Annotated in this window: 54 protein-coding genes (1 of these 54 running past the window's edge); 13 read left to right on the plus strand and 41 right to left on the minus strand. The window is 39.8% G+C overall.

Annotated elements, in window-relative coordinates:
• From H541_RS11155 to pepA, 18 genes are all read right to left on the minus strand, one after another.
• The coding region (locus H541_RS11155; protein ID WP_022795494.1) for a helix-turn-helix domain-containing protein at positions 1–210 on the minus strand (210 nt) is incomplete at its 3' end.
• Between the two features lie 208 nt (positions 211–418).
• The gene (locus H541_RS0101020; protein WP_022795495.1) at positions 419–2,713 is read right to left on the minus strand and encodes a transglutaminaseTgpA domain-containing protein; all 2,295 of its coding nucleotides are present in this window, start codon (positions 2,711–2,713) and stop codon (positions 419–421) included.
• Positions 2,710–3,837, minus strand: coding sequence for a DUF58 domain-containing protein (locus H541_RS0101025; RefSeq protein ID WP_022795496.1), 1,128 nt, complete (start codon positions 3,835–3,837; stop codon positions 2,710–2,712). The genes H541_RS0101020 and H541_RS0101025 overlap by 4 nt, the downstream gene beginning before the upstream one ends.
• Positions 3,834–4,781 (minus strand): AAA family ATPase, encoded by a 948-nt coding sequence (locus H541_RS0101030; RefSeq protein ID WP_022795497.1) that lies wholly within the window; start codon positions 4,779–4,781, stop codon positions 3,834–3,836. Before H541_RS0101030 ends, H541_RS0101025 begins: the two co-directional genes overlap by 4 nt.
• A gap of 339 nt (positions 4,782–5,120) precedes the next feature.
• Positions 5,121–5,951, minus strand: a complete 831-nt coding sequence (locus tag H541_RS0101035) for a hypothetical protein (RefSeq protein WP_022795498.1) — start codon at positions 5,949–5,951, stop codon at positions 5,121–5,123.
• Positions 5,944–6,633, minus strand: coding sequence for a hypothetical protein (locus H541_RS0101040; protein WP_022795499.1), 690 nt, complete (start codon positions 6,631–6,633; stop codon positions 5,944–5,946). The genes H541_RS0101035 and H541_RS0101040 overlap by 8 nt, the downstream gene beginning before the upstream one ends.
• Positions 6,634–6,651: 18 nt before the next feature.
• The gene (gene thrS, locus H541_RS0101045) at positions 6,652–8,598 is read right to left on the minus strand and encodes a threonine--tRNA ligase (RefSeq protein WP_022795500.1); all 1,947 of its coding nucleotides are present in this window, start codon (positions 8,596–8,598) and stop codon (positions 6,652–6,654) included.
• 574 nt (positions 8,599–9,172) lie between these two features.
• Positions 9,173–10,093, minus strand: a complete 921-nt coding sequence (gene dnaI / locus H541_RS0101050) for a primosomal protein DnaI (RefSeq protein WP_022795501.1) — start codon at positions 10,091–10,093, stop codon at positions 9,173–9,175.
• Positions 10,093–11,718, minus strand: coding sequence for a DnaD domain protein (locus H541_RS0101055; protein WP_022795502.1), 1,626 nt, complete (start codon positions 11,716–11,718; stop codon positions 10,093–10,095). Before H541_RS0101055 ends, dnaI begins: the two co-directional genes overlap by 1 nt.
• A complete protein-coding gene (gene nrdR, locus H541_RS0101060; RefSeq protein WP_022795503.1) occupies positions 11,708–12,193 on the minus strand; it encodes a transcriptional regulator NrdR in 486 nt (161 codons plus the stop codon). Before nrdR ends, H541_RS0101055 begins: the two co-directional genes overlap by 11 nt.
• Positions 12,180–12,794 carry a dephospho-CoA kinase gene (coaE, locus tag H541_RS0101065; RefSeq protein ID WP_022795504.1) on the minus strand — a complete coding sequence of 205 codons (615 nt, stop codon included), beginning with the start codon at positions 12,792–12,794 and terminating at the stop codon, positions 12,180–12,182. Before coaE ends, nrdR begins: the two co-directional genes overlap by 14 nt.
• Entirely contained in the window at positions 12,791–13,630 is an 840-nt protein-coding gene (gene mutM, locus H541_RS0101070; RefSeq protein ID WP_022795505.1) for a DNA-formamidopyrimidine glycosylase, read from the minus strand. Before mutM ends, coaE begins: the two co-directional genes overlap by 4 nt.
• Positions 13,631–13,745: 115 nt before the next feature.
• The gene (gene polA, locus H541_RS0101075; RefSeq protein ID WP_022795506.1) at positions 13,746–16,439 is read right to left on the minus strand and encodes a DNA polymerase I; all 2,694 of its coding nucleotides are present in this window, start codon (positions 16,437–16,439) and stop codon (positions 13,746–13,748) included.
• Between the two features lie 8 nt (positions 16,440–16,447).
• Complete coding sequence (locus H541_RS11160) at positions 16,448–16,948, minus strand: MaoC/PaaZ C-terminal domain-containing protein (RefSeq protein WP_156831852.1); 501 nt, start codon at positions 16,946–16,948, stop codon at positions 16,448–16,450.
• 389 nt (positions 16,949–17,337) lie between these two features.
• Positions 17,338–18,663 (minus strand): UDP-N-acetylmuramate--L-alanine ligase, encoded by a 1,326-nt coding sequence (gene murC, locus H541_RS0101085; protein WP_022795508.1) that lies wholly within the window; start codon positions 18,661–18,663, stop codon positions 17,338–17,340.
• Positions 18,656–19,273: a hypothetical protein gene (locus H541_RS0101090; protein ID WP_022795509.1), complete on the minus strand. Its 618-nt coding sequence runs from the start codon at positions 19,271–19,273 to the stop codon at positions 18,656–18,658. Before H541_RS0101090 ends, murC begins: the two co-directional genes overlap by 8 nt.
• 159 nt (positions 19,274–19,432) lie before the next feature.
• Positions 19,433–20,086, minus strand: a complete 654-nt coding sequence (gene ytpR / locus H541_RS0101095) for a YtpR family tRNA-binding protein (RefSeq protein WP_022795510.1) — start codon at positions 20,084–20,086, stop codon at positions 19,433–19,435.
• A 7-nt stretch (positions 20,087–20,093) separates the two neighbouring features.
• Positions 20,094–21,197: a glutamyl aminopeptidase gene (gene pepA / locus H541_RS0101100; protein WP_022795511.1), complete on the minus strand. Its 1,104-nt coding sequence runs from the start codon at positions 21,195–21,197 to the stop codon at positions 20,094–20,096.
• Between the two features lie 354 nt (positions 21,198–21,551).
• On the opposite strand from pepA, the gene H541_RS0101105 reads away from it, so the two are divergent.
• Positions 21,552–21,893 carry a hypothetical protein gene (locus tag H541_RS0101105; protein ID WP_022795512.1) on the plus strand — a complete coding sequence of 114 codons (342 nt, stop codon included), beginning with the start codon at positions 21,552–21,554 and terminating at the stop codon, positions 21,891–21,893.
• Between the two features lie 267 nt (positions 21,894–22,160).
• On the opposite strand, the gene H541_RS0101110 is transcribed toward H541_RS0101105, so the two are convergent.
• The 7 genes from H541_RS0101110 to H541_RS0101140 form a co-directional block, all read right to left on the minus strand.
• Positions 22,161–23,600 carry a 6-phospho-beta-glucosidase gene (locus H541_RS0101110; RefSeq protein ID WP_022795513.1) on the minus strand — a complete coding sequence of 480 codons (1,440 nt, stop codon included), beginning with the start codon at positions 23,598–23,600 and terminating at the stop codon, positions 22,161–22,163.
• A gap of 140 nt (positions 23,601–23,740) precedes the next feature.
• The gene (locus tag H541_RS0101115) at positions 23,741–25,063 is read right to left on the minus strand and encodes a PTS sugar transporter subunit IIC (RefSeq protein WP_026501514.1); all 1,323 of its coding nucleotides are present in this window, start codon (positions 25,061–25,063) and stop codon (positions 23,741–23,743) included.
• Positions 25,064–25,295: 232 nt separating this feature from the next.
• A complete protein-coding gene (locus H541_RS0101120) occupies positions 25,296–26,057 on the minus strand; it encodes a MurR/RpiR family transcriptional regulator (protein ID WP_022795515.1) in 762 nt (253 codons plus the stop codon).
• Positions 26,058–26,291: 234 nt separating this feature from the next.
• Entirely contained in the window at positions 26,292–26,930 is a 639-nt protein-coding gene (gene trmB / locus H541_RS0101125) for a tRNA (guanosine(46)-N7)-methyltransferase TrmB (RefSeq protein WP_022795516.1), read from the minus strand.
• Positions 26,931–27,181: 251 nt separating this feature from the next.
• Complete coding sequence (locus H541_RS0101130) at positions 27,182–27,976, minus strand: phosphotransferase family protein (RefSeq protein WP_022795517.1); 795 nt, start codon at positions 27,974–27,976, stop codon at positions 27,182–27,184.
• A 43-nt stretch (positions 27,977–28,019) separates the two neighbouring features.
• Positions 28,020–29,336, minus strand: a complete 1,317-nt coding sequence (locus H541_RS0101135; RefSeq protein WP_022795518.1) for an ABC transporter permease — start codon at positions 29,334–29,336, stop codon at positions 28,020–28,022.
• Between the two features lie 5 nt (positions 29,337–29,341).
• Complete coding sequence (locus H541_RS0101140) at positions 29,342–30,067, minus strand: ABC transporter ATP-binding protein (protein WP_022795519.1); 726 nt, start codon at positions 30,065–30,067, stop codon at positions 29,342–29,344.
• Positions 30,068–30,277: 210 nt separating this feature from the next.
• On the opposite strand from H541_RS0101140, the gene H541_RS0101145 reads away from it, so the two are divergent.
• The 6 genes from H541_RS0101145 (at position 30,278) to H541_RS0101170 (ending at position 34,198) form a co-directional block, all read left to right on the plus strand.
• On the plus strand, positions 30,278–30,709 hold the full coding sequence (locus tag H541_RS0101145; RefSeq protein WP_022795520.1) for an HIT family protein: 432 nt from the start codon (positions 30,278–30,280) through the stop codon (positions 30,707–30,709).
• A gap of 1 nt (position 30,710) precedes the next feature.
• Complete coding sequence (locus tag H541_RS11165; protein WP_022795521.1) at positions 30,711–31,040, plus strand: YtxH domain-containing protein; 330 nt, start codon at positions 30,711–30,713, stop codon at positions 31,038–31,040.
• 277 nt (positions 31,041–31,317) lie between these two features.
• Positions 31,318–32,049: an amino acid ABC transporter ATP-binding protein gene (locus tag H541_RS0101155; protein WP_022795522.1), complete on the plus strand. Its 732-nt coding sequence runs from the start codon at positions 31,318–31,320 to the stop codon at positions 32,047–32,049.
• Positions 32,050–32,066: 17 nt separating this feature from the next.
• Positions 32,067–32,867: a transporter substrate-binding domain-containing protein gene (locus H541_RS0101160; protein ID WP_022795523.1), complete on the plus strand. Its 801-nt coding sequence runs from the start codon at positions 32,067–32,069 to the stop codon at positions 32,865–32,867.
• Positions 32,868–32,881: 14 nt separating this feature from the next.
• Positions 32,882–33,523, plus strand: a complete 642-nt coding sequence (locus H541_RS0101165) for an amino acid ABC transporter permease (RefSeq protein ID WP_022795524.1) — start codon at positions 32,882–32,884, stop codon at positions 33,521–33,523.
• An 18-nt stretch (positions 33,524–33,541) separates the two neighbouring features.
• Positions 33,542–34,198, plus strand: a complete 657-nt coding sequence (locus tag H541_RS0101170) for an amino acid ABC transporter permease (protein ID WP_022795525.1) — start codon at positions 33,542–33,544, stop codon at positions 34,196–34,198.
• Positions 34,199–34,340: 142 nt separating this feature from the next.
• Here the strand turns inward: H541_RS0101170 and H541_RS0101175 are convergent, their stop codons facing one another.
• Positions 34,341–35,015, minus strand: coding sequence for a uracil-DNA glycosylase (locus tag H541_RS0101175; protein ID WP_022795526.1), 675 nt, complete (start codon positions 35,013–35,015; stop codon positions 34,341–34,343).
• A gap of 148 nt (positions 35,016–35,163) precedes the next feature.
• On the opposite strand from H541_RS0101175, the gene H541_RS0101180 reads away from it, so the two are divergent.
• From H541_RS0101180 to H541_RS0101200, 5 genes are all read left to right on the plus strand, one after another.
• Positions 35,164–36,045, plus strand: a complete 882-nt coding sequence (locus H541_RS0101180; RefSeq protein ID WP_022795527.1) for a Cof-type HAD-IIB family hydrolase — start codon at positions 35,164–35,166, stop codon at positions 36,043–36,045.
• Positions 36,046–36,212: 167 nt separating this feature from the next.
• On the plus strand, positions 36,213–36,383 hold the full coding sequence (locus H541_RS12885; RefSeq protein ID WP_022795528.1) for a YvrJ family protein: 171 nt from the start codon (positions 36,213–36,215) through the stop codon (positions 36,381–36,383).
• A 126-nt stretch (positions 36,384–36,509) separates the two neighbouring features.
• A complete protein-coding gene (locus tag H541_RS0101190; protein ID WP_022795529.1) occupies positions 36,510–36,989 on the plus strand; it encodes a nucleoside 2-deoxyribosyltransferase in 480 nt (159 codons plus the stop codon).
• A 4-nt stretch (positions 36,990–36,993) separates the two neighbouring features.
• Positions 36,994–38,553 carry a Ppx/GppA family phosphatase gene (locus H541_RS0101195; protein ID WP_022795530.1) on the plus strand — a complete coding sequence of 520 codons (1,560 nt, stop codon included), beginning with the start codon at positions 36,994–36,996 and terminating at the stop codon, positions 38,551–38,553.
• A gap of 12 nt (positions 38,554–38,565) precedes the next feature.
• A complete protein-coding gene (locus H541_RS0101200; protein WP_022795531.1) occupies positions 38,566–40,725 on the plus strand; it encodes an RNA degradosome polyphosphate kinase in 2,160 nt (719 codons plus the stop codon).
• Between the two features lie 169 nt (positions 40,726–40,894).
• On the opposite strand, the gene H541_RS12655 is transcribed toward H541_RS0101200, so the two are convergent.
• From H541_RS12655 to H541_RS0101250, 10 genes are all read right to left on the minus strand, one after another.
• Positions 40,895–41,731: a peptidoglycan recognition protein family protein gene (locus H541_RS12655; RefSeq protein WP_022795532.1), complete on the minus strand. Its 837-nt coding sequence runs from the start codon at positions 41,729–41,731 to the stop codon at positions 40,895–40,897.
• 109 nt (positions 41,732–41,840) lie between these two features.
• Positions 41,841–42,071 carry a DUF2922 domain-containing protein gene (locus H541_RS0101210; RefSeq protein ID WP_022795533.1) on the minus strand — a complete coding sequence of 77 codons (231 nt, stop codon included), beginning with the start codon at positions 42,069–42,071 and terminating at the stop codon, positions 41,841–41,843.
• 71 nt (positions 42,072–42,142) lie between these two features.
• On the minus strand, positions 42,143–42,343 hold the full coding sequence (locus H541_RS0101215; protein ID WP_022795534.1) for a hypothetical protein: 201 nt from the start codon (positions 42,341–42,343) through the stop codon (positions 42,143–42,145).
• 106 nt (positions 42,344–42,449) lie between these two features.
• Positions 42,450–42,953: a sigma-70 family RNA polymerase sigma factor gene (locus H541_RS0101220; protein ID WP_022795535.1), complete on the minus strand. Its 504-nt coding sequence runs from the start codon at positions 42,951–42,953 to the stop codon at positions 42,450–42,452.
• Positions 42,954–43,197: 244 nt separating this feature from the next.
• Positions 43,198–44,340 (minus strand): ABC transporter permease, encoded by a 1,143-nt coding sequence (locus H541_RS12660; RefSeq protein WP_022795536.1) that lies wholly within the window; start codon positions 44,338–44,340, stop codon positions 43,198–43,200.
• Positions 44,341–45,462, minus strand: coding sequence for an ABC transporter permease (locus H541_RS0101230; RefSeq protein ID WP_022795537.1), 1,122 nt, complete (start codon positions 45,460–45,462; stop codon positions 44,341–44,343).
• An 8-nt stretch (positions 45,463–45,470) separates the two neighbouring features.
• Positions 45,471–46,406 (minus strand): ABC transporter ATP-binding protein, encoded by a 936-nt coding sequence (locus H541_RS0101235; RefSeq protein ID WP_026501515.1) that lies wholly within the window; start codon positions 46,404–46,406, stop codon positions 45,471–45,473.
• A gap of 192 nt (positions 46,407–46,598) precedes the next feature.
• On the minus strand, positions 46,599–47,738 hold the full coding sequence (locus H541_RS0101240) for a sensor histidine kinase (protein WP_022795539.1): 1,140 nt from the start codon (positions 47,736–47,738) through the stop codon (positions 46,599–46,601).
• A complete protein-coding gene (locus H541_RS0101245; protein WP_022795540.1) occupies positions 47,739–48,380 on the minus strand; it encodes a response regulator in 642 nt (213 codons plus the stop codon).
• A gap of 96 nt (positions 48,381–48,476) precedes the next feature.
• Positions 48,477–49,640, minus strand: a complete 1,164-nt coding sequence (locus H541_RS0101250; protein WP_022795541.1) for an acyltransferase family protein — start codon at positions 49,638–49,640, stop codon at positions 48,477–48,479.
• Between the two features lie 304 nt (positions 49,641–49,944).
• Between H541_RS0101250 and H541_RS0101255 the strand changes: the two genes are divergently transcribed.
• A complete protein-coding gene (locus tag H541_RS0101255) occupies positions 49,945–50,739 on the plus strand; it encodes a hypothetical protein (RefSeq protein ID WP_022795542.1) in 795 nt (264 codons plus the stop codon).
• A gap of 716 nt (positions 50,740–51,455) precedes the next feature.
• Here the strand turns inward: H541_RS0101255 and H541_RS0101260 are convergent.
• The 5 genes from H541_RS0101260 to H541_RS0101280 all read right to left on the minus strand — a co-directional run.
• Positions 51,456–53,246 carry an oligopeptide ABC transporter substrate-binding protein gene (locus H541_RS0101260; RefSeq protein WP_022795543.1) on the minus strand — a complete coding sequence of 597 codons (1,791 nt, stop codon included), beginning with the start codon at positions 53,244–53,246 and terminating at the stop codon, positions 51,456–51,458.
• Between the two features lie 179 nt (positions 53,247–53,425).
• On the minus strand, positions 53,426–54,382 hold the full coding sequence (locus H541_RS0101265) for an ATP-binding cassette domain-containing protein (protein WP_022795544.1): 957 nt from the start codon (positions 54,380–54,382) through the stop codon (positions 53,426–53,428).
• A complete protein-coding gene (locus H541_RS11180) occupies positions 54,375–55,472 on the minus strand; it encodes an ABC transporter ATP-binding protein (protein WP_022795545.1) in 1,098 nt (365 codons plus the stop codon). The genes H541_RS0101265 and H541_RS11180 overlap by 8 nt, the downstream gene beginning before the upstream one ends.
• A gap of 9 nt (positions 55,473–55,481) precedes the next feature.
• On the minus strand, positions 55,482–56,411 hold the full coding sequence (oppC, locus tag H541_RS0101275) for an oligopeptide ABC transporter permease OppC (protein WP_022795546.1): 930 nt from the start codon (positions 56,409–56,411) through the stop codon (positions 55,482–55,484).
• Position 56,412: 1 nt separating this feature from the next.
• Positions 56,413–57,671, minus strand: the 3' portion of a protein-coding gene (locus H541_RS0101280; RefSeq protein WP_022795547.1) for an ABC transporter permease. It continues 244 nt past the right edge of the window; 1,259 of the gene's 1,503 nt are visible here — the last part of the coding sequence; the start codon falls outside the window, past its right edge — the gene reads right to left on this strand; it ends in the stop codon at positions 56,413–56,415.

Raw genomic sequence — 57,671 nt, forward strand, 5'->3', positions numbered from 1 at the left:
TTCTTCAGTGTGTTGATTGGGATGTGAGTGGGGCTTTGTACTCTTATTTCTTAAACTATCCCATGTCCCATCATAGTTGTCTCTCCAACGTTTGACTTGCATCCGATTTGTGTGATATTTGCGTGCAGCCTTGGCATTATTATCATGTTTAACCGCATAATCAACGACTTTCTTTCTGTATCGCATTTCTTCTGTTATAATATTCTTCATAGGGGAAGCTTTCCTTTCTGTGGTGTGGTAATTACAGTATAGCAGAAGCTTCCTCTATTTTTTTATTTTCATGTAACACATGTATTGTAACCTTACATACTTACAATCAATTTGTCATGATGTGATTAACAACAGGTAATATCCTGTAAGTAACAAAATACAATGGGCTCTACTCACCATCTCATACTTTTCAAATCGAATTTTACGGTTATTTGTAACACTTAATGTATTTAAAGACTAATCTTTGATCTGGTCTGAGAGAATCGTATAGTTTGGTTTGGATGATTGAAACAGTTTTTTTAACGGTTTGCCTTTCTTCTTCACTAACTGATTTCGGGCCAAATGATTCTTTCATCACGATTGTCATCACTTGTTGTAGGTCGTTATCACTGATAGTAGTCTCTGTCTTTTCTGAGCTATCTAAGTCCTTAATAACAGCTGCTAATTGATCAACAAAATCTTCTTCTATACCTGTATATCCTGCTAATTTTCCGGTGAATTGGACACTTTTTAATAATTCTTGGAAGTAAACATCTGCTTTTAGAATTCCCCACTTCGTTTGTTTTCTTTTGTATCTTTCAGTTAGAGTAATCACTACTAATAAGAGGACCGCTAAGAAGATTGCCACAGTTTTAGTGATTGTTTTAGGACCGATCGCTAACCAGCTGATTCTATCTCCTTCTGCCTCACTGCTATCTTTAGCCAAATCCTCATCAAAGAGGATAGAGTTCTCTTCTGGTGTGACTTCAACTGGGTACCATCCTCTGGTTTCATCATAAAGTTCTACCCAAGCATGGGCTTGTTCGTCTGATAATATCGCCTCATAATCACCATTGTCTTTACTCAAAAAATCACTCGTATTCGCTCGGTAGCCACTGACATAGCGTGCTGGGATACCATACAGGCGAAACATTAGTGTTGCAGCAGAGGCGAAGTGTTGGCAATATCCTGCTCTTAAATCAAACAGGAAAGCTTCAGAGACATCACTGCCAACTGGCATCACACCAGGTGTCAAAGAATAGCGTGCTCTGGTGTGGAGTTTCTGGATGATCTCTCTTTGTATAGCATCTTTATCACCACTAGCTACTAATTCTTCATCAATCAAATCAGCAAGTCGAGGAATCATACTTCTATCGACTTCGGTATACCTTTCTTGCACAAAGTTAGCATAACGCCCCTCAACTTCTCTAAACCAATCGAATTGAGAGAGTTGTTTCAGGTCTTCTTGATAGTTCTCATAAGTATTGTCATTATAGACAGTATAGAGATTTCCACGCTCACCTTGCACTTGTAACTTGGATAAATAAGGGATAGTTGGCGCTTTTAATAACTTATCCAGTCGTCTTGTCCGCACTGAATTAGCTTGTGGCGTTGCTTCTCCGGCTGCTTCTTTTTTCGTCTTCAAGGCATCGAATGTCATGTAAAACCGTTCATCAAAACTTTGGTTGTCCCCAAAGTTCAGCATGTAATATTGGAAAGAAGTGTTATCCGCTCCATAAGTTTCATAAAGTCCATCGAAAAATGCTCGTTCGTCTAGTCGGTCCCATTCGTTACCAATGTAGTCTCCGAAAGATTGGCTCTTCAAGTATAGCGGTTCATTTGGTTGGGTCGACACACTGACCTCCAACTGGTCTTTCCCATCCGGATAATTATTGCCACGATTGATTGTCCCACTGAGATCACTTTCGTCCGTTTTTGTTTGATTCAATGAATAACGTCTGACTTCGTTTTCAATACCCATCGGCAAAGCCAATAACTGATCCATTGAGTCGCTTAGGACTGTAGTGAATAACGCAAATAGCGCGCAAAACAAGCCAGTCGCTACCACAACACTTTTACCAACCACTTTAAATTTCGACCGGTCTTTCTGTCCCATATGCCTGAGTTTACTACTCTTAGCACTGGTCGCAATCATATTGACGATCACTATAAAGGTCAACAAAAAGTAAAAAGGTAGGGTGATTGGGATGCCTAAATAAGGGCCTAAAAAGCCAACTGTAATAATAATCGCATTGACCAACCACCGCTGGCCAAAATTGACCATCACTTGAAATAAGACCTCAGCAACCACAAGAGCTGCGACCAATACGACCCAATTCAAGGACGTTGGAAGTGGTCCTTTGTGTACCACATTATCATATAGGATCAGTGCTTCTTGCCAGCCTCCTCGCCATTGCATGGCTAAATACCCAAGGCCAGCCACTAATGGGATAGCAGCTATTTTGACCCGGTATACCGTTAATACCCATCTTAAACTACAATAGGCAAACACCAGCCAGTGAATCCGACCCATATCTAATTCAATCGGAAGTCCTTCTAAAAATAGATCTGTTGGGACGCTCAGTAAGGCATAAATGATACCATAGTAACTCAAGAAAAACAGAACTTGCGCAAATAACCCTTCATAAATAGGGCTTTTTTGCGTTGGGTCGCTCATTTCTGACACAGAGATGGGCGACTTTTGTGTCGTTGTCTGTTTCTTGAATGGTCTAAAAAAACTCATAGTCTTAGTGGCCTTCCCACAAGTTCAGCGTAAAGCTTTGATGCCTCGAACTGATACAGCAACTGGTGATTTTCATATAGTCTCAACTGGCGGTCGATAGTGATTAAAATCTTATCATCGCTCCTACTATCTACTGGGTCAAAACCAGGATCATGTCGACTAGTCTGTTGACTGTCTGCTTGCCTTCCTTCTTTATCGGTATCGATTGATGCCATCTCATGGATAACTTCTTGTAAAAAAGAATCATAATAAAAGGGAGACTTGATTGGAATTGTAAGCTCCCAATCATTCCTTTTATTTACCAACTGAAGTTGTTCCACTAACTCCTCTTGGGTCAGTGCTGAGACTAGGCTAGCAACTAGTACTAAAAAAGCATCTTTTTCTTTTAATGACTGTGACAGTGGTGGTGTGAGATCAACTCTGATAGACACTTGTTCCTCTTTTTGTTCACTGTAGACCTTGCTCAACAGTTCGTCATTCCGAGCACTTAACTTCCAGTGAATCGTCTTCAGGTGGTCACCAGCTTCGTATTGTCTCACTTGAAATACGTTAGGCGGTGTTGCCCCTCTTAAATCGACCTCTTGCCCTTTGCTTCCTGCTTGTTGAAGCAATAATAGCGCTAGATCTGCTTTTAGAACTGGTGGAATAACAATTTGTTTTTGGCTGATAGCGAGACGTTTACGCCGCTTGAATAATTTTAAATAGTCAAAACACTCGATTTCGGTTACTAGAATCTCGATTTCACCACTATAAGTCGAATCTGTCCCAAGAGCAATAGTTGCCTCGCCTAGACCATCCACAAAGCCATGAAACTTCTTGGTTACTACTTTCTTGTTAGGATCCAATCGATTATAGAAAGATACCGTTATCTGGTAGTAAGGAATAGGGAGACGTTGTCGATTCGTCAACCGAATTCTAGCAATAGCAGTGTGTTCTTTGACGATGATAGGATCGTCTAGATCAATCTCTATTTCCAGATACTTAGCCATTTGTAAGGCATATAGATAAGAAATAAATAACAAGACGAACAAAACGATAGCTAAGACCATGAATTCAGCTGAATGGTATCTACCAGAAAGGTAGAAACTCAAGACAAGTGTCAGGAGATAGCCAAACTTTCTCATGTCATTCGCCTCAAGGCTGGCTTAGGGATATCTGCCAAAATGCGTTGAAGGACCCCTTTTTTGCTGATACCTTCCATTTGAGCTTTATGACTCAGTACCACGCGGTGGGATACAATCGGAATAAAGTGATCGACGACATCGGATGGTTGAACGAATTCAAAGCCATTTAGCCAGGCAACAGCACGGGTAAACTTGACTAAGGCGATGGTTGCTCTAGGACTTGCACCTAATTCGATTAACGGATGGTTTCGAGTCTTACCAACTAATTCGACGATATATTGGTAAATAGCATCATGAATAAATAAGTCATTGATCTCTTCTTGAATGTTTTCTAGCTCCTCGGTTGATACAATCGGTCGTAGTTGATCCGTCCGCTTGCCTACAGAAACTTGCTTAGCTAATAATATCTCACTATGCGGATCTGGATAACCCATGCTCAGAGAAATCAAGAACCGATCCATTTGGGCAGGTGGCAGTAACTGTGTCCCGGCTGTTCCTGTCGGGTTCTGCGTTGCAATAACATGAAACGGTCGTGGTAGGGGTCTCGTCTCACCATCTACCGTCACTTGTTTTTCTTCCATCACTTCAAGCAGAGCAGACTGTGTCTTTGGAGAGGTTCGGTTGATTTCATCCGCTAACAACAGATTACAAAATACGGCACCAGGTTGATAAACAAAACGGCCTTCTTCTTTCTGATAAATCGAAAAACCTGTTAAATCTGACGGAAGCACATCTGGTGTAAACTGGACTCTGTTCCACTCCATCCCAAAAACTTTTGATAAAGCAAGCGCCATCGTAGTCTTCCCAACTCCTGGTATATCTTCTAAAAGAACATTACCACCGGCTAAAAATGCTGCAATTACTTCAAATACAAATTGTTGCTTTCCTAAAATAACTTCATTGACCTTATCAATCAATTGCCATATTTTTTGATCACTTCTCATGACGTGCCTCCCAAGGGGTCTTTGGTTCATATAAGGGACAGGTTAGTCTTTCAAATCATATTTTTTCATCTATTAAACAAATGAATCTAAACACATCTTTCAGACCAAACAATTTTTAAACAGGTCTATTAGACGGTCTCGTTTCAGTAGTAGGCAATCATGTCTCACGACTACAAGCTAAATTAAAGTAAGTTTGTGTCTTATTTTAATGATAGAGTAATGGTTTAGTTCTTGTCAATTCACTGAACCGGTAACAAGTAACGATAACATTAAAAAAGAGTAACAATTCCCATTTCGGAAATCATTACTCCCTAAACTGATTTACTACAATCAACTTATTTATTGTCCTTCAGCGCTCCCGCTTACCAGATAAGCAGGTATCAATTGGTCTGAGCCCGTATCTATCAAGTACCGGTAATAAGCCGAGGTGATGTCACCCTCGACCTCTCCCACATGGACGAACCAAACGATCTCTTGATTCGGTTCTAATGCCGTTGGATCAAAGAAGACTGATAGTTGATCAACATTTTTATCCAAAACCATAGCTTGGAAAGTATATTGATTGTTCAAAATCAATTGACTACTCTTCAATTGTTCTCCATATGGAGGTTCATTATTTGCCCGTTCAACTAATGGAGTTGTCACCTTGGTCCCCACAATAGTCGCCGGGAAGGTCAAACCAGATTCGTCATCACTCACTGTCGTTTTAAAGTAAACAACCTCATTCACCGTAAGAGATGACCCATCACTAGCTTTTCCGGCTATATCACCACGCATTGGGAAATACTCTTTGATTGAGATACGTTGGGCATTTGACCCATTGAAAATCCCTTCAAAACTCTTTAAATCTGCCGCATAATCGTTGCTGACAAGTGCACTAGCTTTATCGGTGTCTTTACTATCAGCCTGATCATTAGCTTGATCATCAGCTTGATCATCAGCTTGATCATCAGCTTGATCATCAGCTTTATTATTAGCAGTTTCATTAGTCTGTGATGTAGATTGTGATGCTTCACCTTCAATAGCTGACGACTGTGCTTGTGCTGGTAATAGCCAGTATTGCCGTAGCAACCCTACTACTAGTAAGGCTGTCAATATCCCAATCACAACGACTTGAAAATCTACAGCATCAAACTGAAACCCGTCACTATCTTTGCGCCATTTACTCACTCGCACTCACCCCCGCTCTTAGAATCAGTGGTTGTGCAAGTGGTGCTTGATCTTTGCCTAATGGACTCGGGAACGCGATTAAGAGGTAAGCTACCGTGAAATCTGTAGCCCAGTCACTTTTAGAAGCAAAGGTGACTGACTTCCCGCTAGTCAATTCGATTGGACCATCCGTACTAAACGTCAGCTTAGCTGGTTCCACACGATTATAATCGACCGTGACAGCTTTGGGATCAATCGTGATACCCTCATCTCCAAGTTTATCACTAGCTGTCACTGTATAGACTGTCACGACAGCTTCATTGTCGAAGGTCAATTCATCCACAGAAACGCTATAAAAATCATTCGAGCCACTCGCATCTGGCTTGACCGTTTTTACTTGGTCCTGATTCAAACTAGCAATCATATCCTCCACTGCTTTTGCATCAGTATCTTCTGTCTCTTTATCGGTCGCCTTATCATCACTAGCTGAGTCAGCGTTAGAATCACTCGCTTTATCAGTTGCATCACTTTTTTTGCCATCATTATTCTCTTGATCTGATTGTGCCTGTTTAGTCTCTTGGGATGACTTCCCAGAAGGCCAGTTACCTGTTGCAGCAACACCAGCAAGATAGCCAACGGTCAATATCAGTAGGGTTCCTAAAAACAGCGCCAAGTAACGCCTCTTATGTTCTAATAACTGCATAAGCCCCTCCTAGCTTCATTATGCCTCTGGGCGGCTCTTACGAGCTACATCAGCTAATATACTTTTAACGAACTCTGCTTGGCTGACCGATTGTGTCTCTTTTGACCCATACTTTCTAACTGTAACAGTATCGTCAGAAACTTCTTGGTCTCCAATTACAAGTTGGTATGGCACTTTCTCTGTTTGTGCTTGACGGATCTTATAACCCATTTTCTCATTGCGGTCATCAACGGTTACCCGTATGCCATAACGGTGCAATTCATCCTTAAACGCATTGGCTACTTCTAAATGATGGTCTAGACTAACCGGAATAACCACTGCTTGGACTGGGGCTAACCAAGTTGGGAATGCTCCTTTATACTCTTCGATTAAGTAGGCCATGAACCGTTCCATCGTTGATACGACACCACGGTGAATCATCACAGCCCGGTGATTATTTTCTCCATCTTCACCGACGTAAGTAATATCGAAACGTTCTGGTAACAAAAAGTCCAGTTGAATGGTCGACATCGTTTCTTCAACCCCAATTGCGGTTTTAAACTGAACATCTAATTTAGGACCATAGAATGCTGCTTCACCTATTGCTTCAAAATACTCCAACCCTAACTCATCCATAGCTTCTTTTAACATTGACTCTGCCCTATTCCACATGTCATCATCATCAAAGTATTTATGTTTATCTGCAGGATCACGGTAGCTTAAACGGAAACGATAGTCCTTAATATTGAAGTCTTTGTAAACTTCCTTCGTCAAGTCGAGTACCCGTTTGAATTCATCTTTGATTTGGTCTAAACGCAAGAAGATATGTGAGTCATTCAAAGTCATTTCACGAACCCGTTGTAACCCTGATAAGGCGCCACTCTTTTCATAACGGTGCATCATACCAAGCTCAGCGATACGGATTGGTAATTCTTTATAAGAATGGATGTGGTTTTTATAAACCATGATATGGTGCGGACAGTTCATTGGACGTAGAACCAATTGTTCGCCATCTCCCATATCCATCGGTGGGAACATATCTTCTTTATAGTGATCCCAGTGTCCACTTCTCTTATAAAACTCAACATCAGCCATGATTGGAGTATAAACATGCTCATAACCCAATTCGACTTCTTTATCGACGATATAACGTTCAATAATCCGACGAACCGTTGCACCTTTTGGTAGCCAGAATGGCAACCCAGACCCAACTTCCTTGCTCGTCATGAAGAGATCCAATTCTTTCCCGATCTTCCGATGATCGCGTTCTTTGGCTTCTTCGCGACGTTTCAAATCTGCTTTTAAGTCTTTCTTGTCAAAAAAGGCAGTCCCATAAACCCTTTGCATCATCTTATTATCGGAATTACCACGCCAGTAAGCACCAGCTAACGATAACAACTTGAAGACTTGAATACGACCAGTAGATGGTACATGGACACCTCGACAAAGATCAGCAAAATCCCCTTGTTCATAAATCGTGATTAAGTCGCCTTCAGGGATATCATTGATCAATTCTACCTTATACGGATCATCTTTGAAGCGTTCCAAAGCGTCTGCACGTGAAATTTCGTGACGAACGATTGGTAGGTTTTGTTTCACGATATTGTGCATTTCTTCCTCAACGGCAGGAATTTGTTCTTCTGTTAATTGGGGATCCATGTCAGTATCATAGTAAAATCCATCACTGATGGCAGGTCCAACTCCAAGATGGATTTGTGGAAATAAATGCTTTAAAGCATGTGCCATCAAATGGGCTGTTGAATGCCTTAAAATACTGAGTGCTTCAGGATCATCTGGTGTTATGATGGCAAGCTCTCCATCTTCCGTTAACGGACGATCGAAATCGACCAATTCTCCATTAAACTTCCCGGCTAATCCTTTTTTTCCCAAACTCTTGCTGATATCTGCTGCTACTTCTTTTACTTTTATTCCGGATTCATAGATCCGTTCATTACCATCTGGTAATTTGATTTTTAGTTGACTCATTCGTCAAACCCTCCCTAACTATTTCACACTATTCGTCACTATTTTCAGCGACACATTTTGCCAGACAACCGATCGATTACTACTGATTTAGAGGATTTATGACACAAAGACTATAAAGAATGATAATGGCCGTCTTATAATGGTCTATTGCCTGATTATAATGGTCTTTGCTGATAAAATAAGAAAACACAGACATAAAAAAAGTCCCATACCAATGCAAAAGCATCAGTATGGGACGTGATAATCTGTCATCACGTGGTTCCACCCAACGTTTGATTTCTGCTAGACTCAACCCCTCATAAGGCTAAAGTAATGGCTAGTCTATCAGAATTCCTCTGATCTATAACGGTGATAGCCGCATCTCTTTACTGACAATCTCCCATCAATACAGGCAGATTTGCTTTCTAGATATGTCGATCAACAGTGGTCTAACATTATGGCTAGTGAGATTTTGCACCACCCAATCTCTCGCTAAAACTAGTTACATAACATAGGTGTCTGTCAATATGGCGTAATCATAACGCACTTATATCACTTTGTCAAAAAAATCTGTTAAAAAACGCCAACAATCCTACTACCGTCGTTGGTTTTTACCAGTGACGTTTACTTCCTCTGCTAAGTAGCGGACACGCTCCATAACTCGCATCGCTTTTAGCGGTTCAACGTCTCCTTTTTGGGTGACTTCAAAATGTTTTTGTAATTCTTTGAACCCAAAATTAGAGCTAAAGAATGTCGGCAGTTGCTCTTGCATACGGTATTGGAGAACAACACCTAGAAAGTCGTCTCGTAACCACGAGCTATTTGCCTCAGCCCCAATATCGTCAAGCATCAAAATGCTACTTTCTTTCAGCGTATTCAGTTTCAACAACATGGTGTTATTTTGAAATGAATTTTTGAGCTCTACTGCCATACTAGGGTAATGGACCATGGTCACTTGATGACCAAGTTCTGCTAATTGTTGCGCCAATGCGGCTAACATATATGACTTTCCAACACCAAAGTTTCCGTAGAGATACAAGCCTTTTTGAAAGGACGTTGGATCACTGGTATATCGTTCGGAAAACCCAATCATTTTAGAGACGATTGGCTCTCTAGCAGGTGTCAAGTCAATCGCAGATAAGGAAGCTTCCGCAATATCTTTAGACATGTAAAAGCTATTGATCCGTTTCTTGATTGCTTTTTGCCGTGCTTCTTTTTTATAGTCCGCTGTTTGGCGGTAAACACAGTCGATATAGGTCCCGTGCCACACTAAGACTGGCTCTAAATGTGGATTGGCAACAGGCTGCTTCTCTTTCCGCTTCTTGGTTTCTATCATAAACTCATTTAACTTCGCAAAGCTTCTCTCAAGCACTGCAGGAGTGACCAAGTCATTGTGGTCTTTTAGAAAAGAAGCAACTTCAGGATAATTCACTACAGCTTCGCGTTGCTCTTCATAGCGTTTTCTGAGGTTTGGGTCAAGCAATCTTTTCTTTAAACCATCTGCAATATTATCCATCAGTTCTCATCCTTTCTCTGTTGTTTTAAGCGCTCCAACCGTTCGATTGCAGCTTTAATATCCGAGCTATTGGTTCTGCTTGTATCGGTTGCGGTGGTTTCCTTTTGTCCGTTTTGTTTGGTTTGTTTGTTTTGCGATGACTTTCTGCCATCATCAGTACTGTGGTCGTTACCCTGTTGTCCTGTCTGTGTTTGAACATTACTAGCCTTATCTGAACTTTCTGAACCTTCTGAACTGCCTGAACCGTCTGAAACGTTTGAACTATCTGAACTGTCAGATCCATAAAGCTCATCCAATTCTTTCTTTGCCCAATCTGGCAGTGGTTCTTCTCGACCACTTTTGCCATATCGCGTCTTACGAGCAGCTTGACTGTTATTGATAGCCTTAGCTTTTTCATTTTTGAATAGCCGAGCAGCAGCGATTGCTTGTTCTGCCGTCGTAACACCTTGAATGGTCCATTTGTTTAAAATCGTATCGAAGAACGCTTTATTGATATGGTCTTGACCAAGTTCCACTAATAAATAATGAAGCAATACATTGATGACTTCGGCTGGAGTAGCCGTCGTCTCTAAGCTATTTCTGATTGTCCGTTTCTCATGATCCATCTCGTTACCACCAATTTTTTGACGCAATTGGCTGTAAAAGGGCAATGATGGTATTTGCTTGAAGGCCTTCAAAAGTGCTGGATTGACATCAGTTGCTGGTGCAATAACCCGCCGATTCCTTCCAGATAATCCCTTGGACGTTTGATTATCATTTCCTAGTGCAATCTGGTTTGACATCTCACTACTATCAGCCCTTTTAGCTTTGTTTCTCAGATTTGTTGGATGATTTTCATACGAGCTATAGATCACTTGTTTCAGCTTGTCAGCATCGACCTGGGTCTTTTCGCCATTTAGGGCACCATATAAGAAACGGGCCATACTCAATTCATCGATTCCATAGAATCGTTGTAAAGCATTAGCCATTTGACGCGTATGATCATCCACTGCCGTTTTGTCGATTCCTTGCGTTTTCAGTTGGTCCAGAATCAATTGCCAATCTAAACTCAATCCCCCGTCATCCAACCAAGTCAGATAAGCTGCATTTTCAGCTGGCTCTTGCTCGAACTTGATGCTCATCATCGCATAAGGTAAGGGAAAGACTTGGTAAAAAGATTTCGTGACTTCTTCACAATCACTCGGTAAGACATCGATAGCATACCGTGACTTGATCTGTTTGAATTGTCGTTCGCCTACTGATTCATGTAGAAGTGTCGACAACAGGTCATCGGCAAAAAAATGGTTTGGATCAACAGGTGGCTCTATTTCTAACCAGTATTGTTGATTACCCGGATCTTCAAAGATCCGGAGAAGACTGATTCCTTGAAGTCTATCGATTGCCTTCTCCCATTGTTCGATTGTTAAATCTGCTTGATTCAACCAATGACTTACTGGCATCGGCTCGCTATCCCAGGTCTCTTCAAAGATCCAAAAATGAAAATTGGTATATAGTTGCGTCGCTACTGCCCCGATGAGCGGTTGATATAGGATACTTAGCCAGTGTAAATGCGTTTGAGTGATCCAGTGTGGTTGGCGTAATTGGATCGTTGTGGTTGGCTTAAATATGGCCACTTTACGCGTCATGCTTTCGTTCCTCTTCTTTTTTTTCGCCCTTTTCTAACCGTTCCAATTCTTTGATGAACATTCTGCGATCTGTGAATTGGCGGTAGACGCTCGCAAAGCGAATATAAGCAATATCATCAAGAGGTGCCAACCGATCCATGACAAACTCGCCGATTTTTTGACTCGGTACTTCACTATCGCCATCTTGTCGGATCGTTAATTCAATATCATCAACGATTTCTTCCAACTTAGCGAGTGGAACTGGTCTTTTTTCAGCTGAACGGATCAACCCATTGAGAATCTTTTTCCGACTAAATATCTCTCGTTCTCCACTACGTTTGATCACGAGTAGAGGGGTTTGTTCAATTCTTTCAAACGTTGTAAAACGATAGCCACATGATTCACATTCGCGACGTCTCCTAATCGTACGACCATCCTCCGATTGACGACTATCGATCACTTTTGTACCAATATGATGACATTTAGGACAAAACATCGAACTCCCTCACTTTCTGATCTAGTTTTTCAGTAACGATTTGTTGGGTCTGAGCAATAGGGTGACGATTATCGATGACCCAGTCTGCTCTTTCTTTCTTTTTAAGTAGTGGCCACTGGCTAGCCATTTTTTGCTCAGCTTGCTCTTTTGTGATTTGATCCCTTGCCATCAAACGGTTGACTTGGACATCTTCTGGAACCCAAACGACCCACACTTCGTCCATCAGTTGGTCATAGTGACTCTCATATAACAACGGAATATCACAAAATATCAGTGGTTTATGTTGTGCCTTTAGGTGATTAATCTGAGACTCTATCTCTTCTCTAATGATAGGACCTAAAATCTGGTTCAATTGCTCTCTTTTAGTAGCAGTTGAAAAAATGAGTTTGCCAACGTAGGCTCTATCCATTGTTCCATCAGCAGCAATTGCCTCAGGTCCAAAAGCTTTAGCAATTTTCTTTAAGGCAGGCTTGCCAGGTTCAACGACTTGTCTAGCAACTTGATCCGCATCAATGATGGGTAAAGGATATTGTTTAACGACTGAGGTTACCAAGGACTTTCCTGTGGCAATGCCACCCGTAATCCCGATGACATGACTCATTTTTGGCCTTCTTTCGGCTGACATACTGGGCAAAAATGAGTACCGCGCTGATTGACTTTGATTTTTTCGATCAAAGCACCACAGCGAACGCATGGTAACCCTGTTCTCCCATAGACCTTGAGCTCATTTTGATACGTACCATCTGCACCAATCATATTTTTATAGGTTCTTACAGTACTTCCTCCCTTAGCTATTGCGTCTTTCAAAATAGCAATAATAGCTTGGTAGAGTGCTGTTACCTCTTTTGAGGACAAGCTATTTGCTGGTCTCTCCGGATAGATGCGCGCCTGAAATAACACCTCATCAGTGTAAATGTTCCCTAGGCCGGCAACGATTTTCTGGTTCAGTAACAGGGGCTTGATCGCCCCTTGATGCTTTTTTAGTTGTTCTTTGAACTCTTCCAATTTGAAAAACTCTGGGATAGGTTCAGGTCCAAGATTTTTCTTTCCAAAATAATCCCAGACTTTTGGTAAAGGTACTAGGGTCATTCTCCCGAATTTTCGGACATCTTGATAGCGTAATTCCCGATTGTCCGCCAAATGAAAGATCAAATGGGTGTGAGGCTCTAACGGAGCCCCAGCTTTTGTGACACTGTATTTACCTTCCATTCGAAGATGACTGATGAGTGCCCAATGATCTAAAATAAAAATCAGATACTTCCCTCTTCTGTGAATATCGTGTATCGTCTCATTGATCAAGCATTTAGCAAACTGTTCCTTTGAAAACGGTGGCATGATGATCCGCTCCCAATAGATTGTTACACCAACAATTGTGGCATCTTTAACTGCCTTGACCAATCCCCTACGAACTGTCTCGACTTCTGGTAACTCTGGCACATTATCACCCTCTAACTGAAACCCTTATTGCTCTAAATCTGTATGCTTTATAATAGCATGATGACCTACTATTTGTCTGTTAGGTGTTTATTATTTCAACCATAGGCGAGACAATTTATTTCGCATCATACCATGTCTTTCCATAGGCAACTTCACTCACTAATGGGACCTTGAGTTCAGCAGCACTAGCCATCAACTCTGGTACTAATTTTTTCACCTGCTCCAACTCATTGTTTGGCACATCAAATACGAGTTCATCGTGGACCTGTAACAGCATTTTAGTCTCTAACTGTTCCTCTTTCAGGGCTTTTGCGACACGAATCATCGCAATTTTGATGATATCTGCTGCTGTCCCTTGAATCGGTGAGTTCATTGCTGTCCGTTCCGCAAAACTGCGTTTATTAAAGTTAGATGATGTAATATCTGGTAAATAGCGCCGTCTGCCAAACAAGGTTTCCACAAAGCCTGTTTCCCGAGCTTTTTCGACAATATCATGCATGAATTGGCTAATCTGAGGATAAGTCGCTAAATAGGTGTCAATAAATTTTCTTGCTTCAGGTCGCGAGATGCCTAGATTTTGTGACAAGCCATAATCAGAAATCCCGTAAACAATCCCGAAGTTGACTGCTTTAGCATGTCTTCTTTGAAGTGGCGTTACCTCATCTGGTGTCGCGACATGGAAGACCTTCATAGCAGTAGTTGTATGGATATCTTGGTGGTGGATGAAGGCTTCTTGCATGGCTTGGTCATCACTGATGTGTGCCAAGACACGTAGTTCAATTTGTGAATAATCACTTGACAGAATCACATGATCTTCTGCAGAAGGTACAAAGGCACGTCTGATTTGTCGACCTGCATCTGTTCTAATTGGAATGTTTTGTAAGTTAGGGTCAGTTGAACTCAAGCGACCTGTTTGTGTCAAGGTTTGCACGTAACGGGTATGGATTTTTCCATCTTTTTCTCTGGCTTCTTTTAACCCCGTGATATAAGTTGATTGTAGTTTAGCTAGCATGCGGTAATCGAGAATGTAATCAATAATCGGGTGTTTCCCCTTCAATTTATCCAAAACATCTGCAGCTGTTGAATAGCCAGTTTTGGTCTTTTTAATGACGGGGAGCTCTAAACGATCAAATAAAACTTCTCCTAATTGCTTAGTGGAATTAATGTTGAATGTTTCGCCTGCTGCTCGGTAGATGGCAGCCTCAAGGTCATCCAAACGGTGCTTGAAGTCTTCTCCTAGCTCGTTCAGGCGATCCGGATCAACCGTAATCCCGTCGATTTCCATCCCACTAAGGACCTTTGCGGTCGGCATCTCAATCGTATTCAAAAGATCCCATTGTTTTTTCTCTTTTAACCTCTCTGGTAATTGCTCAGAGAGTTGGGAGATCACTTGAGCTTTTTGAGCCAGGTGGGTCAACAAAACAGCCTCATCTGGCACCTTTTGTTTCGCGCCTCTCCCATAAACCTCATCGTTAGTCGGGATGACCGCTAGTCCTAAGCGATCTGCCGTGACAGCCGGGTCAAAGTTACTACTATTGACATCTAAAATATAGGCACCCAATAACGTATCCATCGAAACGGCAATTTCTGGCCAGCCTAACCGTCTGTTAGCTAAAACCCACAACCGCTTTGCATCAAAGGTCACCACTTCGGTTTGTTTCAACCAGTCAACTATTTCTTTCTCGCTTAGGATTTCTTTTTTTAACCCATAAGCTTTTTGAGTCTCTTGATCAAATACCACTGCTGCCACCAACTCGCCGACGTGATAATTCTCTGCTAGGGTCTCGACATAAAGGACTGGTTTTTTAACCTTTTCCAAGGTCGTTAAATGATCTTTCCCTAACCACTCTGAAACGACAGTAGGTTGATCGCTCATTGTTTCCTTGATATCGCGTTCATCCAGATTGACCCAAAGTTCATCGGTCGTTTCTGGTAATTCTCGTAAGAATCGAGAGAAGTTCATTTGCTCATAGAATTGTTTTAAGCTCGTAGTCGGTTTAGACTCCAACTTCAAGTGGGATAACGTCAACTCTTTTGGCAATGGTGCATCCAACATGATCGTTGCTAAAGATTTACAGAGAAAGGCTTCTTTCTTTTCTTTAATGAGATTTTCTTTTCGCTTACTCTTCTTCATGTCATCAATATGGTCATAAACGCCTTCGACAGATCCATATGTTTGGACTAATTGTAAAGCTGTTTTCTCGCCGACACCTGTGACACCACGATAGTTATCAGATGTATCGCCTGAAAAAGCCTTCACATCGATCAATTGTTTAGGTGCAATGCCCATCTCTTCTTTGAAACTTTCAACCGTATAAGTCTTCAGTTCTTTCACGCCACTCTTAGTGATATCCACGCGAATCCTTGGAGCAGCTAATTGGGTCAGATCCTTGTCTCCTGAAACGACGACGACTTCAAACCCATCTGCTGCAGCTCGTTCAGCCAGTGTGCCAATGATATCATCTGCTTCATAGTTGACTAACTCAAAATGTTTGAGTCCCATTGCATCAAGCATCTTATTGAAATAAGGCACTTGCTCCTTCAACTCTTCAGGCATACTACTTCGGCCGCCTTTATAGTCAGCTAGCATCTCTGTTCGAAAAGTCGTACGACTGGCATCAAATGCTACTAAGCCGTGAGTTGGGCGCTCTTTTTCCATCACACGTTGTAACATGTCATGAAATCCGTATAAAGCATTGGTGTGTAACCCTGAGCGGTTTGTAAAACTATCTAAATTCCGTATCGCAAAAAAAGCGCGAAACATTAAACTTGATCCATCTATCAATATAATTTTTGCGTTATCACTCATGTTATCTCCTAACGTTTGACTTTGGCTGGTGGTGTATCTCCTGGTACAACTGAAGGTGCTGGTACATCGACCATTTTCATATCAGAATTATAAGGATCAACATCGATATTAGCATCGAGCATGACTTCATCTTTCAAATTGTGTCCTACAACTCGAATACGGATGCTGTTACGCCGTTCATTCACACGATCAATTTGATAATGAAACGTCAATGTATCACCACTGTAAATTGGCTTAAAAATAGAAATACTAAAATCAGTGATGATTGATCCCGGACCTGGAAAATGCCGTGAAACAGTACTCGTGATATAACCCATCAATAACACAGGCGGGACGATTGGTTCGTTGAATTCACTTTTGTCGATAAAACGCTCTGGAGTATAAACTGGATTCATATCATTTGTCAGTCCTAGATAAATCAAGATATCACGCTGATCAATCACTTCAGTCACACTCATCGTATCACCTTCATGAAGCTCGCTGATCGTTCGCCCTAAACGTGTCGTCATAACCACACAACTCCCTCTTAATCTGTCAGTTGTCTAACTTCATTTTCAATCTTTCTATACTTCAATCTTTCAATACTTCGTTTTTCTATACTTAGCTCTTTCTATACTTCAATCTTTCAGTACCTAAATAATGGCAACACTTCTCCACTATCAGTTGCGTCCATTATATCATATTCATTCGTCAAAAAAGAGGATGGCATAGTTGACCATCCTCAAGCATATCTTTTATAAAATTTTTCAAAGTTTATTCTTTTTATTATTCAACAGACCGCTTTAAGTTGCAGATCTGTGTTACGTTCCTTAAAGCTATCCCTCTTCCTCTTCGCAAAAATGTCAATGAACTGTCAGTTCCTCGCCCTTTTTACTCCAGATGAAAGGGATATACCGCTTTAAGTCGCAGATCTTGTGGTTTCGCTCAGTATTTTTTCATAGACTACTTCAAATTTTTGAACATCGCCAGCGCCCATGAAGACCAAGACATCTTCTTCAAACTCGAGTAATGGAGATACATTATCTAATTTCAATATCTTCGCTCCATCGATTTTCGTTGCGAGATCACCGATCTTGATATGACCCGATTTTTCTCGAACAGAAGAAAAAATGTCACATAAGAAAACATGATCAGCTAAACTCAATGCCTTAGCAAAATCATCCAATAAGGCTATGGTACGAGTAAATGTATGGGGTTGGAAGATAGCTACAATTTTCTTTTTAGGGTATTTTTGCCGAGCTGCATCTAAAGTTGCTCTGATTTCTGCAGGATGATGTGCATAGTCGTCAATAAGTACCATTCCGTTAATGACTTTCTCACTGAAACGACGTTTGACCCCTTTGAATGTTTTCAATTCTTCAGCTATTTCTGGTTCTGGTAATTGTTCTAAATGAGCAATTGCAATAACTGCAGTCGCATTCAACACATTATGCGTTCCATAACTTGGAATATCAAAATGGCCAAAATGTTTTCCGTTCAAGCTAACATCAAAGTGAGACCCACTGGTATCTTTAGCCAAGTTTGAGATGACAAAATCATTATCTTCTCCAAAACCATATTTAATAATAGGAACAGGTGCTTTTAGCTTCTTCAAATGCTCGTCATCACCGTAAACCACTAAGCCTTTTTTGACTTGAGTCGCAAAGGTTTTGAAGGCATCAAAAACATCTTCGATATCTTTGTAATAGTCCGGATGATCATAATCAACATTTGTAATAATGGCATAATCAGGATGGTAAGCTAAGAAATGGCGTTGATATTCACAAGCTTCCATCACAAAGAATCGTGCGTCTGGTTGCCCACACCCTGTACCGTCACCAATTAAATAACTCGTTTTAGCTACACCGCTCAACACATGTGCTAATAAACCTGTCGTACTGGTTTTACCATGTGAGCCAGTAATAGCGATACTGGTAAACTTTTCCGAGATTTGTGCCAAAAAATCAGGGTACCGAATGACCTCTAAGCCCATTTCGTGTGCCCTTTTGATTTCTGGATGGTCATCGCCAAAAGCATTCCCTGCAATGATGGTCATCCCAGGTTTGATATTGTCTGGATTGAAGGTATACATAGGGATATGCGCTTCTTCCAGTGGCTTTTGTGTAAAGAAATACGTTTCCAGATCGGACCCCTCAACGTTATAGCCTTTACCATGAAGAACAAGTGCCAAAGCACTCATCCCTGTTCCTTTAATTCCTACAAAAAAATATAGTTTGTTACTCATTAGTAGATTCACCTTTTTTTCTATCCGTAGGTTGTGCAATTCCATTTTTCTGTTTTCCTAACTGGAATAGATCCCCTTCAGTAGTTTCTTGCGTCTTAGTTTGTGGTTTCTCGCTCTTTTTTGCCGTTGATACTGATTTTTTAACTGGTTCGCTATTGACTGATTCACTATTGACTGGTTTTTTAGTTAAGTGACCAGATGAATCTTTAGTAGTTGTATCTTTACCAGTTGTTTCTTTATTTGAGGCAAACAAGATCAATTGATCGGCTGCCCTTATCAATTTTTCGATTATTGGTTGATAGTCAGTATCATCAACTGGAACAGTTTGCGCTCCAGAACGTGGTTTAGGAACATGTGTTGGTTGGAAAGGGACACGGGTAGCTCCGCCCAGTGGTCTGTGCTTAAATTCGCGCTCAAACGAGCCACGAAACTTTTCGTCAGACATGTAACGTGATAGGGTCGGTTCTTCTACTGCACGATGAGATTGCATCGAAATTTTTGCTTGTTCTTTCGCTTCAACCTCTGATATATCATTCTTGAGATTTTCCTTCGCTTGATTGATCTTTACAGGTTTTTGCATGTAGTTTGGAAACGACTCGTCATCAGCCATGTTATCCCTCCTTCGCCCTAATAATCCATTGCATTTTATTTTAATTGCAATTTATTTTAATTGCATTTTATTTTGCTTTTTAACAGTCTAACTGTAGAAATCTAAAGCACTATAGCGCGCTATACGCGCTATATATATAGCAATCTAGAACAGTCTAACTTAAACAGCTACTTTTTCAGCTGTATTAATTTCAAATGGTTCACCAATATTAGCATCATCTTCTAGAACTAATATACCACGTTTTTGGCTTGCGTTCGCTAGATTTAACTCTCGTTCTGAACAAATCATGCCATAGCTTTCTATCCCGCGTAGTTCACTTGCCCAAATTTCTTTACCGCTAGGCATCATAGCTCCTGGCTTAGCAACGACTACCTTTTGCCCTGCTTTGATATTCGGAGCACCGCAAACGATTTGGAGTGTCACGTCATCTCCAACTTGTGTTTTTGTAAGGTGTAAATGGTCGCTATCTGGATGATCAACACATGATTCAACATAGCCAACGACAAATTTAGGAGAGTTATCTAACGTGATTGCTTCAAATCCAGCTTTTTCTATGAGATCATTCAATTGTTTTTCTTGAGCACTAGATAAGGTTACAAGACCTGCTTCTTCGCTAGTAAGTTCTTTATCGAGTTGAAAGTATTGTGCTGCTTGTTGAATATTGTAGCCTACCACAGCTCCTGTTTTTTCATTTTTAATTTGTGTCACATCGCCTACTGTTTTAGTGACAACTTGTGTTGTAGAAGCTTGTCCACCACTCACTAATAAGACGTCGCCGATTCCTTTTGGGTTATAGATACTAATCCAAGTCATTCTGTTATTAAACTCCTTTTATTATTGTATTTACCGTTGAACGATCAAGTGTTTTCATGACAGCAATGATCATTGCCTTTGCTGCTTCATAATCAGCGATTGAGAATAGTGTTTGATGGGTATGGATATACCGACCACAAACGCCGATTACAGCGCTTGGAATACCATTGTTGGACAGATGAGCTTGCCCAGCATCAGTGCCACCTTTTGAAACAAAGTATTGGTATGGGATATGATTGGTTTCTGCAGTGTCGAGCAAGAATTCTTTCATAGCAGGTAATGTAATCATAGTTGGGTCTTGCACACGTAGTAAGAAGCCGTGATCAAGATGACCAAACTTATCTGGATCACCGGTTAGATCATCCGCTGCAGAGCAGTCTACTGCAAAGAATAATTCTGGATCGAATTTATGGGTGGCCACTCTGGCACCCCTTAACCCAACTTCTTCTTGAACATTTGCTCCTGCAATGATTGTACTCTTCAATTGCTCATCCTTAACCGCACGAAGTGCCTCGATTAAAGCTACATTACCATAGCGATTATCCCATGATTTTGAGATGATTCGTTTTCCATTAGCCGTCTTGGTTGTTTGATTAACCGGCACAATTGGATCACCGATTCGTATGCCAAATTCTGTCGCTTCCTCACGTGAAGTAAAGCCACCATCAAACAAGATATCGTCCACATCCAATTTTCCTTGTCCTGCAGTCCCACGTAATAGGTGAGGCGGAATAGAAGATGAAATAATTGGATAATCGCCACTCTTTGTTTGTAAGGTGAATCGTTGGCTTGAAACCACATACTGATTCCAACCACCGAGTGGCGTCACACGAAACAATCCTTGTTTTGTAATGCCGGTGACGATAAAACCAACCTCATCCATATGTGCTGCAAACATGATTCGTGGTGCATCACTTTCGTCTACACTTGCTTTTTTTATCCCAAACAGACCACCTAGATTATCTTGGACGACCTCATCTACTAATGGTGTGATTTCTTCTCTTAATAACGCGCGAATTCTGCCTTCAAAACCGCTCGTTCCTTGTGCTTCGGTAAACTTCTTAATCAACTCGAAACTTTCAGTCGATAATACTTCCTTATTCTCAGCCATATCATTACCTCCCAGTTTCACAAAACCTCCAGTTTAGGTCTGTGCGTCTTGTCTATTATAGCTAAACACATGTCAATTGGCAAAACAAGAATCCCGGGTGTTTCTTTCGGCTTTATAACAGCATTCCATCGCTTATAATGATTGATTTTAAACCCCTCACGGTCGAATCAATGCACTATTCTCTCTAATTTTGCTATACTAGAGATGACTTAAAAGTTGTACAAGACAAACGCTTGGTTGTCTTTTACACAACTATCTATAGACAGCTAAAGGTAGTTAAGGTAGCTAAAAAACTTACTGTTACAGTTAGCAAACTGACATTGAGCTATTCTACAAGGGAAAGGAAAAACTATTATGTCTTCTAACAAGAAAAGAGCTATTCTATTTTTTGGAGCAGCTGGTTTATCGATTGCTGCAGTTGGTGGTGCAATCACCTATTATTACATCAATCGCCGTTTAAAACCAAATCGTGTCCTAGAGAGTGTTAAAAATCAGTTAGCAGATCAAACAGGGTTAGTGGGCTCTTGGATTTCTCATATCCCTGCCCACCTCACAAAAGATCGCGATAGTCGCTATGTCTATCATGGTGCTTTACAAGTTGTTAAAAATGGTGAGTTATTGAATTATCATTTTACAGCCGATACCCATAGTGGTGAGTTGTTATCCTTTGAACTCAGAGCAACACCTAAACACTGATTGTAGTTGTTTACTTGTTTGCTTCTTTTATGTATTTTGTATAATTTAAATGATTTATATCATCTCATTCGTTGATGTGATTCGTCATTAATACCACAAGGATAAAACCCAGAAATCCATTCGGATTTCTGGGTTTTTAGCATTATTTCTTTATTTTTTATTTTTTATTTATTTCCCATCTTTTCCTTACTTGTTATTATATATCATAGTAAGTTTTTGCTCACTTAGTAAGTCTTTGCTCACTTATTAGAGTTTAGTAACACTAAACTACAAGTCTGAACCGTTCGTCGCTATAACGTGTTGGTACCACTCAAACGATTTTTTCTTCGACCGTTTTAACGTTCCATTTCCCTCATTATCTTTGTCAACATAAATCATGCCATATCTCTTTTCCATCTCGCCACTGCCAAAACTGACTATATCAATTACACCCCAAGGCGTATAACCTATAACAGGTACACCATCTTCGATGACCGCTTTTTCGAGTTGTTCAATATGGCTTTTAAGATAGTTGATCCGGTAATCATCATGGATCTCACCATTTTCAGTTAACTTGTCGTAAGCTCCAAAACCGTTCTCAACGATGAACAGTGGCACATCATAGCGTTGATAAACTGTATTTAAAACATAACGTAGTCCGACTGCATCGATTGGCCAATCCCAATCAGATGACTCAATATACGGATTCTTCACGATCTTCGCACCTGGAATATCAGCCGTTTCATGGCCTGGGATATCTTTCAAGGTTGAAATAGCCCCTGACATATAATAACTAAACCCGATATAATCAACTGTTCCTTGTCGCAATACCTCTAATTCTTGCTCGGTGACTACGATATTTAAACCTTTTTTCTCCCAGTATTTAGTCGCATAAGTCGGGATTTTCCCACGGACATGGATATCGCTATAAAAATAACGCCGTTCATTTGCTTTGACAGATGCCATCATGTCGCCTGGATTGCATGAATAAGGGTAGACTGGCACATATGCCATCATGCAACCGATTTTAAAATCAGGGTTTATCTTCTTTCCTTCACAAACCGCTTTGGCACTTGCAATCAACTCATTGATTCCCGCTTGGAATACCAACTCTTCTTTATTTTGCCCTTCGTCGATGATCATCGCAGAATTAGTCCAGACATGAAGAGGATCTTGACCATCTGCTTGATTATTAATCTCATTGAATGTCATCCAGTAAGTCACCTTATCTTTATAACGCTCAAAGACACATTTAGCGAAATGGACAAACAAATCGATAACTTTTTTATTTTGAAACCCTCCAAATTTTTCATAGATACCATAAGGAATTTCAAAATGTGATAACGTTATAACAGGTTCTATCCCATTTTCGAGCAACTCATCGAACAAATCATCGTAGAACTGAAGCCCTTTTTCATTGGGTTCTTGCTCATCACCAACTGGGAAAATACGACTCCATGAAATAGAGGTCCTAAAACACTTGAGACCTAATTCCTTGAACAGTTGAATATCTTCTTTATAGTGGTGATAAAAATCAATCGCCTCGTGGTTAGGATAATAGGCATTGTCTAAAATACCTGATGTGATCTGACGACGAATCCCATTCCCGCCGGCTGTCATCACATCAGCAATACTAAGACCACGGCCATCAACCTTATAGGCTCCCTCTGCTTGATGAGCTGCTATAGCCCCACCCCACAGAAAATCTTTTGGCATTTTTTTGCTCATATAGCATATCCCCCGTTGTCTTTTTCTTTTCTTGTTTTTCATACTGTCAGCGATTTGTTAATACATCGTCAATTTATTAGTTTCTCACTACGTTACTTTCTTACTATTTTACTTTCTTACTATATGACTTTCTTACTATTTTAGTTCTTTACTTCAGCTTTTTGTGCGCGATTTGATGCTATAACAAATGGCAAGTAGATCAAAACGGAAATTACCAAACACACAACGCCTACTACTGCTGCCATGATGTTACCACCTGACCCTAGGAATAAGTTAATGATACCTGGCGTCGTCCACGGAACCCCAATGGCAGGAGTTGGCATGATTGGCCAAACAACTGTCACAAAATACCCAACAAGGATGTTGACCATTGGTGTTAAAATAAATGGAATAATCATCAATGGGTTCAATACGATAGGTAATCCAAAGATCATTGGTTCATTGATTTGGAAGATTCCAGGAACGAGGGACATTTTCGCAATTTGTCGTTGTTCCGGTCTTCTCGAAACAAGGAAAATAGCTATAATCAGGCCTAATGTCATTCCTGTCCCACCCATATTAGCAAACATATCATTCAAGACACCCCACGTTTCTTTGTAAGGGACATCCCAAAGCGAACCACCTTGATTGATAAAATCTAAGTTGGCTAAATCTTGTTCTGTAAAAATGGCTGACCGAACGGCATTTAATGTATTAGGACCGTGAATTCCGATAGAAAACAGCAAGGTTTGTAAAAAGGCAAGAATCAACACGCCAAAAATATTTCCACCTAGATCTCTTAACGGGCTTTGGATTCCTTTGTAGATCAACTCATTAACCCCATCAGGTGCAATCATTAAAACAAGGTAATTTATAATACCCGTAACTGCAACAACAATAACGATAGGAAGCATTCCCGAAAATGACCGTGACACTGCAGGTGGTACCATGTCTGGCATCGTAATCTTTAGCTTTTTAAGCTTGAATAATTTCGGTAAAAATTCACCTACTAAACAAGCCACAATCATGGCAACAAACAAACCTTGTGCACCAAGATATTGAGTTGAAATGACAGAAACATCATTCTCAACATATGGCGCGGGGTATAAGATCATAAAACAAGCTACACTGGTCAACCCAACTAATGTCGCATCTGCTTTGAAATGATTTGCTAACAATTGTGCCACCAAAAATGCGATAAAAATACTCATAATATTGATGGTTCCATAAGCTACAGAAGCTAACACTTGTTGTGCATCAGCCAAATTAGGGAAAATATTATTAAGTCCCAAAATCTGCACAATAAAACTATCGGGAGAAAACAACAGATTGTTGATCAAGATCACGATTGATGACGCGATAGTCAATGGAAAAATCAACATAAACGCATCCCTGATTGCTGCTACATGTCGTTGATTATTTAACTTTGTCGCGATTGGTACAAGCGTCCGATCCAGAACATCATTAAAATTTGCATAACTAATACCTTTCCTTTCTCACAGAGCAGTTATTCTATTCATCACTGCTCTGCTTCCATATTCTATTTGTTTTATTATACCCAATAAAACTTGATACAATGGTAAAGAAAGCGGTTTAGAAAATTGTTCTGTTCTTAAGGATATTGTTCCACAATCGGAACAAGGCGTTTCAATCGATATATGATATATACTTCTCTTGATAAGCAACCACTTGGATTACTCAAACCACTAATGCCACTTAGACAACTGGCGGATTTTGATAATCCTCTAAATAACCTATAACTGTCTCTACAATTGCCATAGCCGGAAGTTGGCTGGTTAAATCCAAAAAAATCTGTTTTCGTTCTTCCTTAACAGCATATTCGATTGCATAATCGCACCTAGTCGCTAATGTACTATTCCTGTCTTGAGTAATGCAGTACTTGCCAATATCTTTTTGACTATCAAGACCACTAACCACTTCTATGAGTTCTTTCGTTTCACCCGAAACACTCATGAATACAACAATACTCTTTTGACCTTCCCGAAAAAAACTTTGGATAGGATACGTCAATTCATCGAAACTGATGGAGAAATATCCCAAGTTTGCTAATTTCCTAGAGGCATATTGCGCTAAAGACCCCGAAGCTCCCATTCCCATAAATAAAATGAAATCTACCCCAGCCAGTGCTTTAGCCATTCGTTTTATTTGATACTCGACATCAGGGTGAAAAATCGACATATTTAGCGTTTCAATATGCTTTTCCAAACCGGAATGGGCTCTGTTCTCCTCACGAAACTTTTCGACTTGATTCTTAATAAAAAATCGAAATTCCGGATATGACTCAAAGCCTAACTTTTGGATAAAACGGAAAACAGATGTTGACGATACATGGGCTTCATCCGCAATCTCTCGCACCCTCATATAGGGAACGGTCTCAATGTTATTCATTAAATAGCGGTAGATTTCTTGTTCAACTGAAGATAAGTTCTTCATATCCAAATTCTCAAAAACAGTCATATTCATACACCCCAATTGGATTTTCTCTCTCACAACTCATTGTATCACGAGAGAAATCAAATAATGACATACGACCGCTAAAAAACTGCGTCATTAAAAAAGAAGCCCAGGAAATATCCCAAGCTTCTTCAGTTCTATTGATTATTCTATTGATTGTTCTATTCTTGTTCTATCCATATAGCTCATATTCCTTAATGGTTAGTATCTTAATAGTTCGTATCCTTAATGCTGTGTCTAATGAAGTGTTGCTCTTAGGCGATAGATTCGGTTCCCTTTGGCACTGAATTTTTCTTCATATTCAGTCGTCACGTTATCCGGATCGTTTAGGGCGTGGAGGTCTAAGCTCACATCCATCAGGGTTGCTTTAAATTCTGATAAACTGACTAAGGAGTACTCAAATAGTCCTTGGTTATCTGTTTTTAGCTGTAAATAACCATCTGGTGAAAGGATGTCTTGATAAGTCTCTAAGAAAGTTTTATAGGTCAATCGTCGTTTTGTATGCCGTTTTTTAGGCCAAGGATCCGAGAAATTCAAATAAATACGATCAACTTCTCCAGGTTCGAAATCTTCTTTTAGATCTGAGCCGTTCAGATGGAGTAATTGAATATTTGGTAGTTTTTCTGCAATCACTTTCTCTAGTGCTAATACGATGATACTTTCTTGGATTTCTACCCCAATAAAATTAATTGTCGGATTTTTCTGAGCCATTTCGACCAAAAATTTACCTTTCCCCATACCTACTTCGATGTGGATCGGTTGTTCTTTTTCAAAACGATCCCCCCACTTACCACGCCATTGTTTAGGGTCACTGACGACATATTCTGGATGTTCCGCAATATAATCTTTCGCCCATGGTTTATATCTTAACCGCATATGATGTCCTTTCTATATCAATAATAGTGCACGCCTTGAATGATTCAAGCGTGCACTTCCGTATGTCTTATTTTGATTTATCTACTTATTATGTCTTGATTTATGTACTGATTATGTACTGATTGATTTATGTACTGATTGATTTATGTACTGATTAATTTATGTACTGATTAATTTATGTATTGATTATGTCATGATTTGTGTCCTTATTATGTACTGCTTAATATAATGATTTATTAGGGCATTACACCTTATGATTTAAGAGATCTTTGTTGGTAAATCTGACGAAGTAAAATAATTTTTTCATTCACTTGTCGATTTCGCCCCTCAAAATGCTCTTGCTTAATCAAGAGTAATAAACTCATCAAACTATACCATTCGATCCGATGATACACTTTCGTCGTGATTGACAGACCGTAGCGTTCGAACCACTCATCCCATGACGCCAACGGAACGTAATGTGTTAACAAGTAGGTGAGGTCAAAAACAGGATCAGAAATTTTAACACTCTCCCAGTCTACCAAGAATAATTGCTCCTCTTCCGACTGGATAAAATTCTTACGATTCAAGTCTCCATGACAAACAGTCTTATGGTAACACGGAATCGTATCTGCTGTATCTTGTAAATAGGCTAATACTTTATTCAACCAAGAGTGAGTGACGAGATCATGATGTAAGCCATCTTGATAATCACTGATAAAATCTGCTGGTTCGTAAACTTTCCCTTGAACTTGCTCAAGCATGTTCAATAAGCGTTGACTCCCATGGACATGTCTTAGAATAGTGATAACGTCATCACTAGCCATCTCGTCCGGAGCCAACGTGCGACCATCTAGCCACTCTTGTGCTGTTAGGATATCACCATTGTGGGACCGCTTCGTCCAGATCAATTTGGCTGTTATCCCTTCAGTCGATAGAGCTGCTAAGAAAGGCGATGAATTTTTTTTAAGAAAGATGCGTTGGTCTTCCTTTGTACCCATATAGGCCTGCCCGGTATCTCCCCCAATTGGATGGAGTTGCCAGCCAGAATCTGAATTATAATCCATCACTTATGCCACCTTACCCTGTTAAACCACTTATTTTTTCTGCTCATTTTAACAACTTTTTCTTTTTCTTTCGCACACTTCGGCGTGCCACTTCAACGGCTTGGCGAATCCCTTCTGCTAATAGGACACCACCAACGGCTGTCACCCAGCTTATCGGTGCTGAATGAACGACTTTATATACTATACCTAAAAAAACCGCTTGTGACAATATAGATAGTCTAATTAATCGTGTAAAATCGGCTGTTTGTTCCGCGTCACTTGCCGGATATATCGCTAGCAAACTTTTTTTGACCGATACTTCTCTTAATGGCAACCATTGGAGCAAGGTCAAAAATGTGACCCCCGACATAACTAATAAACCCATTAACCAGTGATCAACACTGATTAAAAAGAGCGACCCTACTAGTGTCAGCCGGAACCACAGCGCTAGATAGTGTTGATTCCTAACCACGATTCTGACCCACAGATAACCCTCAGGACTTTTCATGCGTCGGCTCAACTGTTCAACCAGCGAGTCTAGATAACGCCTACGCTTCACCGATGTATTTCCTAATTCCTTCACATCCGTAAATTGTGAGAGAAAGACATAAATCATTTGTTGACGATCTTGTTCTATTGTAATAGCGTTCTCGATGGCAATAAAGTGTTTTGCCTGTTTTAGCGTCCGAATAGTTCGCCCTAACATGACTACTGAGACCGTTGCCCAAATCACTGCTGCTATCACAGCAATCGTTGCAGAAAAATAACCACTGCCCAATAAGACGAAGGTAATCAGAAATAAACCACCACTGATTTTACCGAGACGCCCGTTGTATTGTCTTCCCTTTTCAGACAATTGGAATAATCGGTTGACAAAGGTCAACAAAGTAGTTGAAATTACTATTATCACTACAGCCAAACTGCCAAGCGGTTCATATCTGAGAAATGGTAGTACCATAATCGTTACAACCACTGATAAAACCAATTGTCCTATTAAACTAGACGAGCTACTCTTGACGATATACCGTTTAAGACCAGCGAGGTCGGCCATCAAAAAGAGCTTGTCAGCTGGTACAAGATAGGTTTTGATTTTCCCTGATGAACTGACTAATGCGAGTAGCAGGATGGCAATAAAAGCGACTAACTGGAGTTGCCAACCATCTGCTTTCAGCCAGCGACTATATTGTAAGGCAAATGCGCCAATCAAAAAGACGATGACTACTAGTATATGATCATTCAACACATAACGAGAGTAATGGGACATTTTTTTGAGAAATGCCTTACTTCGTTCACTTCTGATGGCTACATAATCGAGTGTGGCGGATGCATCATTACCCATTTCACGCCTAACATCATCTATTGTTTTCTTGTGAGGAGACATAACTGCTACCTCCTTGCAACTTTCAAATACAATTGATCAAGGGTCGCCTCTGGTTCATTCAGTTGAGCACGGACCTCATCCAAAGTACCATAAGCAGCAACGCGTCCTTCGTGAAGCATCACAAACGCATCACATAGCTTTTCTGCTGAGCTCAACACGTGGGTCGACATTAGGACGGATTTCTGTTCCCTCTTCTTTTCTTCTACGATCGTCAAAAAGGTATCAATGGCAAGCGGATCCAATCCCAAGAAAGGTTCATCGATTACAAATAAAGAGACATCAAGCATCATCGCACAGATAATCATCACTTTTTGCTGCATTCCCTTAGAGAAATGCACGGGAAACCACTCTAATTCTTTCTCTAAACGAAAAGCTTTAACGTATTTTAGCGCTCTCTCCCAAACAGCAGGTATGTCCTGATGATAGGCCTTAGCGGTCAACTCAATGTGCTCTTTAAGGGTTAATTCAGGATAAAGAATAGGCGCTTCAGGGATATAAGCAACCCGGCTTCTAAATAAGACGGGTTCCTTTTCTTGCGACAATTCGTCAAGAGTTATTCCTCCTGAAAAAGGGGTCAACAACCCCATAATTTCCTTGATTGTTGTCGATTTTCCGGCACCATTCAGTCCTATTAAGGCAGTGCAATTCCCTGTTTTTGCTGAAAAACTAATATCATGTATGACCGGTTCACTCAAATAACCGCCACTCACTTTATGTAACGTTAAGACCATTACTTTCTCCCAATTCCCCTCTATTTTAGTTAGAGTGATCCGTGTTTCAAACAGACTTGACTCTTAATGATCCCCTTCCATTCATGAGGACCTAACGTTTTAAGAATTTACCCTATTGTACCACGACACCCAGTGAAACGATACCGTTCCCCTTTTCTGTATGCTATACTTTTAAGTAACAAAACCTAATGCATTCAAGGAGGAATTTCAGTGAGTGAAACTATATTTGAAAAAATAATCAAAAAAGAGATCCCAGCTTATGTTGTTTATGAAGACGATGTGGTCTTGGCCTTTTTAGACATTTCTCAAGTTACCCCTGGTCACACCTTAGTCCTTCCTAAAAAACACGTGGCCGATATTTTCGACTATGACGGCGACTTAGCTGCCACTGTTTTCAGTCGGATTCCTAAAATTGCTCGTGCTATTCGTACATTTGATCCCGCTATCAAGGGGCTCAATATTCTCTGCAACAATGGGGCTTTAGCCTACCAAAGCGTTTTCCACTCGCATATCCACCTAATTCCGCGCTATACAGAAGACGATTCATTCGGGTTGAAATGGGCTGATAATAGTGCTGATTATACGCCAGAACAATATGAAGCAATTGCAGCAAAAATAGCTGAAAAAATAGAGGAGGATTAAGATGGGATTTTTTAAAGGTCTGATCGTTGGTGGCCTAGTCAGTGGAATAGCCACTTTGCTCTACACCCCAAACGACGGTAAGACAAATCAAAAAATAGTGAAGGACTATCTTGAAACCTTAGCTGAATCAGTAGATGATTTGACTGATTCAACTACTTCCTTAAGCGATGCACTCGATCGTTTCAAGACAGTAGGCTTAAAAAGCCTGACAGATGCTACACAAGGGATCACTGATTCAGTTGAACGATTCGACTCAGATACTAAACCACGCGTTCGCCGGATCAACGCTGAGATCGAATCACTGTCAAACTCGTTGGACGATTTGAAATGATTGCTTTCTTTCATTGTTTTCAATAAAAGGACCAATAACAAACGGAGATGGGTTGCAAAACCCATCTTTTTTTGTGAAAAGCATCCTAATTTTAGCCTTTTTTTCATGATAAAAATAATTTTATAGGATAAAAAATTGTCAAATCGTTAAAATCACATTACAATTAGAGGCAGTTATTAGTTTTTAATGAGATAATTGTAAGAGGAGTCTTACTTAAAAACATCTTAACTGTATCTATTTTGTTAACAACTGCTAATTATTCAAAGGGGGCAATACTATGATCGAATTTCAACACGTCGACAAATTCTATGGCGACTTCCATGCGCTAAAAGATATCAATCTCACAATTGATAAAGGAGAAGTAGTCACACTGATAGGACCTTCTGGATCAGGTAAAAGTACTCTCTTACGCTGTATCAACCGATTAGAAGCTATCACAAAAGGAAAATTGTTGATTAATGATGTCGATATCTCAGCTAAAGACACCGACATCCGCAAGATTCGCCGAAATATTGGGATGGTGTTCCAACATTTTGAACTCTACCCTCATATGACTGTACTAAAAAACATTACACTCGCGCCACGAAAAGTACTCCATGTCGATGAAAAAGAAGCAGAAGAACGGGCTGAGCGTTTCTTGAAACGAGTTAATCTTTGGGATAAACGTAACTCCTATCCTAACCAACTCTCCGGTGGGCAAAAGCAACGGGTCGCAATTGCTCGTGGACTTGCGATGAATCCTGAAATCATGTTATTCGATGAACCAACCAGTGCTCTTGACCCCGAAACTACGGGTGATGTTTTGGATGTCATGCAACGCATCGCCGAAGAAGATAAAATGACGATGGTCGTTGTAACACACGAAATGGGCTTTGCTCGTGAAGTCAGTGACCGAACTATTTTCATGGCAGAAGGCTTGATTCTTGAAGACCGTCCAAGCCAAGATTTCTTTAATGCCCCGCAAGATGAACGTGCTCAACAATTCTTGAACCAAATTATTCGCCACTGATCTAAGGAGGTCGTCTTATGACACAACGAAACAGACTTTACCCCCTTTTAGTTGTGATCTTGAGTTTATTCTTTGTTGCTGGTTGTGGTGCTACTGCCAAAAAAGATATTGCAACACGCATAGAAGGAAGCAACAAGCCGGTTATCACTTGGGGGGTCAAAACAGATACGAACTTGTTTGGGCTCTATAATATTCAAAACCAGGATATCAAAGGATTTGATGTCGATATCGCGAAAGCTATTACTGATGAGATTACAAATGGCGAAGGTGAAGCTGATTTTGTCGAAGTTAGTTCCAAAACGCGGATCTCTTTGCTAAAAAACGGAAATATCGACGCTATTATTGCTACCATGACAATCACAGATGAACGGAAAAAAGTCATCGACTTCTCTGATGTTTACTTTGATGCTGGTCAATCTTTACTAGTAGCCAATGATTCTCCTATCGAAAATGTCGAATCATTAGAAGAAGGTGCGACAGTATTGGCTGTTAAAGGCGCTAACTCAGCTGCAAACCTGAAAAAACACGCACCACAAGTTCGAATATTAGAATTAGAAAACTATAGTGAAGCCTTTACCGCGCTAGCCTCTGGTCAAGGGGAAGCAATGACGACTGATAATGCTATTTTATTGGGGATCATCGATCAAAACCCTGGTTATCGGTTGGCAGGAGAAGCTTTCACAGAAGAACCATACGGGATTGGGATAGATAAAGGGCAAGATGACTTCTTAGAAGAAGTCAATACAGCTCTTGAAACCATCAAAAAAAATGGTGTCTATGATGAGATTTACGATAAATGGTTCGGCGGCTTAATGTAAAGGAGGAATCTCACATGTTTTCAGTTTTACAACAGTATTGGCCAGCTTATTTGGAGGGGTTCAAGTTTACCCTGATTGCCAGTGTCATCGCTCTAGTCTTTAGCCTTATTATTGGAGCTCTAATGGGGATCATGCAGACAAGTCACGTTAAAATCGTTCGAACGATCAGTAATATATATGTCGAGTTTTTTAGAAACATTCCGTTATTGATCATCGTTATGTTCTTTTACGTCGTTGTCCCCTTGTATCTATTCCCCGTTACAGGATTCGCTTCTGGTGTGATCGGTTTAACCATCTACACGTCTTCATTTATCGCGGATAATGTCAGAGCCGGCATACAGGCAATCGACCCTGGGCAAATGGAAGCTGGCATGTCACAAGGTTTCAGTTATTCAGAAACGATGCGATATATTATTTTTCCACAAGCAGTTCGCGTCATTATTCCACCACTAGGTAACCAAACGATCAACTTAGTTAAGAACTCGTCCATACTAGCGATGGTAGCTGGTCTTGATTTGATGTATCAAGGAGACTTGATTTCTCAACAAACCTTTAACGTGGTTGAAACTTATGTCATTGTTGGGATCTTTTATCTTTGTATTACTTTCCCACTGACTTATTTCAATAAATTCTTAGAACGCAGACTTGCGCTTTAATCGAAGGGAGTTTTACGTATGAATTTTCAAGACGCTTTTTCTTGGATCAACATTCGCTTTTTACTCTCTGGGTTAAGCGTAACGATCCAAGTCGCATTCTTTACAATTGTTTTCAGTGTCATCCTAGGCGCATTCCTAGGTGTCATCCGTTACTATAATATTCCTTATGTGTCACGTGTGTTGGGTTGGGTCTTAGATATTATTAGGAACTTGCCCTTACTACTAATCATTTTCTTCGCCTACTTTGCCTTACCACAAATGGGACTACGAATGAATGTCTTTTGGTCAACAATCTTCTCGATGACAGTCTTTGAATCGGCAATGATTTCGGAAATTTATCGTGGTGGGTTGAAATCCTTACCACCTGGTCAGTTCGAAGCTGGGATGTCCAGTGGTCTAACACGAAATCAAACCTTGATTTACATTCTAATGCCTCAAGCTATTCGTCAAACCTTGCCATCGGTTGTCAGCCAGTTGATTGCATTAATCAAAGATACCTCTTTAGCGACAATCATTTCGTTGCCAGAGTTGACTCATAATGCGAAGATTATCTATGGACAAACAACATCATATGTTATCCCAATGTTCGTAGCATTAGCCTTCTTCTATTTCGTGATTTGTTATGCTCTGTCACGATTCGCAAGATATCTAGCTAAAACGATGGCTAATAGTTGAAGAGCTGTGTAAATAATCTTGTATTCCTCTGATACTTTGAATAACTATAAATACACAAGGATAAAAAAGAAGTGAGAAAATCTCACTTCTTTTTTTCTACTTTAAACGGTGTTCTATCAGCAACTTCTTCAACTAGCTCTGTCTAGATACACCAATCCACTGGTTTTTCTCCCATCTTAATGAGGGCAAAGTTTGCTGTTGAGAATGGTTTTGACCCAAAGAAACCACGATAGGCTGATAGTGGGCTAGGGTGTGGGGATTCGATAATCACATGTTTATGGGTGTCAATCAATTTTTTCTTGGCTCTTGATGGGCTACCCCACAGGATAAATACGACAGGTTTGTGTCGTTCGTTTAATGCCTTGATGATTCCATCAGTGACCTCTTCCCAACCTTTATCTCGGTGCGAAAAAGCTTGGTGTGCTCGAACTGTGAGGACTGTATTTAACAATAACACGCCTTCTTTCGCCCATTTTGTCAAATCTCCATGGTTTGGAATTGGGCATCCTAAATCCGAGTGTAATTCTTTATAGATATTTTGCAGACTTGGCGGAATTTTAACGCCCTTTTTAACTGAAAAAGCTAATCCATTCGCTTGCCCTTCTCCGTGATATGGATCTTGTCCTAGAATACACACTTTAACTTTGTCATATGGCGTTAAAGTCAGTGCTTGCCATATTTCAGTCATTGGTGGATATATGGGAGGGTGATTTCTAGTGTACTCTGTCTTCAAAAAGTCATGTAGTTTGCTATAACTCTCGTTTGCCGTCAATTTTTCAAGAATGGGTTGCCAATCATTATCCAAAGAAATTGTCACGTGTCTCTCTCCTTCTTATAGGCATTATCAAATTAAAAATATCTCATTATTGTCTTCTATCTTAACATATATGTTGCTTTGGGGATGCACAATGTTATCGTTTTGGTTACAATGTAAGTAACATTCAAACAATTAAAGGAGATCAAAGATGTCATTACAGCTCGTAGCTTCTGATATGGATGGTACTTTACTAAGAGACCACTCCCAAATCTCACCTGAAAATGTAGCTAAAATCAAAGAAATCCAACAACTTGGAATTACGTTTGTGGCTTGTACTGGTCGGACGTTGGAACAAGCTCGTAGTGTTTTAGATCATTACGGGATTACTTGTCCGTTGATCACATTGAACGGGGCACAAATTTATACCGCTGATAACACATTAGAATTTGAACGTCCGCTGTCTAAAGAGACTGCTCATCACTTATATCAAAATACCGATTCCTTAAAAGTCATTCCAGAATTATTGACGGACCAAGGTATTTTTATGCGTTCTCGTGAAGAACGGTTCAGCAGTTATGTTTATTTCTATCGCATGGTCAATCATGAAGCCAAAGATTCGGAGATCGTTGCTACTTTAAGAGATCTTGAATCTAAATGGCATATCAAATATGCGGCTGACCTGAAAGACTTGATTGATACACACAACGTCTTAAAGATGACCTTCTTTACAGATCACGACATTGCCCTTTTAAAAGCATTGCAATACGATCTCACGCAACGTTATCCCGATATCTCAGTCACAAGTTCTGGTCTTGGAAATATTGAAATTAGTTCAAAGGAAGCCCAAAAAGGATTAGCTATTGCACGATTTGCGAAAGACAATGGTATCTCTCTCGATCGCACGATGACGATTGGCGACAACTTAAATGATATCTCAATGTTGAAAGTTGCAAAATACAGTTTTGCTGTGGGGAACGCTCAACTAGAAGTTCGTCAAGCCGCCAAACATCTGACCAAAACAAATGTTGAAAATGGCGTCAGCTTAGCTATCGACAAGGCTATTACTATGTCAACTCAAACAACCCATTAATGTTAAGAAAAGTACATTCTGTTCATAATGAACATGATCGAGGTAACAGTTAGCACTCTTCTATTCGTTTTTATCAATAGCTCAGCTAGTCTCGCTCTAACGCTTGTCTGCTAACACTAGCGTTAAAGGAACTGGTCGAGTAAAAAACGAAAGGAAGGTGTTTTTTGATGATGTCAGATCTAAGCGTTTATATCGATCTTATTGGTAATATAGGTTTTCCGATCCTGTTAGTGTTCTACTTGCTGAATCGGACAGAGAAGAAACTCGATACGATCATTCAACTGATGACAGAGTCCCTCAACCTCTTAAAACCATTGTCACAAGTTCAACCGACATAAGAACTAGCAAGAATAACCTCGAGGTAAAGCAAAAAACACTGCTTTACCTTTTTTTTATGCACTTTTTACTATAAAAACGTGAAAATTCGTTATAATAGGAATAGACAAGCTTATGGGAGGATTTACATGAAAATTTATTTCGCAAGCCCCTTATTTACTGAGATGGAATTTCAATACAATGCGTCAATCGTCCAAAAAATCAGAGACCGTTATCCGAATGTCACAGTCTACTTGCCTCAAGAGGCAGCAGAGATAAACGACAAGAATGCCTATGCTGATAGTCAACAAATCGCTCAATATGACACAGATGAATTGCTCTCGAGTGATCTCATCTTAGCCGTTTTAGATGGCATCCATATTGATGCGGGTGTTGCTAGTGAAGTTGGGGTGGCTTATCAAGCCAAGATACCAATGATTGGACTATTTACAGATTCTAGGCAACTCGGAGCAACTAACGCTAAGAAGTTAGCGGCATTACAAGAGGTTGGCGAATCCCAATTTGCTTATGTTAATTTATACACTGTGGGTCTGATAAAACTAAATGGTACTGTCGTCAATTCAAGTGATGCTTTAGTAGATGCTATAGCATCCTATATGGAAGTGTGAAACTATGACAAAAACAAAAAAAGATCGCATCGGTTTAATGGATATTGGCTCTAACACCATTCGGTTAGTCGTCTACGAACTATCCGCAAACCATATACCATATGAACTCCAAAACGTTAAAACACCAGCACGGTTATCCCAGTACGTCGATGATGACGGTGTCCTTTCTGCAGAAGGAATTGCAGTGTTGATTACTGCTGTCAAGAGCTTCAAGGCTATTTGTGATGGTGCTAAGGTCAACACACTCTTACCTATGGCGACTGCTGCTGTCAGAAATGCGACTAATCAGGCTGAGATTGTTGCAGCTACTAAAGAAGCAACTGGTGTTGAGATTCAAATCGTCAGTGATGAGCACGAGGCCTTCTATGGCCAATATGCTGTCGCCCACTCTGTCCACTATAAAAATGGTGTTACCATCGATATTGGTGGTGGTTCCGCTGAAATCACCCACTTTGAACAAGGTAACATTATCAACTGGATCAGTTTACCCTTTGGTGTCGTTTCATTAAAAGAACACTATTTATCCGGCAAGAATTATAATGATAAAGATGGTCTAGAAAATATTCGCAAGCATATTCGTAAGTCTTTAAAAGAGCTAGATTGGCTTAAAGACCAAAAATTACCAGTGATTGGTATCGGTGGATCTGCTCGTAACATTGCGAATGTCCATCAACGTCAGGTTCATTATCCGTTAGCTGGTGTCCACGGCTACGAAATGTCCGAAAAAAACCTTGAAGAGATGGAAGACCTTTTCACAAATCTTTCTTACAAAGATCTGACCGATCTGGATGGCTTGAGTCGTGACCGTCGCGATATTATCATTCCTGCTACAATCATGTTCGAGGAATTATTGTCCTATGTGGGCACTAAAACATTCGTCTTCAGTAATCGTGGTTTAAGAGAAGGTATCCTCCTTTCTTATATCAACAACACTTATGATAATCCTTTCAAATTAGACGAATTAGAAGATGGCACAGTGAAACGGTTGAGCGAAACCTACCATCAAATGGCTAAAATCGTTGCACAGCGCGAAAAGCTTGCCTTTCAATTGTTAGGAGAATTCGAACAACACAAAGACGTTGATGTCCCAAAATACTGGGATACTCTATTGTGTTATGCTGCTAAGATTTACTTCATTGGTAATCGGATCGAGCCAGAAGCTGAATCCCAACATACCTTCTATATCGTTTCAAATAGTAATTTAAATGGCTTCAAACATCACGACCGTGTCATCATTGCTGCGCTAGCAAGTTACAAAAATAAGTCCCTCTTAAAGCAATACTTACAACCTTTTGAAGGTTGGTTCTCAGATGATGAAGTCCGCTGGCTAATTATCTGTGGTGGTATTTTGAAATTCAGTGATGGCTTGACAACTAGCCACTTGAACACTGTTAAATCAGTCAAAATTGCGTTGAAAAAGAATAAAGCAACACTTTATATTTATCACTCTGGAACGATTTTGACTGAGTCATACTTAGCTAATCGTCGTCTTAAACATTTAAATCGCATTATTGCTCAAGAGTTATCCCTTGAATTTATTGATATGACACAAGATAAAAAGTAAGGAGGATCGAGCATGACCATTTATCATCTTGCAAAATTCAATTCTCCAAAGCTATACCAAAATCGCGAACTCAGTTGGCTCGATTTTAATGACCGAGTTCTTGCAGAAGCAAGTGATCCCCTGAACCCGTTGTTAGAGCAACTTCGTTTCCTAGCGATCGTTAGTTCTAATCAAGATGAATTCTATATGGTTCGCGTCGGAGGATTGAATGAAGAACGAACACTAAAAAATCCGCCAAGAGACAGTAAGACCCTACTGACTCCGCTAGAGCAACTCAAAAAGATTTCTGTCAAGAATACTGCCATCGTAAACGATCAATATGAGCGTTTTGAAGAGTTGCGTCCACTCCTTAAACAAGAAGGCATTGACCTTTTAGATTTGGATGATTGGGATCAGTTAGACTTAGAAAGCCAAAAAGCACTAAGGGAGTACTTCAAAACACATGTGTTCCCAGCCTTGACCCCACTAGGAGTCGATAATTATAGACCCTTCCCTCAAATCCCTGCACAGCAATTGAATCTGTTGGTGACATTGTCCAATAAGCATGATGAACACTTGGCTGCAATCGTCCCTATCCCGGGTCTGCTCAAACGATTGATTGAGGTCCCCAAAACAACGAATCAGTTTGTCTTTCTTGAAACCCTGATTAGCCACTGTCTACAAGACTTATTTGCTGGTCATAAGATCCATAAAGCGCTTCTTTTTCGGGTCACTCGTGACGGAGATCTGAGCTTGGATGATGAGTCGACTTCTGATTTGCTAGAAGCAGTTGAAGAAATCTTAGTGGCTCGGAAACGGAGTCAATCAATCCGCTTAGAAATCGGAAAAGTGCCAGGTTATGACTACCACGACAAGGAAGTCCAATGGCTGATGGACCATCTTCAAATTGAAGAATGGGGGCTTTCAATCGTTAATGGGCCGCTAGACCTTACCATCTTAGATGATTTTTATGGGGTATTAAAAGATCGTTTCCCACACCTGGCTTATGGCTCGTTTACGCCCTACCATGTCCCTGAGTTGACTAATGGTTCTATTTTCGATGCTATCAGCAATAAAGATTGGTTGATCCACTTGCCATATGATAGCTTCGATCCTATCGTTCAATTGATCACACAAGCAGCGACTGATCCCGATGTCGTTGCCATCAAGCAAACCTTATACCGGGTTGGCAAAAATTCTCCAATCATTAGAGGGTTGATTACGGCCCGAGAACACGACAAAGAAGTAACCGTCTTAGTGGAATTAAAAGCTCGTTTTGATGAAAAAAATAATGTTCATTGGGCGAAAGAACTTGAAGAAGCCGGATGTCACGTGATCTACGGCGTTACCGGCTTAAAGACCCATAGTAAAATCGCAATGGTCGTTCGTCGAGAAGGAAATCGAATCAAACGATACTTACACTTGGGAACTGGGAACTATAATCAAACAACAGCACGTTTTTACACTGACATGGGATTACTAACGAGTAATGAAAGCTTTGGGCAAGATGCCACAAACTTTTTCAATGTCTTGAGTGGTTTCCAAGAACCCCTCCCCTATCACCAATTCAATGTCTCGCCATATCATATTAGAGACCAGATGATTGCGTCGATTGACCAAGAAATCGAGTTCCATAAGGAGCATGGTAATGGTCATATTATTGCTAAAATGAACTCATTGAGTAGTAAAAAGATGATTGACAAGTTCTATGAGGCGAGTGCTGCAGGCGTTAAAATCGATTTGATTATACGAGGAATCTGTTGCTTGAGGACTGGTATAGAAGGCGTGAGTGATAATATTACTGTCTATAGTGTTATAGGCCGTTTTCTAGAACATAGCCGTATCTTCTATTTCAATAATAATGGTGATGAAAAAGTCTATTTATCAAGTGCAGACCTTATGACGCGTAACTTGGAAAAAAGAGTTGAAATCGAATTTCCAATCATTGATCCTAAATTAGTTAAACGATTAAAACGAATCCTCGATATCTATCTTGAGGACACGCAAAAAGCGAGGGTGATGGACCAAACTGGATTTTATCATTATCGTTTAGAAGGCGAGGCACGCCTAGTCGGTAAAAGTGCTCAGAGTGAATTTATGGCAATTGCTGAAGAGAAAAAGAAAGCTGCTAAACCTAAAAAACCAGCAAAAGTTCATTGGTTCCAACGCCTCTTAAAACGTATCAAGAGCTAGGCTGCTAGACTAATCCTATTGAAACCCTCAGTAGAACAATAAACCTAATAGCTCATATGAAGCATAAATGTAAAGAGATGGATCACTACGCCAAAACATGTAGTGATCCATCTCTTTCTATTTTTGACTCTAGATTTATTTGTTATTATCAGATTTAAAACTAGTTTGCTTAACTTCTCTGATTAGAATTAATCCACTGGAGTTGTTTTAAACCTGTTAAGCTTTTATCCGTAAAACCACCTGACCAACAAAATTCACCACTATTTTTTCCGACCAACCAATAAGGATTTCCTGAAATCGATTCACCCTTTACATAGCCCTTAAATCCAAATTTCTGACCTGGTTGTAATAAATAACTCGCACTCGCTTTAGTAGTTGGTTTCTTTCTTTGATAAACACCAGCACTTCCTACTACACGACGCACTATATGACTACTGCTATTATTATCATGGTTATTACTGTTGCTAGTGTTGGTCGTCTCTTTTTTGTCATGATTTAAATCGAGACCAGTCTTGTCTTTATCATCAGAACTTGTTTGCTTGTATTGTTTAATTAATTTGATCCAATAGTCTCTCACACCTTTGATAGTGCCACCATGACACTCTAACGAGCGATGTGGGCAGGCTGTTGCTGTGAATTCACAATGGAGCTTGATCGTTTTGTCAGTAATTGGTAAATGGTACTTTTTCAGTAATTGAACCACTAATTGACAGGCCTTTCGCTCATTATCCAAGAAAACATTTAGATTACCCAAAGACTGACAGATTTCTATCCCGATATACTCTCTATTCCCCAAAGCATTGGCCGTGTGCCAAGCCATGTTGGATAGATCTTCAGCCTGGAAAATACCATCATTTGCCACATACAAATGAGCAAACCCTAAATACGGTGGATGACTTTTCAACCATTCTTTGTAAAAAGCGACCGTTGCTGCTTGGCTGCCAGCATCATTATGTAGCACAATTCCCTGAGGCTTCCCTATTCGTTTCCCTGCAATTCCATTCATTAAACTAATAGATACCCCTCCTCTTTTAACAAAAAGAGCAGCATGGCAGCTACTCTTCTTGTTGTTGTCTCTTTCATACCTTCATACGATTAGTGTCTTTTCAACCGTATTAGTCAGAAAAATCAAAAATAGGTGTTTCCAGTTTTTCAACATATGTTGCCGAAACGACTTCTCTATACAACTCCACACCATTTTTAACACTTACATTTGCTTCAACGATTTTTTCCATAGCAGTTTTGATCGTTTCTTCGTCTAATTCCAACTTAGGATGACGAACGACGTAATTGACAGATTTTCCCTCACTATTTTTGAACTTTAATTGTAATTGAATTGTTTTCATACTATTTCCCCTTTCGATTGTCTACATACTGTTTACTATTTTGTGATCAGTTTTCTTGCGATTTGGTATGGTTAGATATAAACTTTTTGCTCATTTCCAACTGATTTCAAATAAGTAAGATCAGTTATCGCAACTAATGCGTCTGTTAATAATAGAACAGCACCTTCTGTTACTTCGTCACGAACATTGTTGAATTGTTGACGAACCACCTTTTCAGTTTCTTGGTTCTCAAAAATCACCGACACGCTACCTTTATCAAAAATTTCAGCCATTTGCATTTCCTCCTGTATGTTTTATTTGTTGACCGGCCAGTCATAGTTAAATACGATGCAGGAGGAGAAGGTGTTACCTAAGTCTTCAGGATTTTTGTAGTTTTATTTAGAGGGTCAGTTCTTTGTAGATGGGTTCTAGGTATTTTCTGATTACGTGGATTTTTTGATAGAGTGTTTTTCGTGATATCTGGAGTTTAGAAGCTATCTCTGTTTTAGTCAGTTGTTGTGAATAGAGGAGTTTAAATAAGGTGTGGTATTTTTTAGGGAGGAGTTTTAGACAAGCTAGGTGGATTTCGAGTTCAGTTTCGATTGAATCGGTCATAGTGAGGTCATCTAATTCTGTAGCATCGTCATTTCCCATCCAAGCATGTTTATTTTGTTGTCTCAGATAGTCGATCATGGTCCAGACACATTTTTGCTTAGCGAAAGCTATAAATTGGTATTTTTCACTGGTAAAAGGGTCGCCATCGAAGGTCTCTGCTACTTTTAATAGGGTCAATTGTCCTATCTGCATCAGGTCTTCATAATCAGGATGATACCGATGGATCTGTAGTTGTTTCAATGCTGAAAAAGTAATACCACTAAATTGGACTAACAGTTCTTCACTCATTTCTTTTCCTTTGACGCAGCGCTGCGTTAGTTGTCAAGATCTTGCCTCACTAGCGTATTAAAACCACCCTCTCCTGTCTAATCCCTAATACTGCGTCAGAACCGTTGAATTTTGCACAAAAAAAGAGCTGATACCAGCTCTTTTTCATATGACATATCCTTTAATGATGTGCCACAGCACTCTAAAACTCACTCTTACCTCACCTTAAAATCACCTTAAGCTCATTCTAAAAGTGGAGGATGTCCTAATCAAATTCTCCGATTCTTCTTTGATTACTAAAAGCATAGAACGCAATGCTGACAAAGAGTAACAGAAATGCTGCTAGTGCTGCAGTATTGATCAGAAAGGCTTGTCTTGTAATTCCTTCTTGGAAAGCTCTCAAGAGTTCCAAAGCATAATACTGTGGGGTAACCATCGCTAGTTTTTGAACAAAATCTGGCATAACTTCTAGCGGGATCAATGAACCACTCATTTGTGAGGTCACTGTAAAGAGTGCTACGTTAATAGCTGTTGCCACTTGTTCACTTGGTGCTAGCACAGTGGTTGCCATTGACCATGCTATAGCTATAAAGCCGAAGATGGTCAAAGGATAGGCAAATTGTAATGGTGTGACTCCAGGATTTATGCCGAAGACGCCATATAATGCTACCATCATGATCACAATCTCAAGGATCATGAAGAGTGACCCTACGATTAAGGTCCCTCCAAAATAGCTGCCACGTCCAAGTGGGGTACTCATCAAGCGTTGAAATACTTTGTTACGTCGCTCTTCAGAGATTTGACGAGGTCCGAATCCGCTTGACTGATATAACACCATCAGTAAAAAGATTCCTACTATATTGGTACTCATCTGAATGACTAATCGTTGGTTTTTCCCAAAGCGATACTCAACATCTGGAGTTGTCTCTTTTTTTAAGTCAGCTAAAGAGCTCTCTGTCAATTGAGTATCTTCTAAACTTTGATACTGGAGCAACTCTGAAATAGCACCATCTACTGTCGCTTTGACTTGATCAGTGATTTCACTGCCTTGCGTGGTTACGATTTGCAGATCATTAAACTCCTTTGATGTGACTTGATCATCAAAATCAGCTGGTAAAGTGATAATTGCCATGGCATTATCTGAACTGCTAGCATTCTGTTTATCCTCTTCAGTAATCATGCTCAAATCCACTGAATCATCTAGCAAATCAGCTAATAACGGTTGATAGTGACTACTACTATCCTCTACCATGCTGATTGTGATTTGACTCTCACTACTTTCAGTATTGTAAAAAGGAAGGTAAATCAAAATACTAACAAGTGGTAAGGCTAAGATCCCGGCTGTTTTTACCCAGTTTTCTAGCCACATTTGCAATCTAAATTGGATCATCCACCATAGATTTTTCATCTAAAACGCCTCCCTCTTATTTAAAATAACTGATGCAACAAGATACATGACAGCTGATATCCCTAGCATTCCTAGCAAAGCTGTCCAATTTAGGACTTGAGGCCCCCAATAGGCATCTCTCACTGCTACTGCGATCCATCCAAGCGGAGAAAAACGTGCAATAGCATCGCTAACTGGGAAGTATAGACCTCCTGCAAAGGCAAAAATCGGGATAATGATCTGCATAAAGAAGGAGCCGATACCGTTTTTATCAAATATATCAGTCAGCATACCAAGTGCTAAGAAAAAGAGCATCACCGATGAGATCATCAGAAAACTATAGATCAGGTGATTAGACCAGGGCATGCCGAAAGCTACTTCAGAAATGGCCATCACCACTGCAGTCGCCAATAGGCCAAAGAACGCATTACTCACAAAAACAGAGTTAATGATCTTTTGTCTCGATAATGGGGATATTAACAGACGGTCTAATGTTTTTGAACGTCTTTCAACACCAAACATGGCTAAACCAGTTTCACCAAAGTAAGAGACAAAGAGAATTCCCATCGCAATGGTATAGTATTGAAATGACGTTGGCCCACTATTTGCTGCTTCTTCTACCCAGGCATCCTCTGAAACTCCAATGGGTTGGGACACGACCGTACTAGGATCTACCCCTCTTTCGATTGCAAGCTCAGCCAACCGATAGTTTCGTCCAATTTGTCCAAGATAAGACCTTAATATCGTTTGTTGAATACTCGATAATTGTCCGATTGAGACATTTATACGAGCTCCGTCTACAACTATCCTGGCTTCATTTTCTTCTGGGATTGGTTGGCTATCCCCTGATTGGTCTACTGAATCAGACTGGTCATTCTGTTCTTTAAACTGAATAAAGTTTGATTCCTCATTGTCATTGATAGCCGTAAAGACGCCTTCTAAATAGCTACTATAATCCCCATCATCTGTCTGATAAGTCACTGTAATCTGATCAATATTATCAGCTAAATTGTTACTAAATACATTTTGAAGGACCATGCCAAGTATCAGCATCGTCAGCACTGGCATCAACCCAAAATAAATATAGTTTGATTTTTCTCGTAAGTTTTGGATTAAAACACGTTTAAATAAAGCATAATTCATCAAATCACCTACTCATCTCTCAATGCTCGACCAGTCAAGGTTAAAAAGACCGTTTCGAGATTGTAATATTCTTGGTCAACTTGTTCCACAGTAATATCATGTTTCAACAAGACGGCTAGTACTTCATTCAATACATTATTTTCTGGATTTGTAGTGATCGTTAACGATTGTTCTTTTAAGATAACGTCATTAACACCAATAACATTTTTCAACCATTCTACATCGAAGTCATCAGGCTGTCTGATCGTAATTGAAAGAGCTTTTTGATCGGTAATCAGACGTGTGAGCTCTCCTTCAGTTCCTTGAGCAATTACTGTACCATGGTCGACGATCACAACACGGTCGGCGATTCTTTCAACTTCTTCTATATAATGACTAGTATAAATAATACTCTTGCCATCTTTTTTCATCTTTTCAATGGCTTCCAGAATATAGTTACGTGATTGTGGATCAATCCCAACAGTTGGTTCATCCATGATTACTAGGTCAGGCTCATGAACGATTGCCATTGCAATATTCAAACGCCGTTGCATCCCTCCTGAAAAACTATCCGGTTTTTGATCAGCATGTTTTTCTAACCCTACAGTTCTAAGAGCGACATCTGTTTTCTCTTTCAGGATCTTACCTCTTAGCCCATATATCCCACCAAAGAAAGCGACATTCTCGCGGGCACTAAGATCGTAGTAGATGGCTAAATTTTGCGGTACAAGACCGATTCGTTCCCGGTTTTTGGTATTTCCCACTGGCTTACCGAATAAGGTAATCTCTCCCTTAGAAACCGTGATTAAACCCGTCAACATATTGATCAAAGTCGTTTTCCCAGCACCATTAGGTCCTAGCAACCCTAAAACTTCCCCGTCATTAACATCGAAGGAAACATTGTCGACAGCCAGATGGCTCCCATACTTTTTACTCACTTTATTAACTTTGATTATTTTTTCCATTGTCATTTTCATCCTCTCAGTTATCCCTTATATTTCTTTTATCTCTCGTCATTTGGCTTTTTTATTTTTACCCACAGTTCCGCTATCTTAGGTGTTAAGTGTTAAGGTGCCAATGCGTTATCTTGATTAAAGTGTAACTAAATAAGAGGAACTGCACTAGTGCAATTCCTCATAGCATTCACATGAGATTTCTCATGTCTTAGGTTCTAATTCGATTTTTAAGGGTAAAATAGTTGTCACGATAAAGTTTTTTTGATTACTGATGTGGAGTTGCCCACCAACTTGTTGTGTCCGTTGATTCATTGCAATGATGCCTATACCATTAACGATCGATTCTCGAGCAACGATACCATCATTTGAAACTGTAAACTGAATAATTTGATTTAAAACTTTCAAAGACACTGCTACTTGTGTTGCTTGACTATGTTTGACGACGTTTGTTAATGATTCAGTCAGGTTAGCTTGAATGACTTGCCAATGGGATATTTTTAATTGGTTAATAAAGCCTTGAAATTCGAATGATGTTTCAATCTGATACTGCCTTTCATACTCAGTTAACTGGTTTTTGATTGTTTGGATATTGACGGTTTCCAGTGGTTTTGCTTGTTGGCGCAGCAAATGCCTGATTTTATCGATTCCCTCGCGAATGACTTCGATCGATTGATCAATTAATTGTTCTCCAGTTTCGGGGTCGTTGCGGTAGACATGACGAGCAGCCTCCATCTGGATCAACCCACCCGTTAAGCGATGTCCTAGCTCGTCATGGATCTCATGTGTCAATCGTTGCCTCTCCGCGACTAAATTCACTTGTTGTTCCAAGCGTTGCGCTGTTTGGATCTGATTCAATCGCTCTGCTAGAGTTGTTTTCTCAGTTCTCAGGTCATCTGCAAGTCGTGTTGTCCGGACGAGATAACGTTCCATATGGCCAACAAGATAGTAGATAGCATCCAGAAATAACGTAATAATCACAATAATAATAGTATGAACTGTCTCCATGACTCCGATTGGGAAAATGACCACCAATGCCAAGAGCTGTAGCGAGAAAGCCCACCAGTTAATCTGGTCATCCTTGAATGCCCATACTGCCAAACTTGCTAGGCAGAGTAACACCACTTGAGGCATTATGAACAGACCTAAGATTCCGACTAGGAGTTGGCAATACAAGAGTATTGTCGTTCGGTCGGGAAATGCAGAAATCAACAGCTGTAAGCTGACCCATGCTAAAATCACTATGATCACTAATGCCATTGGGCTAACTGAAATGTCTAGGCCAATCATTGTAAAAACAGCTAAACTCACAAAAATACTGGTAATGACCTGTAATAGCTGCAACTAGTTCTCCTCCCCTACCTTACCCGTCAAATAATAGATGGCAAGTTGTGTCCGATGGTCGAGGTTCAGTTTATGCAGAATCGTCGAAATATGATTATGGATTGTCCCTTCTGACAAGAATAGCCGTTTGGCAATGGCACCATTTGATAATCCTTGAGCTACTAAAGCCGTAATTTCTTGTTCACGGTCTGTGAGATCGGACAAATCACCAGGTTCTCCCAGCTTGTCAATCATCTGTCTGGTTTTCGTCCAGATAGAGGAAGAGAGTACATGCTGGTCCAAAAAAACTGCTTTGATACTGTCAATCATAACTGCTGGTGGCGTGTTCTTTAAGAGATAGGCACTCGCACCATTCTTTATCCCTGCAACGATGTAGTCATCCTCATCAAAAGTCGTTAGAATGATGACTTTCGCAAGGGTCTCTTCTGTGATTACCTTGGTTGCTTCAATACCATTCATTCCGGGCATTCTGATATCCATCAAAACGATATCGACATCATGAGTACGACAATATGAGATGGCATCCAACGCATTGTCGACTGTCTCGATTTCGGAAATTTCAGAGTCCGTTTTTAGGATCAATGCCAGACCACTAGTGATCAAAGGGTTATCATCTACTAGTAAGACTTTTAATGCCTTCATACTTTACTTCACTCGCTTCCCACTCTGACCATTTTTCTGACCAGTTTACTTAAGCCTGTATACTAGCCTCATTATACCATAAGGAATCATGGACACTTAGGCTGGTCGTTTCAAAAACAGTAGCGAACGCGCCAACTTAGCACATGGTGCCACAACAAATCGTGTGAATAAGAAAGCAGTTGGAATCACTAAGAATGTGCTGACAATCAAGGCATAAACAGGTTCTATCACTTGGCCAAGAAAACTAACTACTAAAATAATCATCGTAGTATGGGTCAGATAAATGCCAAACGATACATTTCCTAGTAAAATAGCTGGCCTATTGCTAAAGAAAGCATGTAAATCAGGAATCTCAATCACAGAAATCAACAACATGACATAGCCAATAGCAGCAATGAGTAAGGCTGGTCGTTGTCCCAACATGATTCCAAATAACCGTAGCCACCAGCGATTCGTGATAATAATGATGCTAAGTGGTAAGAACCAAGTCACCAATTTGTGTGACTTGACCCACCCACTCAGTGATTCATAGTAAACCGCTAATGCAGACCCAATCATAAAATAGATGCTATAGTAAGCAGTTCGTTCAAAGGATTCAACAAACGGATAGAAAGTGGTATCTTTCGTTACGACCATCAAGTAGCCAAGACCAGCCCACACGAGTGCCCACGAAAGCACTGCAATCACCATCGATTTCTTATTTTTTTCTTTGGAGAACAAGTATCCGACAATCGGAATAATAAAACTGATCCGCCATTCTTGGATGATTGACCAAAAAACGCCCGCAATGATGTTCAGATGATTGTCCATCAGTAAATATGTATTCCATAGCTCACTAGTCGTTGGAAACCGACTCCATTTTGTATTGAACGTTCCCGCCAAACGGACATCCTGAGTTAAATCTCTATAATAGTAACTGCCAATCAACGTCAAAGTCACTGCAATCAAGTAAGGAAAGATGATTGTCACAAAACGTCGCCCGATAAATCTCCAATATTCAAATTTTTTCCCGTTGATATAGGGCATTGTAATGACCATCCCACCAATCATAAAGAAGAGGACAATAGCCTCATTCCCTGCCCAGAAAAACTTCAATGGTGTAACAGTTAAAACTTCGAGGAGTTGATTTTCATAAAAAGCTTCGTAATGTGCCGCATTGAATGCAGGAGACCAAGTCAGCGCATGAAAAGCAATTACAATTAAGGCACTATACCCTCGTAAGCCATCAAGAGCTAAAATTCGCTCCCTTTTCTTTTTCATTCTGATTACTCTCCTTTTCCAATAATGATAATTCTACTTCTCTTAGCTCAGTAAAGATAGACAACCACTTCCGAGTAGGTGGGTCATTATGAGGTGGAAATGAAATACAAATGAAAATATTATCATTTTTACACTTTACATTTGAAGTTAAAATATCTATAATAAAGTATGTGATATTAACAACAAAGTCTAGTTTTTATAGCACCATTAACGTTAATAATACACTTCAACTTTCGTAACATTTTAACAAGCATTTACAAAAACAATGCTAATAACAGTATTCGAATTATAGTTAGGAGATGCAATGAAATCCCATAAAGTGATCAATATCGATGATCAAGCAACTTTGAATCATCTTTACAACAATGCCACTGAATCTTACTACTTTCTCCCTCCGAAAGAAATATCAGCCATCTGCTCAGTTTCTCACGATAAAACACTTATCTTTGATACTAAAGGTAGAAGCTATGCAGCAGCAAACCGAAATACGAAGCAAATAGCTGACTCCCTCTTCAAAAAAATTGGACTCCCGTATACTTTTTTGAGCCACTTCAATCAAATTTTCACTAAAAAGACCTACAAAATTCCCTACGTATATGGCGATTATCTCTTTGTCCCAACAAATTGTCCGACAAAAACAGACAATCATTGGATAGCTTTTCATCATTTTGAACAGATCCACTATGCAGATGGACTCCCTATTATCACTAATAAACATGATTTTGGCATCGTATATCCTTTAAAACGCAGACAATTCCAAGAACTCTTAAAACATTTAGCTGAAATCCATCACGGACAAGAAAAAAGTATCGAGGACTTAGAGTTTTTTATTGCATCCCGTAAGTCAGAACAATTTTCAGATTCTCTGATTCATCATCCTAAGTTACGGTCCTGTTTTATGAAGGACCAACCATCAAAGGCTGAATACTACATGTCAAAAATTTGGTCGTCTCTGTCAAAGACCATCCGCCAAGATCTCCATATAAACCCCGAGGACGAGTTATTGGAACAAAGCTTTGAACACTACCAAAAGAAGTGGGAAGAACGACACCAAGATTCCTTTTGGTTTGCTGAAGATATGACCGATATTGATTTTTAAGTATACGCACCTATCGATCTATTGACAGTATATTAACTTGAACTATCAACTGATCTTTATGGATTGATCTCGATTGATTAATCTATCGACTCCCTAGCTAAACATACAAACCTTACAAGCATAGCTAGAGATAAAACAACACACAGATACATAGATACATAGATAGCTGATACATACCTGATATATAACCAACATTCTAAAACGATATTCCTAATCATATCGAGAGTAAGAAACGAATGCAAGAAATCTACAAATCAGAGGTCGTTCAATTATCGCCTAGCTTCGAGAGATAAGATGAGCTACCTGAAATTTTTTATTTTTCACGGTAGATTGACTTATAGTCGAAGAAGCTGCTGATTGAAACCACCCTAAAAACATACCTTCTAAAAACTGTATTCAATCGACATAGAAGGAGCTATGACAACTACTGATTGTCATAACTCCTTCTTATTTTAATTCTAATTTTTTTACCCTAATTTGCTTTGTCCTTTTGTAGTAGAATCCGTAGAATGAAAAATCTCTTTTGTAGGAAAAAAAGCCGTAGGATGAAAAGATAAAAAAGAGACTGGGACAAAAAGTCCTAGCTAACCAATATACAGATAAAATCCGCTAAAAATCTATTTGAGATTTTTAGCGGATTTTATTATCTTACTGGGACTTTTGTCCCAGCCTCTACTTTCAAAAGAATTAACTTACAAGTGTTGACTCAGTCAGTATTATTCTTCTCCTACTAATTCAACATTACTCCACAAGTGTCCACCATTTAAAGCATCTTCAGCTTTAACAGAATAACTCTTAACGCGTTTACTTACTGCAGTAATAGATGTACGGAACAAAGTAGGTACCGCAAAGGCTTCATCACGAGCATATGCTTGCCAATCTTCAAAAGCTTTTTGACGGTAATCAGCATCAAAGGCTTCTTTGGAAGAGATTTCCTTTAACAATTTGGTATTTTCATCAGAAGCAAACCGCGTATAGTTAAATGGTACATTTTCACCATATAGGCCTGCAGGATCTGGATCTGTACTTGCTCCCCAAGCTGCTGCATAAACATCGATTTCAGGATCATCAGCTTCAACTTTTTCATAGAAAGCGTTTAATTCAATTGGACGACCAGTTGTTAATTCAACTTTAAGACCAATTTTTTCCCACCATTGGATGTAAGCTAATGCCAAAGTTTCATCATTTTGACCACCAGCCATTGTTGCATAGTTGATTGTTAATGGATCGCCATTTGGATCTTCACGAATTCCATCGTCATCTGTATCTTTATAACCAGCTTCATCCAATAATTCTTCTGCTTTTTTAGGGTCGTAAGTGTAGCCTTCTTTACCATCATTTTCTGCAAACACTGGTGGAATCAAGCTGTTAGCATTTGAACGTGTCCCAGCATAGAATTTCTCAGCAATTTGATCGTTATCAACTGCATAAGCCATTGCTTGACGAAGTGACTTGTTAGCCATCTTAGCATCTGGATCAACAACAACTTTGTTTTCTTCGCTATCCCATTTACCAAGCTTAAAACCAAGATAGTTATAAGAATAGCTACCCGTACCTAACACATCAAAATCTTCGCTATCTTTATACGTATCGTATTGATCGGCAGGCATGCCAGCTATATCGTACTTGCCAGAAGACATTTCAGACACAACGTTTGAAGATGATACAACTTCGACTGTAATCTTGTCGATCTTCGGTTTACCTTCCCAATAGTATTCATTGGCAACTAATGTTACAGATTCACCTGGAACAGTGCTGTCAATCTTGTATGGTCCAAAGTCAACTGTTTTACCCCGTACAGCATCACTTGCCTCAACTTCATCCATAGGGATGTCTTCAAGGACATGTTTTGGTAATAACATTGATAGCAATTGACCACCAGGAATATAAATACTTGGTGATAAAGCTTTATAATGTAAAATCACTTGTTGGTCGTTAACTTTTTCAATTCCTGAAATGGAGTCAGCATCGCCACTGTGGAATTCGTCAGCACCTTCGATATCACCAACATAAGTTGGATAGCGGATACCAGGATAATCAGGGTCAGCAATGAATTCATGTGTAAAGATATAGTCATCGATTGTAATAGGTTCGCCATCTGACCATTTTTGGTCTTCAGGGAACGTTACTGTTACGGTGTTGTTCTCTTCGTCCACTTCAAATTGTGCAAAACCATCATTATCAAACTTGATTTCATCGTTGACATGGAAAATATCTCCAGCAGTAAACTGTAATACTTCTGAATCTGGAGTGGATTGGTATAATGCACTGTTGTAAATACCGGTAATTGGTGAATCAGATACTAAAGCGTATTTTAACTCGCCACCCTCAGCAGCCTCGCCACCACGATCTAATGTTTCTTCAAACTCGACTGTACTACTACTAGTATTGTCGTTGTCATCTGATCCTTTATCAGAATCGTCATTGTTGTTTCCACCATTACCACAAGCAGCTAATAAAGCTACTGAAGCGAATAAAGGCAATGATTTTTTAAGTAATTCACTCATATAATCTTTTCCCCCATTACTATACTTTTAGTTGATTACCATTACGAATTTGTTTCGTACTATAAATATTAACAGATTTCTCATAAACCCGCAAGATTATTCTCATATTTTTCATAATTTCAACAAATTTGTGAATAATATGGGCATAATGGGAGAAATTAAGAGCGCACACTCTATTATTATTTCACAAATTGCTTTAGGTGTTCACGATAAGTTGTTATCTCTGGTTCATTGCCCCAGACAAAATGTCCTGGTTTTATTTCAACAAATGCTGGTTTATCCACTGAATAATCATGTATTGTATCATCATATACCACTAGTTTCTTATCCTTTTCTATTTCAGGATCTGGAACTGGTACAGCAGATAGCAGCGATTTGGTATATGGATGTATTGGTTCGATAAAGAGTTCTTCTGCTGGCGCTAACTCCACAATGACACCACGATGGATAACAGCAATACGGTCAGAAATAAAACGCACCACAGATAAATCATGTGCGATGAACAAATAAGTTAAATCCTTCTCTGCTTGCATCCGTTTCAATAGGTTTAGGACTTGTGCTCTGATTGACACATCAAGTGCAGAAATAGGCTCATCAGCTATCACTAGTTTTGGATCCATTACGAGTGCTCGAGCAATACCAATCCGTTGTCGTTGACCACCTGAGAATTCATGGGGATATCTGGTTAAGTGTTCCGATAATAACCCCACCTCTGAAATGATTTTTTCGACTTTTTGATGACGATCCTCATTGTTCTTAAACAAATGAAAATTGTATAACCCCTCTGAAACGATATAATCGACCGTTGAGCGTTCATTCAATGACGCCGACGGATCCTGAAATATCATTTGGATATTCTTGATAACATAGTGATCATCTTTCCGCGAAAGTCTCTTGTTGATTTTCTTACCTTCAAATAAGATATCGCCATCAGTCGTTTCATTAATCCTAACAATGGCACGACCAATCGTTGTTTTTCCCGATCCTGACTCACCAACAAGTGCTAGTGTCTCACCTCTATGGATATCAAAGCTGACATGATCGACCGCAACGAATTTATTCTTACCTTCTCCAAATGTGATTTCAAGGTCTTTAACGGATAACAAAACTTCATTACTCATATTTCCTTCACTCATGGGTGGCCACCTCCTCTTCATTACCATATCCGGTTCTATGAACCAAATTCTCCATTTTTTGATGAAGATTCCGAATCGCTTCTGGTATTTCCGTTTTTGGCGCTCTTGGATCTAATAGCCAGGTTTTAGCGGCATGTGTCTCACTGATTTTGAAAAACGGAGGCTCTTCTTCAAAATCAATTTTCATCGCATACGGATTTCGAGGCGCAAATGCATCTCCAACGATATCTTTATATAAAGATGGAGGCGCTCCTGGTATCATATACAACTCTTCTCCTTTAGTTCCTAATTGTGGTAAAGAGGATAACAGACTCCACGTATACGGGTGTTTGGAATCAAAAAAGATCTCATCAACCTTCCCATACTCTACGATTTGGCCAGCATACATAACAGCAACCTTATCAGCAACAGAGGCTACGACCCCTAAATCGTGAGTAATATAAATCGTTGTGAAGCCATACTCCTCTTGAAGACTTTTGATAAGATTTAGTATTTGAGCTTGTATCGTCACGTCAAGTGCAGTAGTGGGTTCATCACAGATCAGTATTTTTGGTCGACAAGCTAACGCAATAGCAATGACAATCCGTTGTCTCATCCCACCTGAATACTGGAATGGGTATTCATTGAATCTCCTCTTAGCATCTACGATACCTGTTCTTTCCATGAGTTCAATCGCAATCTTTTTGGCTTCACTTCCAGATTTTTTTTGATGCTTGATGATAACTTCTGTAATTTGTGACCCTATGGTCCGAATAGGATTTAAGGAGGTCATTGGGTCTTGAAATACTGTTGCGATTTCAACCCCACGAATTGCTTCCCAGCCACGGTCAGACGAAATATCTAATAAGTTTTTCCCGTTGTAAAGAATTTCGCCATCTGACAAAAATCCATTAGCTTCTAACATTCCTGTAAATGTTTTAGTTAATACCGATTTTCCAGACCCTGATTCGCCAACAATAGCTAAGGTCTCTTTATCATATAGATCAAGAGAAACATTCCGAATGGCAGATAGTATACGGTCCCGTACTTTAAATTTTACCGAAACATTCTTGACTGACAGAATCAACTTTTTTTCTTTTATTTCATTCATCTCATTACCTCACATATGGGTTCTAGGGTCTGATGCATCAGCTAGGGTTTGTCCAACGATGTAAAGAGAGATCGTTACAATGGCTAAAACTAATACAGGGATCCAGAATAAGTAGGGATAGTTGCTCATATTGACGGTGTATTTAGAGATCAATCTCCCAAGAGAGGGTACATTTGTGCTTAACCCAACTCCTAAGAATGATAAGAAAACTTCATATGAGATAAAGCCCGGCAAACTACGAGAGACATCCGTCACAATGACTGAGATCAAATAAGGTAAAATATTCTTCAAAATAAGGCGGTGAAGAGGTGTCCCTAAGCATCTAGAAGCCAAATTAAATTCTCGATCTCTGAGTATCATGACTTGGACCCGAATAAAATGTGCTGTTCCTAACCAACTGGTTGCGCACATGGCCAATAACAGATTCCAAAAACCTGCACCAAAGGCATACGAGAGAACAATGACAATCAGTAATGTTGGGACATTGGAAATCACATTATAAACCTCGATCATAAAACGATCGACCTTTTTAGAGCTTCCCCAAATAGCGCCGACTATAACTCCGACAACGGTTGTAATAATTGTTGCAATCAACCCAATGGAGATAGACGTTCTAGCGCCTGCCCAAACAGCATCAAATAAGGAGTGACCATTAGCATCTGTCCCGAACCAGTTTTCAAGTGAGGGCCAATTATAGCGTTTAGAGAAATCATTGATCCCATCAACATCCATGAAGTCGTACTGGCTAAATAACGGTTGGATAAATGAAAAACCCAGCACAATGACTAAAACGATCAACATCAGGATAGCAATTTTATTGCTAAAAAATTTTCTGCTCACCGATTTCCAATACGAATAACGTGGTGCATCTATTTTTTCAGCAACTAATGTATCTAATTTAACAAACTCGAACTGATTTGCTTCGCTTTTTTCTACCATTCTAACGACCTCCTTTCGATGCAGATAAACTTATTCTTGGATCGATGATTGTTAGCATGATATCTCCAAGCAAAACAGACAAGATAGAAAGTGTCGTAAAGACAAACAATAAACCGATTACCATTGGGTTATTGTGAGCGATGATAGCATCTGGCAACATTTTCCCCATCCCAGGTACAGCGAATACTGTTTCAGTAATGGTAGCCCCTTGAATAGATAAAATAATTGTTCCAGGTATCCCACTTACTATAGGTATCATCGCATTTTTGAAGATATGTTTTTGCGATATTTCTTTTTCCGACAATCCTTTAGCCTTCGCAAACTTAACATAGTCCGAAGACGATTGGTCAATCATAAACCGTCTGATCCAAATGATTAATCCGGAAATCGAAAGCAATCCTAAAATAGCTGTTGGCAATACGTATGACTTCAAATCTCCTGCCCCAAGTGTCGGGAACGAGTCAGGTAAGCCAAAGAAATGGCTACCGATGAATCTGAAGAAGTAGATAAATGCCAAACTTGGGATCGAAATCAACACTGTTACTAAGCCGACTCCCATCCGATCAATCAATTTACCTTTATACCTTGCCATCACTACCGCTAAAGAAACCCCGATTGCATAAGCTAGCAAGACTGATATGATCCCTGTAATAACAGATATCTTGATCATCGAAGGGTCTTGATAATTATCAGTGGATTTCACATAACTATCACTATAACGTTCCTTTTCCAAACGATCCATGGCGCTTGGTGATTTGTACTGTCTAGAGTAAATGTCTGCGGATGATTTCTCCGTTAGACCTGTATCAAAATGCACTGTTTTTTGTGCTGTTTTCCCTTGACCACTTGAAATGACATCCATCACAGGCCGACCACTGAACGTAGGGTAAGAAGTCCCTAGGTTCAGCGTCAGGATATTTTGATGAATAAACGGAAACGACGAGGTAAAGTAAATCAAATATTTATGTTTTGTGCCTGAACCTGTCAATGTTAACCCAGCCGTTTTAGTATATTCTACCTTCACATAGCGTGGTAAATCTGGATTGCTTGGATCTTGGATTACCCACGGATGATCGACCTTGATCAAATTCTTGTAAAAACGGCCCACTCGTTCAATCAATGGAATCTCTCTGGTTGCAAAATAGGCTTTAGAAACAGGGTATTGTCCCAATTTCCAACCTCTACCAGACTTGCTAGAGGCCCATTCTTCAAAGGCATCATTATCCTCTCCAGCAATCAATTTGTCATACTCAGCTTTAT

This window comes from Bavariicoccus seileri WCC 4188, from assembly GCF_000421665.1.
In the GTDB taxonomy this organism is placed as follows: domain Bacteria; phylum Bacillota; class Bacilli; order Lactobacillales; family Aerococcaceae; genus Bavariicoccus; species Bavariicoccus seileri.

Bases quoted from the DNA above. Each gene is read 5' to 3' on its own strand.
- nrdR (WP_022795503.1), bottom strand. From the start codon at position 12,193: ATGTTTTGTCCTAAATGTCATCATATTGGTACAAAAGTGATCGATAGT.
- H541_RS12885 (WP_022795528.1), top strand. From the start codon at position 36,213: ATGATGTCAGATCTAAGCGTTTATATCGATCTTATTGGTAATATAGGT.
- H541_RS0101090 (WP_022795509.1), bottom strand. From the start codon at position 19,273: ATGGCTGATGACGAGTCGTTTCCAAACTACATGCAAAAACCTGTAAAG.
- H541_RS0101215 (WP_022795534.1), bottom strand. From the start codon at position 42,343: ATGGCTGAAATTTTTGATAAAGGTAGCGTGTCGGTGATTTTTGAGAAC.
- H541_RS0101245 (WP_022795540.1), bottom strand. From the start codon at position 48,380: ATGAAGGCATTAAAAGTCTTACTAGTAGATGATAACCCTTTGATCACT.
- H541_RS0101160 (WP_022795523.1), top strand. From the start codon at position 32,067: ATGACACAACGAAACAGACTTTACCCCCTTTTAGTTGTGATCTTGAGT.
- H541_RS0101040 (WP_022795499.1), bottom strand. From the start codon at position 6,633: ATGCAGTTATTAGAACATAAGAGGCGTTACTTGGCGCTGTTTTTAGGA.
- ytpR (WP_022795510.1), bottom strand. From the start codon at position 20,086: ATGACTTGGATTAGTATCTATAACCCAAAAGGAATCGGCGACGTCTTA.
- H541_RS12655 (WP_022795532.1), bottom strand. From the start codon at position 41,731: ATGAATGGAATTGCAGGGAAACGAATAGGGAAGCCTCAGGGAATTGTG.
- H541_RS0101265 (WP_022795544.1), bottom strand. From the start codon at position 54,382: ATGAGTGAAGGAAATATGAGTAATGAAGTTTTGTTATCCGTTAAAGAC.
- polA (WP_022795506.1), bottom strand. From the start codon at position 16,439: ATGAGTGATAACGCAAAAATTATATTGATAGATGGATCAAGTTTAATG.
- H541_RS0101110 (WP_022795513.1), bottom strand. From the start codon at position 23,600: ATGAGCAAAAAAATGCCAAAAGATTTTCTGTGGGGTGGGGCTATAGCA.
- H541_RS0101140 (WP_022795519.1), bottom strand. From the start codon at position 30,067: ATGGTCTTAACGTTACATAAAGTGAGTGGCGGTTATTTGAGTGAACCG.
- H541_RS0101025 (WP_022795496.1), bottom strand. From the start codon at position 3,837: ATGAGAAAGTTTGGCTATCTCCTGACACTTGTCTTGAGTTTCTACCTT.
- H541_RS11180 (WP_022795545.1), bottom strand. From the start codon at position 55,472: ATGAATGAAATAAAAGAAAAAAAGTTGATTCTGTCAGTCAAGAATGTT.
- H541_RS0101210 (WP_022795533.1), bottom strand. From the start codon at position 42,071: ATGAAAACAATTCAATTACAATTAAAGTTCAAAAATAGTGAGGGAAAA.
- H541_RS0101170 (WP_022795525.1), top strand. From the start codon at position 33,542: ATGAATTTTCAAGACGCTTTTTCTTGGATCAACATTCGCTTTTTACTC.
- H541_RS0101030 (WP_022795497.1), bottom strand. From the start codon at position 4,781: ATGAGAAGTGATCAAAAAATATGGCAATTGATTGATAAGGTCAATGAA.
- H541_RS0101260 (WP_022795543.1), bottom strand. From the start codon at position 53,246: ATGAGTGAATTACTTAAAAAATCATTGCCTTTATTCGCTTCAGTAGCT.
- H541_RS0101165 (WP_022795524.1), top strand. From the start codon at position 32,882: ATGTTTTCAGTTTTACAACAGTATTGGCCAGCTTATTTGGAGGGGTTC.
- H541_RS0101135 (WP_022795518.1), bottom strand. From the start codon at position 29,336: ATGTCTCCTCACAAGAAAACAATAGATGATGTTAGGCGTGAAATGGGT.
- coaE (WP_022795504.1), bottom strand. From the start codon at position 12,794: ATGAGTCATGTCATCGGGATTACGGGTGGCATTGCCACAGGAAAGTCC.
- H541_RS11160 (WP_156831852.1), bottom strand. From the start codon at position 16,948: ATGACGACACGTTTAGGGCGAACGATCAGCGAGCTTCATGAAGGTGAT.
- H541_RS0101220 (WP_022795535.1), bottom strand. From the start codon at position 42,953: ATGAGTGAAGAACTGTTAGTCCAATTTAGTGGTATTACTTTTTCAGCA.
- thrS (WP_022795500.1), bottom strand. From the start codon at position 8,598: ATGAGTCAACTAAAAATCAAATTACCAGATGGTAATGAACGGATCTAT.
- pepA (WP_022795511.1), bottom strand. From the start codon at position 21,197: ATGGCTGAGAATAAGGAAGTATTATCGACTGAAAGTTTCGAGTTGATT.
- H541_RS0101190 (WP_022795529.1), top strand. From the start codon at position 36,510: ATGAAAATTTATTTCGCAAGCCCCTTATTTACTGAGATGGAATTTCAA.
- H541_RS0101155 (WP_022795522.1), top strand. From the start codon at position 31,318: ATGATCGAATTTCAACACGTCGACAAATTCTATGGCGACTTCCATGCG.
- H541_RS0101180 (WP_022795527.1), top strand. From the start codon at position 35,164: ATGTCATTACAGCTCGTAGCTTCTGATATGGATGGTACTTTACTAAGA.
- H541_RS0101130 (WP_022795517.1), bottom strand. From the start codon at position 27,976: ATGGATTATAATTCAGATTCTGGCTGGCAACTCCATCCAATTGGGGGA.
- H541_RS0101055 (WP_022795502.1), bottom strand. From the start codon at position 11,718: ATGACGCGTAAAGTGGCCATATTTAAGCCAACCACAACGATCCAATTA.
- H541_RS0101255 (WP_022795542.1), top strand. From the start codon at position 49,945: ATGAAATCCCATAAAGTGATCAATATCGATGATCAAGCAACTTTGAAT.
- H541_RS11165 (WP_022795521.1), top strand. From the start codon at position 30,711: ATGGGATTTTTTAAAGGTCTGATCGTTGGTGGCCTAGTCAGTGGAATA.
- trmB (WP_022795516.1), bottom strand. From the start codon at position 26,930: ATGCGGTTAAGATATAAACCATGGGCGAAAGATTATATTGCGGAACAT.
- H541_RS12660 (WP_022795536.1), bottom strand. From the start codon at position 44,340: ATGAAAAATCTATGGTGGATGATCCAATTTAGATTGCAAATGTGGCTA.
- dnaI (WP_022795501.1), bottom strand. From the start codon at position 10,093: ATGGATAATATTGCAGATGGTTTAAAGAAAAGATTGCTTGACCCAAAC.
- H541_RS0101105 (WP_022795512.1), top strand. From the start codon at position 21,552: ATGTCTTCTAACAAGAAAAGAGCTATTCTATTTTTTGGAGCAGCTGGT.
- H541_RS0101195 (WP_022795530.1), top strand. From the start codon at position 36,994: ATGACAAAAACAAAAAAAGATCGCATCGGTTTAATGGATATTGGCTCT.
- H541_RS0101230 (WP_022795537.1), bottom strand. From the start codon at position 45,462: ATGAATTATGCTTTATTTAAACGTGTTTTAATCCAAAACTTACGAGAA.
- H541_RS0101250 (WP_022795541.1), bottom strand. From the start codon at position 49,640: ATGAAAAAGAAAAGGGAGCGAATTTTAGCTCTTGATGGCTTACGAGGG.
- oppC (WP_022795546.1), bottom strand. From the start codon at position 56,411: ATGGTAGAAAAAAGCGAAGCAAATCAGTTCGAGTTTGTTAAATTAGAT.
- H541_RS0101020 (WP_022795495.1), bottom strand. From the start codon at position 2,713: ATGAGTTTTTTTAGACCATTCAAGAAACAGACAACGACACAAAAGTCG.
- H541_RS0101200 (WP_022795531.1), top strand. From the start codon at position 38,566: ATGACCATTTATCATCTTGCAAAATTCAATTCTCCAAAGCTATACCAA.
- murC (WP_022795508.1), bottom strand. From the start codon at position 18,663: ATGAGTAACAAACTATATTTTTTTGTAGGAATTAAAGGAACAGGGATG.
- H541_RS0101235 (WP_026501515.1), bottom strand. From the start codon at position 46,406: ATGGAAAAAATAATCAAAGTTAATAAAGTGAGTAAAAAGTATGGGAGC.
- H541_RS0101120 (WP_022795515.1), bottom strand. From the start codon at position 26,057: ATGACTGTTTTTGAGAATTTGGATATGAAGAACTTATCTTCAGTTGAA.